This is a genomic window from Candidatus Collinsella stercoripullorum, assembly GCF_027669965.1.
In the GTDB taxonomy this organism is placed as follows: domain Bacteria; phylum Actinomycetota; class Coriobacteriia; order Coriobacteriales; family Coriobacteriaceae; genus Collinsella; species Collinsella stercoripullorum.
Genome location: NZ_JAQECM010000012.1, coordinates 1 through 43,278, shown reverse-complemented (window position 1 = coordinate 43,278; position 43,278 = coordinate 1). Strand labels below are relative to the sequence as shown.

32 protein-coding genes and 2 tRNA genes are annotated in these 43,278 nt (G+C 66.2%); 5 read left to right on the top strand and 29 right to left on the bottom strand.

Annotation, left to right across the window (positions count from 1 at the left end):
• Positions 1–266: 266 nt before the first annotated feature.
• From PHA29_RS04490 to PHA29_RS04475, 4 genes are all read right to left on the bottom strand, one after another.
• Positions 267–767, bottom strand: a complete 501-nt coding sequence (locus PHA29_RS04490) for a hypothetical protein (protein ID WP_270848328.1) — start codon at positions 765–767, stop codon at positions 267–269.
• Positions 767–1,339 (bottom strand): hypothetical protein, encoded by a 573-nt coding sequence (locus tag PHA29_RS04485; protein WP_270848327.1) that lies wholly within the window; start codon positions 1,337–1,339, stop codon positions 767–769. Before PHA29_RS04485 ends, PHA29_RS04490 begins: the two co-directional genes overlap by 1 nt.
• A complete protein-coding gene (locus PHA29_RS04480; protein WP_270848325.1) occupies positions 1,336–2,163 on the bottom strand; it encodes a TIGR04255 family protein in 828 nt (275 codons plus the stop codon). Before PHA29_RS04480 ends, PHA29_RS04485 begins: the two co-directional genes overlap by 4 nt.
• Positions 2,164–2,397: 234 nt before the next feature.
• Positions 2,398–4,053, bottom strand: coding sequence for a hypothetical protein (locus tag PHA29_RS04475; RefSeq protein ID WP_270848323.1), 1,656 nt, complete (start codon positions 4,051–4,053; stop codon positions 2,398–2,400).
• A 157-nt stretch (positions 4,054–4,210) separates the two neighbouring features.
• On the opposite strand from PHA29_RS04475, the gene PHA29_RS04470 reads away from it, so the two are divergent.
• Positions 4,211–4,507 (top strand): glycosyltransferase, encoded by a 297-nt coding sequence (locus tag PHA29_RS04470; protein WP_270848321.1) that lies wholly within the window; start codon positions 4,211–4,213, stop codon positions 4,505–4,507.
• The gene (locus tag PHA29_RS04465) at positions 4,395–5,183 is read left to right on the top strand and encodes a hypothetical protein (protein WP_270848332.1); all 789 of its coding nucleotides are present in this window, start codon (positions 4,395–4,397) and stop codon (positions 5,181–5,183) included. Before PHA29_RS04470 ends, PHA29_RS04465 begins: the two co-directional genes overlap by 113 nt.
• Positions 5,184–5,264: 81 nt before the next feature.
• Here PHA29_RS04465 and PHA29_RS04460 read toward each other — a convergent pair whose 3' ends face one another.
• On the bottom strand, positions 5,265–7,811 hold the full coding sequence (locus tag PHA29_RS04460; protein WP_270848320.1) for a GH25 family lysozyme: 2,547 nt from the start codon (positions 7,809–7,811) through the stop codon (positions 5,265–5,267).
• Between the two features lie 315 nt (positions 7,812–8,126).
• Positions 8,127–9,206 carry a KamA family radical SAM protein gene (locus tag PHA29_RS04455; RefSeq protein WP_270848318.1) on the bottom strand — a complete coding sequence of 360 codons (1,080 nt, stop codon included), beginning with the start codon at positions 9,204–9,206 and terminating at the stop codon, positions 8,127–8,129.
• 362 nt (positions 9,207–9,568) lie between these two features.
• On the opposite strand from PHA29_RS04455, the gene PHA29_RS04450 reads away from it, so the two are divergent.
• Positions 9,569–9,643 (top strand) — tRNA-Asn (locus PHA29_RS04450).
• Between the two features lie 275 nt (positions 9,644–9,918).
• Here the strand turns inward: PHA29_RS04450 and rpoD are convergent.
• The 11 genes from rpoD to PHA29_RS04395 all read right to left on the bottom strand — a co-directional run bounded on the left by rpoD (position 9,919) and on the right by PHA29_RS04395 (position 25,819).
• On the bottom strand, positions 9,919–11,250 hold the full coding sequence (rpoD, locus tag PHA29_RS04445; RefSeq protein WP_270405295.1) for an RNA polymerase sigma factor RpoD: 1,332 nt from the start codon (positions 11,248–11,250) through the stop codon (positions 9,919–9,921).
• A 109-nt stretch (positions 11,251–11,359) separates the two neighbouring features.
• Positions 11,360–13,360: a DNA primase gene (gene dnaG / locus PHA29_RS04440; protein ID WP_270848315.1), complete on the bottom strand. Its 2,001-nt coding sequence runs from the start codon at positions 13,358–13,360 to the stop codon at positions 11,360–11,362.
• Positions 13,357–14,361, bottom strand: coding sequence for a riboflavin biosynthesis protein RibF (gene ribF / locus PHA29_RS04435; protein ID WP_270848313.1), 1,005 nt, complete (start codon positions 14,359–14,361; stop codon positions 13,357–13,359). Before ribF ends, dnaG begins: the two co-directional genes overlap by 4 nt.
• Positions 14,358–15,299, bottom strand: a complete 942-nt coding sequence (truB, locus tag PHA29_RS04430) for a tRNA pseudouridine(55) synthase TruB (RefSeq protein ID WP_270848311.1) — start codon at positions 15,297–15,299, stop codon at positions 14,358–14,360. The genes ribF and truB overlap by 4 nt, the downstream gene beginning before the upstream one ends.
• 10 nt (positions 15,300–15,309) lie before the next feature.
• Positions 15,310–16,350 carry a DHH family phosphoesterase gene (locus tag PHA29_RS04425; protein WP_270848330.1) on the bottom strand — a complete coding sequence of 347 codons (1,041 nt, stop codon included), beginning with the start codon at positions 16,348–16,350 and terminating at the stop codon, positions 15,310–15,312.
• Positions 16,350–16,814: a 30S ribosome-binding factor RbfA gene (gene rbfA / locus PHA29_RS04420; protein ID WP_270848310.1), complete on the bottom strand. Its 465-nt coding sequence runs from the start codon at positions 16,812–16,814 to the stop codon at positions 16,350–16,352. Before rbfA ends, PHA29_RS04425 begins: the two co-directional genes overlap by 1 nt.
• 12 nt (positions 16,815–16,826) lie before the next feature.
• Positions 16,827–19,400 (bottom strand): translation initiation factor IF-2, encoded by a 2,574-nt coding sequence (gene infB, locus PHA29_RS04415; protein WP_270848309.1) that lies wholly within the window; start codon positions 19,398–19,400, stop codon positions 16,827–16,829.
• A 116-nt stretch (positions 19,401–19,516) separates the two neighbouring features.
• A complete protein-coding gene (gene nusA / locus PHA29_RS04410) occupies positions 19,517–20,776 on the bottom strand; it encodes a transcription termination factor NusA (protein ID WP_270405058.1) in 1,260 nt (419 codons plus the stop codon).
• The gene (locus PHA29_RS04405) at positions 20,777–21,271 is read right to left on the bottom strand and encodes a ribosome maturation factor RimP (RefSeq protein WP_270848307.1); all 495 of its coding nucleotides are present in this window, start codon (positions 21,269–21,271) and stop codon (positions 20,777–20,779) included.
• Between the two features lie 285 nt (positions 21,272–21,556).
• Complete coding sequence (gene leuS, locus PHA29_RS04400; protein ID WP_270848306.1) at positions 21,557–24,124, bottom strand: leucine--tRNA ligase; 2,568 nt, start codon at positions 24,122–24,124, stop codon at positions 21,557–21,559.
• A gap of 183 nt (positions 24,125–24,307) precedes the next feature.
• Positions 24,308–25,819, bottom strand: coding sequence for an IMP dehydrogenase (locus tag PHA29_RS04395; protein WP_270848304.1), 1,512 nt, complete (start codon positions 25,817–25,819; stop codon positions 24,308–24,310).
• Positions 25,820–26,039: 220 nt separating this feature from the next.
• On the opposite strand from PHA29_RS04395, the gene PHA29_RS04390 reads away from it, so the two are divergent.
• On the top strand, positions 26,040–26,369 hold the full coding sequence (locus tag PHA29_RS04390; RefSeq protein ID WP_270848303.1) for a winged helix-turn-helix domain-containing protein: 330 nt from the start codon (positions 26,040–26,042) through the stop codon (positions 26,367–26,369).
• A gap of 69 nt (positions 26,370–26,438) precedes the next feature.
• Here PHA29_RS04390 and PHA29_RS04385 read toward each other — a convergent pair whose 3' ends face one another.
• From PHA29_RS04385 to PHA29_RS04355, 7 genes are all read right to left on the bottom strand, one after another.
• Positions 26,439–26,987, bottom strand: a complete 549-nt coding sequence (locus PHA29_RS04385; protein WP_270848301.1) for a manganese efflux pump MntP — start codon at positions 26,985–26,987, stop codon at positions 26,439–26,441.
• 83 nt (positions 26,988–27,070) lie between these two features.
• Positions 27,071–28,150 (bottom strand): PLP-dependent transferase, encoded by a 1,080-nt coding sequence (locus tag PHA29_RS04380; RefSeq protein ID WP_270848300.1) that lies wholly within the window; start codon positions 28,148–28,150, stop codon positions 27,071–27,073.
• Positions 28,151–28,322: 172 nt separating this feature from the next.
• A complete protein-coding gene (gene thrS / locus PHA29_RS04375; RefSeq protein ID WP_270848298.1) occupies positions 28,323–30,086 on the bottom strand; it encodes a threonine--tRNA ligase in 1,764 nt (587 codons plus the stop codon).
• Positions 30,087–30,434: 348 nt separating this feature from the next.
• Positions 30,435–30,869, bottom strand: coding sequence for a double zinc ribbon domain-containing protein (locus tag PHA29_RS04370; protein WP_270405050.1), 435 nt, complete (start codon positions 30,867–30,869; stop codon positions 30,435–30,437).
• Between the two features lie 227 nt (positions 30,870–31,096).
• A complete protein-coding gene (locus PHA29_RS04365; protein WP_270848296.1) occupies positions 31,097–32,188 on the bottom strand; it encodes a M24 family metallopeptidase in 1,092 nt (363 codons plus the stop codon).
• A 111-nt stretch (positions 32,189–32,299) separates the two neighbouring features.
• Positions 32,300–33,457, bottom strand: a complete 1,158-nt coding sequence (locus tag PHA29_RS04360) for an RlpA-like double-psi beta-barrel domain-containing protein (protein WP_270848295.1) — start codon at positions 33,455–33,457, stop codon at positions 32,300–32,302.
• A gap of 107 nt (positions 33,458–33,564) precedes the next feature.
• Complete coding sequence (locus PHA29_RS04355; protein ID WP_270848294.1) at positions 33,565–34,938, bottom strand: bifunctional folylpolyglutamate synthase/dihydrofolate synthase; 1,374 nt, start codon at positions 34,936–34,938, stop codon at positions 33,565–33,567.
• A 287-nt stretch (positions 34,939–35,225) separates the two neighbouring features.
• On the opposite strand from PHA29_RS04355, the gene PHA29_RS04350 reads away from it, so the two are divergent.
• Positions 35,226–36,446: an FAD-dependent oxidoreductase gene (locus PHA29_RS04350; protein WP_270848292.1), complete on the top strand. Its 1,221-nt coding sequence runs from the start codon at positions 35,226–35,228 to the stop codon at positions 36,444–36,446.
• Positions 36,447–36,573: 127 nt separating this feature from the next.
• Here PHA29_RS04350 and PHA29_RS04345 read toward each other — a convergent pair whose 3' ends face one another.
• From PHA29_RS04345 to PHA29_RS04325, 5 genes are all read right to left on the bottom strand, one after another.
• Complete coding sequence (locus PHA29_RS04345; protein WP_270848291.1) at positions 36,574–39,297, bottom strand: valine--tRNA ligase; 2,724 nt, start codon at positions 39,295–39,297, stop codon at positions 36,574–36,576.
• Positions 39,298–39,565: 268 nt separating this feature from the next.
• The gene (clpX, locus tag PHA29_RS04340; RefSeq protein ID WP_270574572.1) at positions 39,566–40,945 is read right to left on the bottom strand and encodes an ATP-dependent Clp protease ATP-binding subunit ClpX; all 1,380 of its coding nucleotides are present in this window, start codon (positions 40,943–40,945) and stop codon (positions 39,566–39,568) included.
• A gap of 11 nt (positions 40,946–40,956) precedes the next feature.
• Positions 40,957–41,580, bottom strand: coding sequence for an ATP-dependent Clp protease proteolytic subunit (locus PHA29_RS04335; RefSeq protein ID WP_270405043.1), 624 nt, complete (start codon positions 41,578–41,580; stop codon positions 40,957–40,959).
• A gap of 131 nt (positions 41,581–41,711) precedes the next feature.
• Entirely contained in the window at positions 41,712–43,001 is a 1,290-nt protein-coding gene (gene tig, locus PHA29_RS04330) for a trigger factor (protein WP_270848288.1), read from the bottom strand.
• 70 nt (positions 43,002–43,071) lie between these two features.
• A tRNA-Leu gene (locus tag PHA29_RS04325) sits at positions 43,072–43,155 on the bottom strand.
• Between the last annotated feature and the right edge of the window lie 123 nt (positions 43,156–43,278).

Below are 43,278 nucleotides of genomic sequence, written 5' to 3'. Positions count from 1 at the left end.
AAAGTGCGCAAGAATCTTGACGGTACCGACGACAGGAGCGCCCTCATGCTGGTGACCGCAAGGCTGAAGTACGTGGCCGAGAGCGAGTGGGGCTCGAGGCGCACCTATACGCAATGCTCCTGAAGGAGCAGCCGCACCGTGAGGCGGGCCTATGGGGCTGTCGAAAAGTGCGCAAGAAAATGTACGTTACCGCAGCGGCCGCTCAAACACCCAAACTAACGGAAGGGCTGTATAGACTGCTGCAGTTCTATAATTCAACGTTTAAGTTAGCGACGATGCATGTCTGCATCTTCAATCGAACCGCTGCAAATCTGATCAAGCTGCTCACGCGTATATAACCGATCGTAAGACATGGCAAGCATACCGCATAACGCCTTTTTCCCAGAACGGGAAAGCTCAGTTTTACAGAGCAAGTTTCCATGATAGGGATTACCCTCAACAGGCTTCCGTTCATAGTTAAACCCTGCGGTTATCGCTGCAGCAAGCCCACTCATGCGGTCAATCACAGCTCTAGAAATTTGACAGGCACCGTATTTGAACTGTTTTTGTCCGTTTTCCTTTATTTGCGCAGCGATTTGCAGCAAAGAGCCCGCATCATCGTTCCAATTAACCGAGCACTCCTGAATACCGCGACCGTCAAACTCCTTGAACTCAAAAGCACTAGCACTTAACATGCCGTCATCCTGAATTGCCGATACGGTAAAGCCTCGAAAGAGGCTGCTTGGAAATGTCTTTTCAAGTTCGGCTTCAACGCCACGATCAAGCATCAGAGTCTCTCCGAAATAAGCGAAACAACCTTTGCTGCAACTGCGTCCACATTATCTTTTGATAATTGCCCAAATTCGGGTATAACAGTACTATTCCCATCTGTCTCGTCACGCACAAGCACATAATATGATGACTTACTGACATCTTGCTCGATGGAAAAACCTGCACGAAAATTAAGGTAGGTCCATTCAATTAAAGCAGAATTATCATCAAGGACAGTCATATGTAGCTCAGAATAAGGCAGATTCATATATCGCTCTCGATAATTTAGCAGAAGGCTGGCCTTGATCGCAGTTATTAGATCATGCGCGAGAAAGCGTTGCCCTTCATCAAGAGATGGACTGTCGATTCCATGCTCAACCTCAGAGAATATGCTGAGATTACGCGGTAAAGAAGACTCGTAGCCTGAACTTAGAATGCCGGTTGTTGTTTGAAGACCAGCAGTTGTTTCAAGCTGAGCAGGTAATGAGGCCACATTACTCATTCCGTTTGATGTTGCATCTCTATCAGAGTATGCATACATATTAAGACTATATCCCTCTTGTGCTGTAACGCCAACTATACCGCTCACGATACAGCCTCCCCAGAGATCGCTTCAGGATTCATTGCGCTAAACAGTTCGTCAGTTATCATCCAACGACCATACTCAGTTGAATTGTCGTGCATGAAATTTAGACAATCCTCGACACCCTCTTTGCTAATTGGGAATCGTTTCAATGAATATGTATCGGTATCGACTATAAAAACATCTCGCGGTGACGTATTGGGGCTAGAGGACTCAGCACCGAAATTCGTTATAACGCGCATGATGGCATCATATTCATCTAATTTAATCTCTGCGTGTTGGCTGACCGTCTGGATATCGGCCTCGTTATCTGGCACAGCTGCCATTCCTAAGATTTGCTCACGAAACAAACTCCTCCAAGGCGTCCCTTGCACCCCAAGCTTCGCCCGATCATAAACATCCACATAACGAAGACCCACACGCGTGCAATACGCTGGATGATAGCATTGCGTAAGAGCAGTGACGGGCAACCAGAGCTTTTCGCGAAAATCTTCCCAGGTACTGTATGCGTTTGTGGATAGAGCCACAAACGAGCTTGTTAGGTTTACTTTCCAATTGCCATCAGGGCTGCTAAAACAATGATTCATAGTTTCTTGCTGAATGGCCGGTTGCGCAATCACACCCGATGGGGTTGAAACAAAGCCAACTTGATGCTGTCTCTCAATGTTGGTGGTATACTCAGGGTATTCATCACGAAGATATTCTTGGAAGTCTACTGGTAGATTTTTATCGATACTAAGAATAATTGGATACCTCAACTGGCAAACGACTTCGCAAAGTGGGCATTTGACATATCTTGAACGCGGCTTGCTGTCATCTCTAAAGCGCATGCAAATCACCTTCCACTTACTCAATCAGACTCTAGAAATCGCCAATCAACGTAACGCCTAAACCCGACCAACTTGACTATCTTATAAGTATGTCACAACAACCTTGAAGTGAATTTGTCAATCGTTAGCTGACCTTATTCCCCCGCGAACGGACTAATCCCGCCTTGATTGCCAAACTTAGTGCAGACTTGCCTGCGCCAAGTTTGGCAATCAAGGGTCCGGAAACAGATTCTCTTAATTTGCATCACGTAAATGATGCAGAGTTGTTCTGGTCGTACTATTGCGCATAATGAAACCTCTGATGTAAAGAATACCTTGTGCGGCTATTGGCAATGCTGTTAGGAAATAAGTAAACGTGTAACATGATTTTGCCTCCCACAGCACATGAAAGATAATGCCGCCAAATAAGGCAATTGCAAAAATAGCACTATGCAACTCGGTAGGCCGTCTCAGCATGAATACTAATCCGGCAACAATCATTATATAGACGATAGACTGAAATGTATCGCAATATACCACATATCCTTTATGAAGCATCCCGTCGAGCAGACTGCTCTGCAACAGCGAATCCCCATCAAATGAAGCATTAACACCTGCTAGTTTTCCGTCCTGGGATACTGTGCCTGTACCAGTAAAGCTGCACCATAGTGATTGAAAAGTTGGTTCAGACCACTGCGTCAACACTTTTTCCGAGAAGAAGTCAACTGCATACAAAGGATTGCTACAGAACTCATTTATTCGTTCAGATAAATCGGCCTCAATCTGTTTATTGGCGTTTTGATAAGCATCGTAAGAGCCATCTATAGCAGCCCCCCAGTACTGTGTTACATATTCGTTATACCAGCCAGCAGCACGATCAGATTCCTGTAGCCCCATAACGATCCACGCCGTTTTCGGAACGCCCGAGCCGACCTCTATGCCGGTACGATTCTCAACAATATAATTAGGGATGAAACTTGAGGAGAAGTAGACGGCTATATTCAGCATGCATATTATTAACAGCCCTCCACTCTTTCGCAAGATAGCGGTAAAGAACCACACAGCCTCTGCTGCAATAAGAAATATCAGGCTGTTCAATTTAAAAAAGAGAGCAATGAAAAACATAACACATGAAGTGATACCTAGACGTAGGCATTTACCAGCGTCATTAGCTTGAATGCGAATCGCCCGAATTTGAAACCAAAACGCTATCAGGCTAGCCGCTAATGAAGGTAGGGTTCCGTAAATGAAGGACGCATAACACGAGAGCGGCAGAAAAACTGTAGACAGAATCGCACAAACCGAACCAACTTTCGAATTATCAAAAACGAGCTCTGCTGTCCGAGAGAGAAAAAGCACGATGATTGGTACGGAGATGCATCCTAACAAACGAAAAGCAGTCCAATTCGAAAAGCCGAATAAAGAACCTACTAGTTCATTCCATAAAACTAGGCCTGTTTGGAAAGGATAAACCTGAAGCAATCCGCTTTGATTCAGCAAGTCAACCTCATTATTATGCAGCATCTGAGCGCAGTTGACAGCTATCCATTGGTCCGCATTAGGAGGATAGGACGAAAAGATGGAAACCCAAATTATAGAAAACAAAAACGAGATACTCGCACAAACCGCTATCACTCGGCTGGACTGAACTCGATTGAAATAGCTAAACTTGGTAATAAAAAATAGTGCCCCTCCAATTAGGGGAAGAGAAACCAAAACATAACTGAAAGAATTAAAGGGCGTCTCGAAATTGGTGTACGGGAAGATATAGGTGGTGACCAAAGAAGCAAGCGCCAATATCGCAACGATAATAAGAAGGATCGTCAAACCAATGCGGGTCAATCCTAGATTTATTGCCTCCCCAATCGTCCTTTCAACATGGCCCTGATGCTTGGCACGATATTGCTTCACGTCATTTCCTCCACAAATCAAGCCTGCTGCCTTATAGTAATTCAAACGATAGACGCTGGGTACGCGAGCGAGGAAGTTTCTGCATCCACGTTTCAATACACATGCGCGGAACTGCCCACTCGCTGCCCGAGAGTAATATTATGAAAGGCTGTTTCTGATGTCAGTGGTTCGCCCTGTTTTGTATATCGTTGTCCCATGCTATAACGAGGAAGACGTCCTGCCTGTAACAAGCTCGCTCTTTCTCGAAAAGCTCCTCTCCCTCATTAAATCCAATCGCATCTCAAACGCAAGCAGGATCTGCTTCATAAACGACGGGAGCTCCGATTCAACTTGGAACATTATTGCCGAGCTTGCCAAAGCCGACAGTCATTATTGCGGCATATCTCTTTCCCGCAATAGGGGACATCAAAACGCTCTACTTGCAGGACTCCTGGAAACGCGATCTTTTTTTTGACATCTCGATTAGCATCGACTGTGACGGTCAGGACGATATCGATGCGATGGACCAAATGCTTGAACAATACGAAGCTGGTTTTGAAATCGTTTACGGAGTACGTTCGAATCGCGAAACTGACACCTTCTTCAAGCGAACCACTGCTCAGATGTTCTACTCCCTACTCACCAAAATGGGAGTTGAAACTGTCTTCAATCATGCAGACTACCGTCTCATGAGCGCAAAAGCCGTCGAAGCTCTATCCACTTTCAATGAGGTCAATCTATTCCTCCGCGGAATGGTGCCACTTATCGGATTCAAATCAACGAACGTCTATTATGCCCGCCATGAGCGCATTGCCGGTAAGAGCCATTATCCATTAAGCAAGATGCTCAAACTCGCAACCGATGGAATCACAAGTCTTTCTGTAAAGCCAATCCGCCTCATTACCCTCTTCGGGCTGATTGTGTCCGTTGTTAGCTTTATTGGAGTGATTTGGGCCGTCGTGATGTCACTCTCCGGTAATACCATTACAGGCTGGGCGAGCACTACCTCCATCATCTGCTTCCTCAGCGGTGTCCAGCTTCTCAGCATCGGTGTAATCGGAGAGTACATCGGGAAAATCTATCTCGAAAGCAAGCATAGGCCACGCTACATCGTTGAGAAGACAACGTGGAGCGAACCCTCTAATGATTAAGGCTGCAGAGTAAAACCGCTTGTTCGCGAAACCCGATGAGTGTCGAGCTCCTATCGGGTCTCGCGATGAAGAAATACATTGCTAAACGAATGGACGGAGAACGCCTTTAATACCAGAACTGCTGTACACACTTGCAATCCTGACAACACCTGCCGGACTCGAAGCCTCAATTATCTGATCATTTCCTAAATAGATTGCAATGTGACCTGAATAACATACAAGATCGCCGCGTTGCCTCTCAGAGAAACTCAGATGCCTGAACTTTGAATCATTCCACATGTCATTAGCATAGTGATCATGTCCGGGAGTGAAATAATGGTCCCAGGGGTTATACGGCGACATCGACATTCCGGTAGCATATAGAGACTGCATAACAAGACCCGAGCAATCGACTCCAACCCCTGGAGCGCAAGAATAATCCCAGCGATATGGAGTACCCAGATAGTCCATGGCTCGAGTAATCATAGCGTTGATGCAATCGTTTCGAGTAGCATCAACTGCGATGCGCGAAGGAGTGATATAAGCGAAAATGCCTCCACTCGCATACGATGGCAAAGAAACATTCTGAGTGCTCACCTGATAGTACTGAATAGGGTTTTGATATCCGATTTTATCTGCAGCACCGGTGACTGGATCGAAATACCGCCGAATGCCGTCTATGACGTGAGCAGCGTAGCGCATGCGCCCGTCACCCATGTATTCACCGTAATAGACCCATTTATTTCCAGAAGAAAGGTAATACCAGCCGTATGTAACTGCTCCGCTAACCGGATTCAAATAATACCAACCGTCGTTGATTTTCTGCTCACCATACAGCATATAGCCATCTTGGCAGTAATACACCCATTTCATTCCACCTTGAGAAGCAGAGTCTTCCAGAAGAACAAAACCAGTAGACATTACGCAGTCGGCGTTGAAAAAGTACCATTTCCCTTCAATTTGATACTCACCATTGGCCATGACTCCATCTGAAGAAATCACATAGAATCTAATCTCATCGAACTCATACCAACCCGGCTTGCAAGGTTTTCCAAAGGAGTCTAGAAGAATCCTTTCACCGCTATCGTCTACAAAAGATGTGGCCAGAATGACACCGTTTGAATCAGCGTAGTAATCATACTCGCCGTCCTCGACCCAGCCGCTGCGGACGAGGGCGCCGGTCACCTCGTCGAAGAAGTAGACCTCTCCCCCGATCTCCTGGCGGCCGTAGAGCATGGCGCCGTCCTCGCCGTAGTAGACGGTCTTCGACCCCAGGTCGGTGAAGCCGACGGACATGGCCCCGGTGACCGCGTCGAAGTGGTACCAGAGCCCGTCGATCTTCTGCTCCCCGTAGAGCATGGCCCCGTCGGCGCCGTAGTAGACCGTCTTGCCGGCGGGCAGGTCGACGAAGCCGGTCGCCATGGCCCCGCCCCGCTCGGGGTCGAGCCAGTACCAGCTCCCGCCGACCTTCAGCTCGCCGGTGTAGGGTTCGCCATCCTTATTAACGTAATACCTGTCTTCTCCGACTTCGATCCAATGGTCACCGTCGTAATAGTCATACCAATAGTTCACATCCACAGGGCCGCTGATGCCGGGGACGGAACCCGAGCTCGTGTACTGCCACATGTCCGGGTCGCTCGGGGCCTCGCAGACGCTGTAGTACTGCGCGCTCCACTTGCTCCAGCTGTCGAACACGGGGCTCGTCAGGTAGTTCTTCCACCAGCTCGCGCTCGCGTAGACGCCGGGCTCGTACCCCGCAGCAGCAATCTTGCCGTTGAAGGTGCTCGAGATGGTCGCGAGCTTCGCCGCGTCGAGCGGAACCTCCTTATCCTCGAGGTCGAGGTACACGGGCAGATCGGGGGTGTACCCCTTCGCCTTCATCTGGTTCATGAGGTCGATCGCGTGGTTCGCCTCGCTCGCCGCGTCCTCGGCATCCATCGAGTAGGAGTAGAGATACGCGCCCCACGGGATTCCCAGGCGCTCGCATTCGGCAACGTTGCGCTCGAAGTACTTGTCCACGCCGTTGTTCCACCACCCGATACGGATGATCGCGAAATCGACGCCCGACGCCTTCACCGCGTCCCAGTTGATCTGATACTGGAACTCGCTGACATCGATACCCTGCGCCGTCGCACCCTCGGGCAACGCGTTCATCGCGCGCGCCCTGAAATTGCCGCTCGGCGCGCTCTCATCGTCCAGGCCCCCGATCAGCTGGCCGTTCTCGAAACGCCAGGAATTACCCCGGAACTCGTCGGCGGGGATGTCGCGCTCGCCATCCTCCGCAGCAGCATCGGCAGCCTCGTCGATCGTGACCGCATCCTCGGTCGAGACATCCGTCGCGGCATCGGCCGTCCCTGCGGTTTCCGAGCCCGCATCCGAAGGCTGCGTCGGCTCGACGGCGGCGGAACCATCCCCAGATCCGTCCGTGGAAGAGCTCGCCTCCTCCCCCACCGACCCCTCGTCAGCGGAGCCGTCCTCAGTGGCAGCGGAAGTCCCGGCTCCATCCTCCGCAGCAGAGGAATCGGATGTCCCGTACAGCTGGCGCTCCGCCGCCAGTACCTCCGCATAGGCGGCATACGGCTGCAGAACAGGCGTCAGGCACATGACGGCGGTCATGATCACGGCAACGGCGTACTGGAATCGGCGCATGGGCATCCCCCGACCATCTCGTTCCGACGCGCTGGGTACTCGGCACGTCGGTGGAAACGCAACTCAATTCCACCCAGTTTAGCGCAACGTGCAGCGCTCGCGAAACCGTGAGAACGTCATCGGGACGTTGCCCAACCGTCGGTGCATTCCTCGCCGGATGCCCAACGCACCCTGCAAGGAAGCGGCCGATGAACATGTCGGCTGCCGCAGGCCGGCGGAACGCAGCGCGCCGGGGGCGGGTTCCCCACCGCCCCCGGCGCTTCAATCATCCTTCGCACCAAACGGGGTCAGCGCCCGTCGGCGCAAATCGCTCCCCTACAGCCAGCACTGGTCCTCGGCAAGCTCCTCGAAGAAGATGCGTCCCCGGTCCTCCTCGTTGCGTGCCTCGTGGTACTTGAAAGCCGCGCGCCCGTCATCGGTGAACCCGAGCATCGAGATCTTGCCGGTTGCATGGCCCATGATGTAGCGGAAGCTCTTCGCCATGCCGCTCATCTTCGCCTTCGCGTCGTCGACCATGCGGATGCCCTTCGCTAACGGCACCTGGAACCCGTCGGCCATGATCGTCGCGGGGCGGCACTGGTACAGGTAGTACGGCTCCACCCCGATCGCCACCAGGCCGTTCATGAGGTCGAGGAGCGTGTCCGCATCATCGTTCACGCCGGCGAGCAGGACCGCCTCGTTGCGGACAGTGCACCCCGCCTCGCGCAGCATGCGCACCGCGGCGGCCGCCTCGTCGGTCAGCTCGCGCGGATGGTTGAACTGGGTCACCACCACGATCGCCTTCGCCTTAGCGTAGCGCGAGAGCATGGTGAGCAGCTCATCGTCCTCGGTGATGCGCTGCGGGAACGTGGCCGGGACGCTCGTGGTGAAGCGGATGTACCCGATGGTGGGGAGGAACGCGAACGCCTTGAGGTACTGGGCGAGCAGGTCGTTGGGGTTCAGGAACGCGTCCCCGCCGCCGATCGAGATGTTGTCGATCTCCGGATGGTCGCCGATGTACTCGGCGAGCTTCGGGATGCGCATCGACGCCTCGTCGGACTCCAGCCGCGCGAAATCGCGCCGGTAGCAGTTGCGGCTGTAGGTGAGCGTGCTGTTGTTGGAGACGATCAGCACCGACTGCAGGTACTTGTGCTGCCCGCCCTGGATCGCGGTGTCATCGGATGTGGCCTCGCCGCCCTCGGGCGCGGCCACATCGGGCAGGCACATCCTGCGGATGGGGTCGGCGGGGTCGAGCCGGTTCATGAGGCGGAGATAATACGGGGTGACCAGGATGGGATAGCGCTCCTCGAACGGCTTGAGCTCGGCTATGCGCTCGTCGCTCAGCCCGAGCGGCTCCTGAAGGTCCTCGAGTGAGCGATAGCTCTCGTCCAACAGCTGCTGCCAACGTTTCATCATGACCTCGCTTCGACATTCCGAGCGCCGGCGGGGAGTCTCCCCCGGCGCCGCGTGGTACCGGGCACCGCGCCCTCCCCGCGCAGCCGGTGAGGGGTTGGTATTGGTATATTGATACCAGTTTTCCCACGGAACGGGCGCAGTCCGCCGCCGATTGGTTGCTCTGGCGTCGCAACTGGGCGAACGGTCGAAAGACGGGTGCGAGCAGCACCGACCTGTGGAGAACGTCTGCGCCGGAGGGGCCTCGGGGTGCCGCGCGGCCATCTGAGGGCGATCGGCGGAGGCGGCAAAGTTTTTCGAATTCCTTCTTGCGTCCTCCGCGGTAATGCGTATACTAATCTTTGTTGCTTAGCCGCAACCGAGATTCCTCGATAGCTCAATGGTAGAGCCCGCGGCTGTTAACCGCGTTGTTGTAGGTTCGAGTCCTACTCGAGGAGCCAGATTGCTACACCCCGTCAGATTCTCTGACGGGGTTTTTGTTTGGGTCGGCTACAGGGGACCTTCAGCCGACGTCCCAACCCCTCACAACGCTCGGACCGTCGCAGGACCGCCCAGGCTCCCCCGCCCGATCGGACGGATCGCTTGGGCTCCTCGTGCAAGCCAACAGGCCGCCGCCTCCCGCCGGACCGAACGGGCCGCCGGCCCCCGCCCGACCGGACAGGCCGAGCGCAAAAAACAGGGCCCCGAAGGGCCCTGTTCGTCGATTTCGACCAACCTAGTTCTCGATGTAGTCCTTGAGCTTGCTCGAGCGGCTCGGGTGGCGCAGCTTGGCGAGCGTCTTGGACTCGATCTGGCGGATGCGCTCACGGGTGACCCCGAACTCGCGCCCGACCTCCTCGAGGGTGCGCGGGTGGCCGTCCACCAGGCCGAAGCGGAGCTCGATCACCTTGCGCTCGCGGTCGGCGAGCGAATCGAGCACCTGGGCGAGCTGCTCCTGCAGCATCGAGAAGCTTGCCGCATCGGGCGGGACCTCCGCGTTGGAGTCCTCGATGAAGTCTCCGAGCTGGGAGTCCTCCTCCTCGCCGATGGGCGTCTCGAGCGAGACCGGCTCCTGGGAGATCTTCTGGATCTCACGCACGCGGTCGGCGCTCATGTCCATCTCCGCGCCGATCTCCTCCGGGGTCGGGTCGCGGCCGAGGTCCTGCAGCAGCTGGCGCTGGACGCGCACGAGCTTGTTGATGGTCTCGACCATGTGGACCGGGATGCGGATGGTGCGCGCCTGATCGGCGATGGCGCGGGTGATGGCCTGGCGGATCCACCACGTGGCGTACGTGGAGAACTTGAAGCCCTTCTCGTAGTCGAACTTCTCGACCGCGCGGATGAGGCCCAGGTTACCCTCCTGGATGAGGTCCAAAAACAGCATGCCGCGGCCGACGTAGCGCTTGGCGATGGACACCACGAGGCGCAGGTTGGCGGAAATGAGCGCCTGCTTGGCCTCGAGGCCCACCTGCTCAACGCGGGACAGGCGGCGCTTCTCCGCGCGGGTGAGCTCGATCTCCCCCGCCTCGGCGGCCTCCAGCTTGTTGCCCGCCTCGAGACCGGCCTCGATCTTCATGGCGAGGTCGACCTCGTCGGCGGCGGTCAGCAGGTCGACCTTGCCGATCTCCTTCAGGTACATGCGGACCGGGTCCCCGGTGAGCATGACGGTGGAGGCGTCGATACCGCGTGCGCGGGCGCGCGAGCGCGAGGTGCGCACACGGGACTTCTTCTTGCTCTTCGCCGAGGCCATCTCCGCGTCGGCGTTCTTGGCAACCTTGATCTCGTGGTCCTCGATGCTCTCGTCGGACAGGTCGTCGTCATCCAGGACGTCGTCGGCGCCGTCCACGTCAAGGCCGGCGTCATCGTCCTCGTTGGCGGAGACGATCTCTACCCCGCGGTCGCGCAGGCCGCGGTAGACGGAGTTCAGCTGTGCATCGGAAACGTCGACGTCCTTGAGGGCGACCTGGATGTCGTCCTCGGTGACGGTGCCGGTACGCGAACCCTGCTCCACGAGCTTCTCGATGTACGGATCGAGCCCGGTACCCGTGCTTTCGGTCTTCTTTGGCACAGATTCTCCCTTCTTGACACGTAGACCCATTACTTTAGCACATCGTTCTATACCCTACCAGCGCAAGTTTCATGCCCGTACCCGAAAGACGGCACGGACGGCGCGCGGGCTACCCCTGCTCCTCCTCCGCGATCCGGAAGGGGTCGGCCACGCCCTCCACCGCGCGCTCGAGCTCGCGGGCGCGCGCCGAGTCCCGGGTCGCCTGGATGGCCATCTCCCGGCGCTGCTCGGCGGTGAGGCCCCGGTCGCTGCGCAGGCGCGCCTGGGCCTGGCGCATCCTCCGGCGGATCGTGAACAGCTCGAGCGTGTCGAGCAGAAACTCGATGTTCGTCCTCGTGGGGTGCGCGCTCGTGGCGGCGATGGTGCCCGCGCTCACCAGCGACGGCGCCTCGGGGCATACGGCGCGCACGGCCGTCATCACGTCGGGCACGGCCGTGCCCTCGGGGGTGGCGAGCACCGCCCAGGCGATGGCCTCATGCCGCTGGTCGACCCAGTCGATCGAGGTGATGCGCTCGGCGAGGGGCCGGAAGCTCTCCGGGTACGCGGTGAGCAGGCAGAGCAGCTCGCGCTCCCCCGCCAGCGACCTGCGCTCGAGCTCGGTCAGGGGCGCGGGGGCGCCGCCTGCCGCCCCGTCGACGGGCGAGGGTCCGCCCGGGGCCTCCACGGCCGGCGCGCCCTCGGCGTCTGCCGGGACGTAGTCGTAGGGCTCCTCGTCGAAGGGCTCGGACGCCCAGGCGTCCCCGTCCGCGGGGGGCTGCACGGCGCGCGGGCGGGCGGGCGCCGCCTGCTCGCGGCGCCGCTCGCGCTCCCGCGCCGTGCGCTGCTCGCGCTCGACGTCGGCGAACACGCGGGCCGCGGAGGCGCGCACCATGTCGGGGTCCGCGCCGACGCGGTCGGCGATCTGCATGTAGTAGGTGTCGATCATATAGCTGTCGCGCAGCGGGTAGATGAGCCGGCAGGCGTCCTCGAGCGCGCGGGCGCGCCCGGCGGGCGTCGAGACGTCGCTGCGCTCGCCGAGCTTGCCGAAGACGAAGTCCATGAGCGGCTCGGCGCCGTCGAGCAGCTCGCGCAGCGCCTCCCCTCCCCGCGCGGCGATGAAGTCGGCCGGGTCGAGGTCGTCGGGCAGGATGACGCAGCGCAGGTCGACCGACCCGGTCTCCACGAACTGGATCGCGCGCTCGGCGGCCTTCTGGCCCGCCGCGTCGCCGTCGAAGAGGTAGACGATGCGCTTGGCGAACCGCGTGAGCGTCTTCACGTGGTGCTCGGTGAGCGCGGTGCCGAGGGTCGCCACGACGTTGCCGATCCCCGCCTCCCAGCAGGAGATGGCATCGGTGTAGCCCTCGACCACCACCGCCTCGTCGGCGGCGACGATGTGCTCCTTGGCCCAGTTGAATCCGTAGAGGTTGCGCTTCTTATGGAAGACCGGGGTCTCGGCGGTGTTGAGGTACTTGGGCTCGCCGGCCCCCATGATGCGCCCGCCGAACGCGATGCAGCGCCCCTGCTCGTCGAAGATGGGGAACATCACGCGGTCGTAGAAGCGGTCGGACAGCCCGCGGCCGCGGGACACCGCCACGTTGGCGTCGGTCATCTCGCGGGGGGTGAAGCCCTTCTGCGAGAGATGTGCGACCAGGCTCCCGCGCCCGGGGGCGAACCCCAGGCGGTAGCGCCGGCACATGTCGGCGCCGATGCCGCGCGAGGAGAAGTACTCGCGGCCGCGGCCGTCCCGCCCCCGCATGAGCATGGTGTGGTAGAACGAGCAGGTCTCCTCGCACACGTCGACGATCCGCGAGCGCTTGGTGCCGCGGCGCGCGCCGGGCGCGTCGTCCGCGATCTCGATGCCCGCCCGGTCCGCCAGGAAGCGGATGGACTCGGGGAACGACAGGTTCTCGCGCTTCATGACGTAGGTGAAGGCGTCGCCGCCCTCGCCGCATCCGAAGCAGTGCCACACCTGCGTCGCCGGGATCACGTGGAACGACGGGGTCTTCTCGTGGTGGAACGGGCAGCAGCCCCAGAACTCCTGGCCGCGCGGGCGCAGCTCGACGGTCTCCTGCACGAGCTGCACCAGGTCGGTCGCCGCGCGAACGCGGTCCTTGTCCTCGTCTGAGATCATGCGATGCGCACCCCCTCGTCCCCGAGCTCGCTCCGGATGTCGTCGATGTTGCCGAGCACCGTCTCGATGAGCTCGTCGGTGCTCGAGAAGGCCCGCGAGGGCCTCAGGAACCGCGTGAACGCGAGCGCGACCTCGCTGCCGCGCACGTCGCCGGTAAAGCCGATGAGGTTCGCCTCCAGGTGCGCCGAGTCCGGGTCGCCGGCGAAGGTGGGCGGCAGGCCCACGTTGACGGCGGCCGGCCACACGGTGCCGTCGATCAGGGCGAGCCCCTCGTACACGCCGTCCCCGGGGACCGCCAGCCCCTCGTCCACAACTATGTTGGCGGTCGGGAACCCCATCGAGGTCCCCTGCCCGCGCCCGCTGCCGATCCGGCCGCGCAGCATCGGGTGGCGCCCGAGCTCGGATGCCGCCGCCTCCACGCGGCGCTCCCGCAGCAGCCGGCGGATCCGCGTGGCCGAGACCGCCGAGCCGTCGTCGCAGACGAGCTCGTGGCCCACGACCTCGAGCCCCCGGTCGGCGCCCCAGGCGCGCATGACCTCGACGGTCGAGGCGCCCCCGCGCCCGAGGCGGAAGTCGGAGCCCACGTGCACGGCGAGCGGCCGCAGGCGCAGGGCGAGCACGCGGTCGAAGAACCCGGCGTGGTCCATCCCCGCCACCTCGCGGGTGAACGGGATGACGAGCACGGCGTCGACGCCGCTCGCGGCCAGCGCGCGCAGGCGGTCGGCGACCCCCATGAGCTTGGGCGCGGGAGCTCGGCCCACCACGCGGTCGGGATCGGGGTCGAAGGTGACGGCCACCGCGGCGGCCCCGCGCGAGCGCGCGTCGGCGACGGTCTGCGCGAGCAGGGAACGGTGCCCGACGTGGACGCCGTCGAAGGCGCCGATGGCGATCACCGCGTCGCCGAGCGAGGGGGACGGGGTGCCGTCGCCCGCGCGCAGCACGGGAGCGGTGGCGGGGAGGGCGATGAAATCGCGGCGCAGGGCGCCGATGCCGGGCATCATAGGGCCACGCCCCCGATCCCCTGGGGGAACACGTCGGCGGGCGCGATCCTGCCGGCGTCGATCCGCGCGAGGGCGCGCAGCTCGCCGCCGTTCACGAGGGCCACCATGTCGCCCTCGCCCACCGGGCGCGTCGCGTCGCGCAGCAGCGACGGCGAGAGCCGGCGCCCGCACAGGATGTCCGCGAGGCGCTCGTCGGGGACGGGCAGCGCGGGGACGTCGAGCACCGCGACCGGGTCGAGCGCCGCCGCGCGGGCGGCGTCCGGCGTGAGCGCTTCCGGGTCGAGGCAGCGCGCGAGCCCCACGGAGCCCGAGGCGGTCCGGCGCAGGCCGGACAGATGGGCCGCGGCGCCGAGGGAGCGCCCCAGGTCCCGCGCGAGCGCGCGGATGTAGGTGCCCTTGCTCACGGTGAACGCGACGGTCCACACGGGCGCGCCGTCGACCGCGGTCACGGCGATGAGGTCGGCCGCGAGCACCTCGACGGGGCGGGCAGGGAGCTCGACGGCGTCCCCGGCGCGGGCGCGCCGGTAGGAGCGCACCCCGTCCACGGAGATGGCGGAGAAGGCCGGGGGGACCTGCATCTGGGGCCCCACGAGGCCCGCGAGGGCGCGCGCGGCGGCCTGCGGGTCCCACAGCCCCGGGGCGGGCTCCACGGCGCGCGTGCGCTCGCCCTCGGCGTCGTCCGTGCAGGTCTCGTACCCGAAGGCGATGTCGGCGAGGTAGGCCTTGGTGTCCTGGGTGATGCGCCCGAGCAGGCGGGTCGCCTGGCCGACGCCGAGGACCATGACGCCGGAGGCGAGCGGGTCCAGGGTGCCGGCATGCCCCACGCGGCGCTCGCCGAGCGTGCGGCGCGTGCGCGCGACGAGGTCGTGCGAGGTGCAGCCCACCGGTTTATCGAGGGCGAGAAGGATATTCAGCTGGGATGGGGAGCGCTTGGCCATGGCTCACCCGTCAGAGCTCGACGTGCAGGTCGCCGGCATCCTCGCCGACGAGCCCGACGAGCATGGGCAGGGCGTCGTTCAGGGTTTCCACGATGCTCCCCTCGTAGGTGAAGCCGGCCGCCGCGGCGTGCCCGCCGCCGCCGAAGCGCGCGGCGATCCCGGAGACGTCGAGGTCGCACTTGGAGCGCAGGTTGCCGCGGACGCGGTGGCAGCACTCCGTCTCCTTCACGAACAGGCAGACCTCGACCCCCATCACGGAGCGGACCACGTCGACGAGGCCGTCGCACTCGTCGGGGGTCACGCCAAAGGACACGAGGTCGGACGCGTAGGCGTAGGAGTAGGCGACCCGGCCGCCGGCGACGGTGCGGATGCGGCTCATGACCAGGCTCTCGAGCTTCAGGTACTCGAGGCGCTGGCTCTGGTAGACCTCGAGCGCGATCCGCGCGGGGGCGGCGCCCGCGTCGACCAGGCGCGCGGCGCACGCGAAGGCCTCGGGGTCGGCGTTTTGGTACTGGAACCGCCCGGTGTCGGTCACGAGGCCGCACAGCAGGCAGGTGGCGACGTCGCCGGACAGAGGGATGCCGACGGCGCGCAGGAACTCCTCCACGAGGACCGCCGTGGCGGCGCTTCCGACGCGGCGCACGGTGATGTCGGCGAACTCCTCACGGGCGGGATGGTGGTCGAAGCACACCGAGGCGCCGGAGCGCGCGACCACCGCGGCGGAGCCGGCGAGGCGCTCGGTGACCGGGCAGTCCACGGAGATGAACAGCGCCGGGTCGCACCCGTAGTCCCCCGCCGGGACGAGCCGGTCCGCGCCCTCCATGAAGCGGTAGATGCGCGGGACGGGGCCGTCGTCGGCGAGCAGCAGGTCGATGCGCTTGTCCGGGTAGCGCGCCGCGAGCGCGCCGCCGAGCCCCAGCACGGAGCCCAGGGCGTCGCCGTCGGGCGAGGTGTGCCCCGAGATGGCGACAGAGGGCGCATCCTCGATCATCTCGAGGATGCGCCCATAGGTCGCGAGAAGGTCGGGGTCGATGCAGGCGCAGGCGCCCATCACGCAGACGCCTCCCCACCGGGGACGGCGCCCGGGGCGCCGCCCTCCTCGCTCGGGTCCCCGTCGGCGTCGCCGGGGGCGTCGACCTGGATGGGGTAGCCCTCCTCGTCCTTCTCGACCGCCATGGTGGCGGGCACGTTCTCGAGCGCCCGCGCGATGTGCTCCGCCTCGTCGGTGGAGCGGTCGATGCGGAAGTCGAGCTCGGGGACCACGCGCCAGTCGAGGGAGCGCGCCAGCAGGCTGCGGATGCGCCCGCGGGCGCTGGCGAGCGCCTCGAGCACCTCGTCGTAGCGCCCGGCGTCGCAGGTCACGTAGACGCGCGCGTAGGCGCGGTCAACGCTGACCTCGACGCCGGTGATCGTCACGAGGTCGAGGCGCGGGTCGGAGATCTCGAACAGCAGGATGTAGCCGAGCTTCTCGCGCAGCTGCTCCCCGGTGCGGCGCGTGGCGGGCGTCTGCTTCACGACCGGCCTCCCCTACTCCGTGCGGGCGACCTCGACGACCTTGAAGGCCTCGAGGATGTCGCCCACCTTGATGTCCTGGTACTTCTCGATGCCCAGACCGCACTCGTAGCCCGCCTTGACGCTCTTGACGTCGTCCTTGAAGCGGCGCATGGAGGCGAAGGAGCCCTCGAAGATGACGACGCCGTCGCGCACGACGCGCACCGAGTCGGTGCGCTCGATCTCGCCCTCGGTGACCATGCAGCCGGCGATGGTGCCGACCTTGGGCACGCGGAAGGTCTCGCGGACCTCGGCGGAGCCGGTCTGGACCTCCTCCTCGGTGGGCTTGAGCAGGCCCACGCGGGCGGCGTCGATGTCCTCGATCGCCTTGTAGATGATGGAGTACGTCTTGATCTGCACGTTCTCCTTCTCGGCGAGGTCGCGGGCCTTGCCCTGCGGGCGCACGCCGAAGCCGATGATGATGGCGTTCGAGGCGGCGGCCAGGGTGACGTCGGTCTCCGTGATGGCGCCCACCGCGGAGTGGATGATGTTGATGCGGACCTCGGACTGGTCCATCTTGCCCAGCGCGTCGGCCAGGGCCTCGATGGAGCCCTGGACGTCGGCCTTGACGACGAGGTTGAGCTCGGCGAGCTCGTTCTCGCTCATCTCGGAGAACAGGGTCTCGAGCGTGACGTGCTTGACCTTGTTCTGCTCCTCGATGCGCGCCTTGAGCGAGCGCTGCTCCGCGAGGTCGCGCGCGTCGCGCTCGTCCTCGAAGACGCGGAACTCGTCGCCGGCGGCGGGCACGGAGGACAGGCCGAGGATCTCCACGGCGTCCGAGGGGCCGGCCTCCTTGACCGGGTTGCCGTGCTGGTCGAGCATGGCGCGGACGCGGCCGTAGCTCATGCCGGCCACGAGCGAGTCGCCCACGCGCAGGGTGCCGCGGCTGACGAGCACGGTGGCCACCGGGCCGCGGCCGCGGTCCAGCTTGGCCTCGATGATGTAGCCCGACGCGAAGGTGTCGGGGTTGGCCTTGAGCTCGAGCACGTCGGCCTGGAGCAGGATGGTCTCCAGCAGGTCGTCGATACCGGTCTTCTGGCGGGCGGACACGTTGACGAACATGTTCTGGCCGCCCCACTCCTCGGGGATGACGCCGTACTCGGTGAGCTCCTGGCGCACGCGGTCCGGGTTCGCATCGGGCTTGTCGCACTTGTTGACCGCGACGACGATGGGCACGCCGGCCGCCTTGGAGTGGTTGATGGCCTCGACGGTCTGGGGCATGACGCCGTCGTCGGCGGCGACGACCAGGACGACCACGTCGGTGATCTTGGCGCCGCGGGCGCGCATGGCGGTGAACGCCTCGTGGCCCGGGGTGTCGACGAAGGTGATCTGGCGGCCGTTGATCGTCACCTGGGAGGCGCCGATGTGCTGCGTGATGCCGCCGGCCTCGTGGGACGCCACGCCGGTGTGGCGGATGGCGTCGAGCAGGCTCGTCTTGCCGTGGTCGACGTGGCCCATGACGGTGACCACGGGCGGGCGCGGCTTCAGGTCGGCCGGGTCGTCGTAGAAGGAGAAGGAGTTCTCCTCCTCCGGGGTGATGATGCGGATCTGACGGCCCAGGTCGTCGGCGACGAGCTCGACGAGGTCGTCGGACATGGACTGGGTCATGGTCAGCGGGGTGCCCAGCAGGAACAGGCGCTTGATGATGTCGTTGGCGGGCACGTCGAGCGCCTCGGCGAGCTCCTGGACGGTGACGCCCTGGGACACGCGGACCGCGTCGAGGTCCTCGGGGTTCACGCCCTGGGCGAGGGCCTCCTCGAGCTTCTTCTCCTCGCGCAGCTGCGCGGCCTCGCGCTCGCGCTTCTCCTTGCGCTTCTTGCGGCGGCCGGTGGACTCGCGGCTGGCCTCCTCGACGGCGGCGCGGGCCTCCTCGAGGACGCGCTCGCGGCTGTACTCCTCCGCCTCGCGGGCCATGCGGGAGTAATGGTCGCCGTGCTCGTGGTCCTGGCCCCCGCGGCGCTTCTTGCCGCGGCCGGCCTTCTCGGGCGCGGGGACGTCCATGCCGGCGGGCACCTGCGGGGCGATGTTGGTGCGGCGCGTGCGGGCGGGCGCGGGCGCCTCGGAGCGGCGCTCCGAGCGCTTGCCGCCGCGGCGGTCGCCGCGATGGGAGTCGGCCTCGGCCTTCCTCTTGGTCTCGGCCTCCTTCTTCTCCTTGAGCACGACCTCCTGCTGGGCGATCTGGTCGAGCAGCGACCGGAAGCGCGAGCCGGAGTCGGAGGCGGGCACCGCGCGGCGCTTCGCCTCGAGCTCGGCCTCGCGGGCCTCGGCCTCCGCCTTCTCGCGGGCGGCGCGCTCGGCCTCGGCGGCCGCGGCGCGGGCGGCCTCCTCGGCGGCGGCTGCCTGCTCCTCGGCCTCCTTGGCGGCCTCGATCTCGGCGCGGCGCGCCTCGAGCACCGGCGCGAGCTTCTTGCGCACCATGGACACGTAGGCGTCCTCGAGCGCCGACGACGCCGACTTCGCGGGGATCTTCATCTCGGCCAGATGGTCGAGCAGCTCCTTGGATGACATTCCGAATTCCTTGGCCAGGCTCGATACGCGAATCTTCGCCATGTTGCCAATCACCTACCTCTCGGGCGCGCGGCGCCCTGCTTCAAGCATGCGGGAACGAACGGGTGGGCGGCGCCCCGGGGCCTGCGGATGCGGCCGCGTCGGGGCGCGCCGTCGCCTCAGATGAGGTCCTCGGCATCCTCGAAGGCATCCGAGCCGCCCTCGGGACCCTCCGGGTCGTGGACGCCGCAGTACCGCGAGCCGGGGCGCGCCTGGTTGCGGCAGCGGATGCCCTCGGCGCTCACGTACGCGCAGCGCTCGGGCTCGTCGTCGGACAGCAGGTCCTCGGCGACGGGCTGCGGGGCGACCGGGACGTTGCGCAGGATGTCGGCGGCGAGCGTCTCGTTCTTGATGTCGATGTGCCAGCCGGTCAGGCGCGCGGCCAGGCGCGCGTTCTGGCCCTCCTTGCCGATGGCGAGCGAGAGCTGGTCGTCGGGCACGATGACGCCGGCGTAGTTCTTCTCCTCGTCGATCAGCACGCGGGTGACCTTGGCGGGCGACAGGGCGTTGGCGACGTAGGCCGCCGGGTCGTCGTCCCACAGGATCACGTCGACGCGCTCGCCGCGCAGCTCGGACACGACGGTGCGGACGCGGCTGCCCTTCGGGCCGACGCAGGCGCCGACCGGGTCCAGGCGGTCGTCGAGCGAGTGGACGGCCACCTTGGAGCGCTGGCCGGGCTCGCGGGCGATCGACTTGACCTCGACCGTGCCCTCGTAGATCTCGGGCACCTCGAGCTCGAACAGGCGGCGGATGAGCGCCGGGTGCGTGCGCGAGATCACGATCGGCGGGCGGGAGTGCTCGCCGCGGACCGGGGGAAGCGTGGAGTTCGGGTCGCGCACGTCGATGATGACGGCCTTGATGCGCTGGTTGTGCAGGTAGCGCTCACCGTGCGGGCGCTCGTTGCGCTCGTTCTCGTAGCGGCGCTGGTCGAAGTGGGGCAGCTCGGCCTCGACGCCCTCGCGGATCTTGACGATCGTGAAGTCGGGCGTGGACTGCAGCACCGTGCCGGTGATGATGTCGCCGATGCGCCCGGAGAACTCCTCGAAGATCTGCTCGCGGGCGGAGTTGCGCACGATGGCGTTGATCTCGGCCTTCGCGTGCTGCGCGGCGATGCGGCTCGTGTCGCGCGGGGTGACGTCGATCTCCTGGAACTCGGTGTAGTTGCCCTCCTCGTCCATGGAGTCGTCGATGGGGATGAGCTTGTAGACGTAGATCTTGCCGGTGGCGCGGTCGATGGTGACCTTGGCGCCCCAGTCCAGGTGCAGGATCTCGGCGTAGCTCTTGGCCAGCGACTGCTCGAGACGGTCGATGAGGTAGAGCTGGTCGATATGCTTCTCCTGGCACAGGGCCATGAGCGCTTCCATCATCTCAGATGCCATTTACTTACCACCCTTTCCGCCCTTGAAGTCGAAGACCGGCTTCAAGGTGCACTTCTTGATTTCGCCGTAGGGGAAGCTCACGCGCTCGCCGTCCTCGAGCTCGAGCGTCGCGGTCCGCTCGTCCGCCTCGACGAGCGAGCCCGAGAAGCGGCGCCTGCCCTCGACCGCCGTGGTCGTAAGCTCGACGTCCGACCCGACGAAGCGGGCGAAGTCGGACGGCCGGCGCAGCGGGCGCGCCATGCCGGGGCTCGAGACCTCGAGCGTGTAGGCGCCCGGAACCGGGTCGAGCCCCTCGACCACGTCGGACACCCACCGGCTCTGTGCGGTGACCTCGTCGAGCGTGATGCCCGCGCCGTCGGCGCGGTCGATGCGGACGCGGACGCACGGGGCCTTCGTGGCGCCGGTGAGCTCGACGTCGACTATGTCCATGCCGTGCTCGGGCGCGACGGCCTCGAGGGCGTCGATGATGCCCTGCTCCAGCTCGCTTTTGACCATGCAGCACCTCCCCAACATAAGAAAGGAAGCGCAGGCGGACCTGCACTCCCTTCTCGAATAAGCCTCAATTGCGTTTGCTATCATAGCACATGCAGGTAGATGCGGGAAAACTCGCACCGCCGCGGCGCGCGGGCCGGGGATCCCCTCCGCAAGATGCACACAATCGGCGTCGGCGAACGGCGCGGACGCCGGCTGGAGAGGGCCATCGGGGACGGATGCGATCCTCCCGCGCACCCGATGGCGCGCGGGAGCCATGCGCCCGTCCCCGACGACCCGCTGCGACGCTTACCTGACGACCAGGTTCACGAGCTTGCCGGGCACGCAGATGGCCTTGACGAGCGTCTTGCCCTCGAGCCAGCGCGCCGCCGCCCGCTCGGCCGCGGCCTGCATCTGCTCGGGCGTGGCGTCGGTGGGGACCATCGTGTGGGCGCGCATCTTGCCGAGCACCTGGACCGCGATCTCGACCTCGTCCGAGACGGTTTCTGCCAGGTCGAACGCGGGCCAGGGCGCGGTGTAGGCGAAGCTGTCGCGGCCGAGGGCGGCGTGCCACAGCTCGTCGGCCCAGAAGGGGCAGATCGGCGCCATGACCGAGACGATGTCGGTCGCGACGAGGGACGCCAGGGCGCCGTCGAGCTCCTCGCCGGTGTTCACGTAGGCGCTCGCGGCGTTCACGAGCTCCATGATCGCCGAGATGGCGGTGTTGAACTGCTGGCGGTCGAAGTCCTCCGTGCACTTGGCGATGGTGCGGTGCCGCTCGCGGTACAGGGTGAGCGCGGCGTCGGAGAGCGCCGCCTTGTCGAGCTCGGCGGCGGGGTCGGCAGCGCCCGCGAGGGTCCAGACCAGGCGCCAGGCGCGCTTGAGGAAGCGGTTCGCGCCCGCGACGGCGTCCTCGTCCCAGTCGAAGTCCTTCTCGGGCGGGGCGATGAACAGGATGGCCAGGCGCATGGTGTCCGCACCGTAGGGCTCGATGACGCTCGAGGGCGGCACGACGTTGCCCTTGGACTTGGACATGGTCTCCCCGTTGGCGTCCTTCACCATGCCCTGGCACAGCAGGTTGGTGAACGGCTCGTCGACGTCGAGCAGGCCGATGTCGCGCAGCGCCTTGGTGAAGAAGCGCGAGTACAGCAGGTGCAGGATGGCGTGCTCGATGCCGCCGATGTAGTTGTCGACCGGCATCCAGCGGTCCGCGGCCTCGCGCGAGAAGGGGAGCTCCTCGTTGTGCGGGTCGCAGTAGCGCAGGTAGTACCAGCTCGAACAGGTGAAGGTGTCCATGGTGTCCGTCTCGCGGCGCGCCGGGCGCCCGCAGACCGGGCAGGTGGTCTCGTAGAACTCCGCGCACTCGGCGAGGGTCTCGCCGGCGCCGAGGTCGAGGTTGTCCGGCAGCATGACGGGCAGCTGGTCCTCGGGCACCGGGACGATGCCGCAGTGCTCGCAGTGAACGGCCGGGATGGGGTTGCCCCAGTAGCGCTGGCGGCTGATGAGCCAGTCGCGCAGGCGGAACTCGACCTTGCGGCGGCCGGTGCCGGCGGCCTCGAGGTCGGCCACGATCGCGGCCTCGCCCTCGGAGTGCTTGCCGCCGCGCATGCCGGTGTACTTGCCGGACTGCACGAGCGTGCCCTCGGCGGCGTGCGCGCCCTCCCAGTCGACGGACTCGGCATGGAAGGTGTCGATGTCCTGGCCGGCCTCCTTGAGCGCGGCGAGCTCGTCGTCCATGAGGATGATGGGGACGATGGGCAGGCCGTACTTGCGGGCGAACTCGAAGTCGCGCTGGTCGCCGCAGGGGACCGCCATGACGGCGCCGGTGCCGTAGTCGGAGACCACGTAGTCGGCCACCCACACGGGGACCTTCTGGCCGGAGACGGGGTTCACCACGTAACGGCCGGTGAACGCGCCGTGCTTCTCGAGCGCGCCCTGGGCGCGCTCGACGGCCGACACCTTCTTGGCGCCCTCCACGACCGCGGCCACCGCGGCCTCGTGCTCGGTGCCGGCCACGAGGTCCATGAGCCCCTCGTACTCGGGCGCGAGCAGGAAGAACGTGCAGCCGAACAGCGTGTCGGCGCGCGTGGTGAACACGGTGATGCGTCCCTCGTCGCCGCGGATGGGCTCGCCGTCGGCGTCGCAGAGGGTGAAATCGACCTCGGCGCCCTCGGAGCGGCCGATCCAGTTGGCCTGCATCTGCTTGACGCGCTCGGGCCAACCCGGCAGCTTCTCGAGGTCGTCGAGCAGCTCCTGGGCGTACTCGGTGATCTTGAAGTACCACTGCTCCAGGTCGCGCTTCTCCGGCTCGGAGCCGCAGCGCCAGCAGCGCCCCTCCGTGACCTGCTCGTTGGCGAGGACCGTCTTGCAGGTGGGGCACCAGTTGACGGGGCTCTTCTTGCGGTAGACCAGCCCGCGCTCCCACAGCTTCTCGAAGATCCACTGGCCCCAGCGGTAGTAGTCGGGGCTGCAGGTCTTCACCAGGCGGTCCATATCGTAGGAGAAGCCCATGCGGCGCATGGTGGCGAGCGCCTGGTCCATGTTCCGGTACGTCCACGCGGCCGCCTGCGTGTTGTGCTTGATGGCGGCGTTCTCGGCGGGCAGGCCGAAGGCGTCGAACCCGATGGGGTGCAGCACGTCGTAGCCGCGCATGCGCGCCTGGCGGGCCATGGCGTCGCCGATGGTGTAGTTGCGCGCATGCCCCATGTGCAGGTCGCCCGAGGGGTACGGGAACATCTCCAGGACGTACTTCTTGGGCTTGGAGGGGTCGGTGTCGACCGCGAACAGGTTCGCGCGGTCCCACTCCCCCATCCATTTGGCCTCGATGGCCTGCGCGTCGTACGCGGGGATCTCCTTATGCTCGGTGCAATCGCACATGGGTCGCTCCTTATGGCTTGCGGTGTGGGTCGGCCCCGGCCGCGGCATGCGTCCGCGCGACGGGGCGGTAATGTTCCTGATTCTAGCAAAACGCGCGGGCTCGGCGCGCGAGGGAGCGCCGATACGCGAAGCGCCCCGCCGGCACGGGCCGACGGGGCGCGGTACGGGTCGCCGAGCGGGGGCTTACTGGTAGCTCACCGACTGCTGGGAGTCCTTCACCACGACGTCGTGCGCGCCGCCCTCGACGATGGAGGTCGCCGAGACGAGCGTCAGGCGCGCCTTCTCCTGCAGCTCCTTGATGGTGAGGGCGCCGCAGTTGCACATGGTGGACTTGATCTTGTAGAGCGTGCCGTTCACGCCGTCCTTGAGCGAGCCGGCGTAGGGGACGTAGGAGTCGACGCCCTCGACGAACGACAGCTTGGCCGCGCCGCCCAGGTCGTAGCGCTGCCAGTTGCGGGCGCGCGCCGAGCCCTCGCCCCAGTACTCCTTCATGTACTGGCCGTTGACGTTCACGCGCTCGGTCGGGCTCTCGTCGAAGCGGGCGAAGTAGCGCCCGAGCATCATGAAGTCGGCGCCCATGGCGAGCGCGAGGGTCATGTGGTAGTCGTACACGATGCCGCCGTCCGAGCAGACGGGGACGTAGACGCCCGTCTCCTCGAAGTACTCGTCGCGCGCGCGGCAGACGTCGATGAGCGCGGTGGCCTGGCCGCGGCCGATGCCCTTGGTCTCGCGCGTGATGCAGATGGATCCGCCGCCGATGCCCACCTTCACGAAGTCGGCGCCGCAGTCGGCGAGGAAGCGGAAGCCCTCCGCGTCCACGACGTTGCCCGCGCCCACGCGCACGCTCTCGCCGTAGTTGGCGCGGATCCACTCGATGGTGCGCTTCTGCCACTCGGAGAAGCCCTCGGAGGAGTCGATGCACAGCACGTCGGCGCCGGCCTCGACGAGCAGCGGCACGCGCTCGGCGTAGTCGCGCGTGTTGATGCCCGCGCCCACCATGTAGCGCTTGTTGGCGTCGAGCATCTCGTTGGGGTTGGACTTGTGGGAGTCGTAGTCCTTGCGGAAGACGATGCCGACCAGGTGGTCGTTCTCGTCCACGCAGGGCAGGGCGTTCAGCTTGTTGTCCCAGATGACGTCGTTGGCGCGCTTGAGGGTGATGTCCTTGTCGCCCACGATGAGCTTCTCGCGCGGGGTCATGAACTCGCGGACGCGCTTGGAGTGGTCGTCGCGGCTGGGACGGTAGTCGCGGCTCGTGACGATGCCGAGCAGCTTGCCGCGCGGGGTGCCGTCGTCGGTGACGGGCATGGTGGAGTGGCCGGTGTGCTCCTTGAGCTCCATGACCTGCTCCATGGTCATGTCCGGGGTGAGGGTGGAGTCGGATTCCACGAAGCCGGCCTTGTGGTCCTTCACGGCCTTGACCATCGCGGCCTCGGACTCGGGGGTCTGGGACCCGTAGATGAAGCTCATGCCGCCCTCGGTGGCGAGCGCGACGCCCATGTCCACGCCGGAGACGGACTGCATGATGGCCGAGACCATGGGGATGTTCAGGCTGATCTGGGGCTCCTCGCCGCGCTTGAAGCGCACGAGCGGGGTCTTGAGCGAGACGTTGTTGGGGATGCACTCCGAGGAGGAGTAACCGGGGACGAGCAGGTACTCCGAGAACGTATGGGACTCACCGGGGAAGAACATTGCCATAGCCACTCCTCTTCTGGGTTGGGCGCGGTCCCACCCCGGGCACAGCGGCGCCGGGGACCCGCCGCGCGGTTTCGCGTCCGGACCGCATGGCAGGGCGATCCGCGCAGCCATTGTAGTGCAGCCCGGACTGCTACAATGCCAGATGTTCACCGATCCCCGTAGATTTCCGGACGCCCGCGCGAAACCCGAGTGCGGACTTTAGCAGGAGAGAGCATCCCCCATGACGATTTCGGCGTCTGCACGCGTAACGTTCAAATCAGACGACGCCTCGCTGCCCGGCGGCTTCGGCCAGGGCTGCGCGCAGCTGCTCGCCGGCGTGGACGAGGAGCGCTCCTTGAACCGCGCCGCCAAGCGCATGGGGATGGCCTACTCCAAGGCGTGGCGGCTCGTGCGCGAGGCCGAGGCCCATCTGGGATACGACCTGCTCGCGCGCGACGGCGCCCGTGGATCGACCCTCACGCCGCGCGGGAGGCGGGCCCTGGAGGCGTACCTCGACATCCAGGCCGAGGTCGACGAGGTCCTCAAGCGCCGCGCCCGCGAGCTGGAGTAGCGCCCCGGTCGACGTGCGGGCCGTCGTCCGGATCCGCCCCGCCCGGGAAGGCCCCGCGGGCTGCGGGCCTCAGCCGAGAAACGCCCTGAGCCCGATGACGACGAGCACGATGCCGCCCGCGACCTGGGCGTGCGCCCCGAACCGCTCGCCGAGCTTGCGGCCGATCAGCAGCACGAGCAGGCAGCAGGCGAACGTGGTGAGCCCGATGGCGCCGCCGTACAGCACGATGTCCTTGCCCGAGGCGTCGATCGAGGTCGCGACGGCCTCCATGGCGATGGTGGGCCAGGTGAGCCGCGTGGCGGGGCAGGCCTCCGGCTCGCGGAGCTCGCGCACCGCCTCGACGATCATCTTGCCGCCCACGAACCCCAGGATGATCAGGGACACGATGCCCGCGTAGGCCTCGATGAGCGGCGCGACGAGCGTGCCGCCGAGGTAGCCGGCGATGGGCATGGCCATCTGGAACAGGGCGAACAGGACCGGCATGGCGAACTTGCGCGAGGCGGGCATATCGGGCTCGCACAGCGAGTTGGACAGGGTCACCGCCATGGCGTCCATGGCGAGCGCGACGCCCAGGACGAGCGCCTCGACGAGGTTGGCGGCCGAAAACGAAGGGTCCATGACATCCTCCCCGATGTATGGATCGATGCGTAGCGGATTGTGGGGCGGGGGCCGCGCGCCGGACGGGCGCGGGCCGGCGGCGATCAGGGCTGGGGCGGATCGCAGGACAGGCGCATGGCCTGGTCGAGGCTGTCGACGATCTCGAGCGGGTCGTCGACGCCCGCGAACAGGCGGATGAAGCGCGCCTCGTCGCCGCGCGGGGCGGACAGGCGCGTCGTCGGGCCGCCGGCGCGGGCGGAGCGGTAGGAGGCGGGGCAGGCGGCGATGAGCCCGCGCGCCGAGAGGCCATGGGGCAGCTCGAAGTCGACGGCGGGCCCGAACCCGTGCCGGAGCGTGCGCGCGGCGACCTCGTAGTCGGGATGGGACGGCAAGCCGGGGTAGGCCACGGACGGCACGTAGGGGTTCGCGGCGAGGTACTCGGCGATCGCGCGGGCGTTGTCGTCGTGGCGCTGCATGCGCGCCGGCAGGGTCCCGAAACCGCGGGCGAGGGCGTCCAGGTCGCGGCCGGAGACGTCGAAGCTCGGCTGCACGCGCTCCCCTCCCAGCCGCTGCGCGAGCATCCGGTAGGCGTCGGCGGCGAGCGGGTCCGCGACCCTGCGGCGGCCGCGACCCCGCGCGTCGCGGGCGACGGCGATGCCCACGGCGCGCTCGGCGAGCTCGCCGGCGGCGACGCGGTCGAGGCCCTCGCAGACCACGTGCGCGCCCGCCTCGAGCGGCAGGCAGCCCCACGCCGAGGCGACGGTGTTGTCGACGATGAGGATCGCCCCGGCGTCCCGTGCCGCGTCAGCGAGGCCGCGCAGGTCGGCCACGCGCAGGCCGAAGCAGCCGATGGAGTTCACGAACCAGAAGAGGCGGTCGTAGCCCGCGCCCGCGCCGTCCGCATACGAGGCGTGCCCCTCGCGCGGACCGCCCGCGGCGGGATGGGGGCAGGCGCGCGTCGCGTCCAGGAAGGCCTCGGGGGTGACGTCCCGCGCGAAGCTCAGGCACCCCGCGCCGAAGGCGGAGCGGAAGGCGTCGGTGAAATCGTTCGCGCGGACGACGAGGCGGTCCGCGGGGCCGACGAGCCCGATCTTGGCGAGGGCATCGGGGACGTGGCGCGCCCGCACGAACCATGCGCAGCGCGCGCCCTGCATCGATGCGTACTCATTGGCAGGACCCGTCATCTCCCGCACCGCCCCTCGAACCTCACGCCCTCTGCGAACCCATCAAGTATACCTGGGGAAAATAGGGACAGTCACTTTTTTCCCACGGGGTGCCGTGACCGACGTCGGTCCGCGCTGGTGACAGATGGTGGGAAAAAAGTGACTCTCCCTATTTTCCCACCGGCAGGCGACGTTAGCTGCGGCGCTCGGAGATCTCGGCGTCGAGCTGGGCGATGAACTCCTCGACCGTGGAGGGGTGCGTCTCGTTCGTGCGGTCGCGCACCGAGATGCTGCCCGCCTCGGCCTCCTTCTCGCCCAGGATCAGCATGTAGGGCACGCGGTCGACGCCGCGGGCCTCGCGGATCTTGTAGCCGATCTTCTCGTCGCGGTCGTCCACGACCACGCGGATGCCGGCGGCATCGAGCTGGTCGGCGACGGTGTGGGCGTAGGCGCGGCTCTTCTCGGACACGGGCAGGACCTTCACCTGGACGGGCGCGAGCCAGGTGGGGAACTTGCCGGCGTAGTGCTCGATCAGGATGCCGATGAAGCGCTCGATGGAGCCGAAGCACACGCGGTGCAGCATGATGGGGCGCTTCTTGGCGCCGTCGGCGTCCGTGTACTCGAGGTCGAAGTTGATGGGCATCTGGAAGTCGAGCTGCACGGTGCCGCACTGCCAGGTCCGGCCGAGCGAGTCCTCCAGATGGAAGTCGATCTTGGGGCCGTAGAAGGCGCCGTCGCCCTCGTTGACCACGTACTCCTTGCCGAGGCGCTCCAGCGCCGCGCGCAGGCCGGCCTCGGCGGCCTCCCAGTCCTCATCGGAGCCCATGGAGTCCTCGGGGCGCGTGGAGAGCTCGAGGTGGTAGGTGAAGCCGAACTTCTGGTAGACGGAGTCGATCAGGTTCACCACGCCCACGATCTCATCGGTCAGCTGGTCGGGGCGCACGAACAGGTGCGCGTCGTCCTGGTTGAAGCAGCGCACGCGGAACAGGCCGTGCAGGGCGCCCTTGAGCTCGTGACGGTGCACCAGGCCGATCTCGCCCGCGCGGATGGGCAGCTCGCGGTAGCTGTGCGGCTTGGAGGCGTACACGAGCACGCCGCCGGGGCAGTTCATCGGCTTGATGCAGTACTCCTCGTCGTCGATGATCGTGGAGTACATGTTGTCCTTGTAGTGGTCCCAGTGGCCGGAGATCTTCCACAGCTGCTTGTTCATGATCAACGGCGTGGAGATCTCCACGTAGCCCGCCTTGTGGTGGATCTCGCGCCAGTAGTCGAGCAGCTGGTTCTTCAAGATCATGCCGTTGGGCAGGAAGAACGGGAAGCCCGGGGCCTCGTCGCGCATCATGAACAGGTCCATCTCGCGGCCGATCCTGCGGTGGTCGCGCTTCTTGGCCTCCTCGATCAGGCGCAGGTGCTCGTCGAGCTCCTCCTTGGTGGCGAACGCCGTGCCGTTCACGCGCGTGAGCATCTTGTTGTTCTTGTCGGCCTTCCAGTAGGCGCCGGACACGCCGGTGAGCTTGAACGCCTTCAGGGCCTTCGTGTAGGTGATGTGCGGGCCCACGCACATGTCGATGTACTCGCCCTGCTGGAAGAAGGTGATGCGCGCGTCGGGGTCAAGGTCGCCGATGTGCTCGACCTTGTACTTCTCGCCGCGCTCCTCCATGAGCGCGATGGCCTCGGCGCGGGGCAGCTCGAAGGTCGTGAACTTGAGGTTCTCCTTGGCGATCTTCCTCATCTCCGCCTCGATGGCGGGCAGGTCGTCCTCGGAGAGGGTGGCGTCGCCGAGGTCGACGTCGTAGTAGAAGCCGTTGTCCGTGGCCGGGCCGTAGGCGAAGTCGGCCTGCGGGTACAGCCGCTTGATGGCCTGCGCCATGATGTGGGCCGCGGAGTGGCGGATAACGTGCGCGACCTCGTCGGCCGGGCACTCGTCCACGTGACCGTCGTTGTACAGGACCTTCATGGTGTACTCCTTATCGTGGTACCGCCGCGGCGCGAGGCCCCGCGGCTGATCTGCAAGAAAAACGCCCGCGCCCCTGGGGGCGGCGAGCGGTGCACACGGCGCCTGCCCGCGGCGATGCGGCCGCAGGGATGGGCAGACGCCTAGATAGTCTGGGTTCGGGCCGCTTTGAGGGCGAATATGGAGCGCATGGTCGATGCCCCTTCCGAATCGGGTGAGATAGTTGTACCACGTCGCGCGGGGACGGTCCAGCGCAGGCGGCCGCCGCTCCCGTGCGGCCCCGTCGCGCCGCGGGCCCGGCGGGCGGAAAAGCGAAGCGCCCCCCGCGGTGCGGAGGGCGCGGGCGCGCGGCTACTGGATGTGGGTGCGGCAGTACGGGCACACCTTCCAATGGGCGTCGAGCGGGCGGTGGCAGCTCGGGCAGACGTTGCGCACCTGCGTGTTGCACACGGGGCACACCACGAAGTCCTTCTCGATGGAGGTGCCGCACTGCGGGCAGGTGCCGTACGCGGCGAGCTGGCGCTCGCGCAGGGCCATGTCGAGCTCCTGCTCCTCGCGGTCGGCGAGATAGGAGCTGGGGCGCAGGACGACGTAGGCGATCAGGCCGACGAAGGGGATGAGCGCGACGATGCCCCACGCCCAGAAGGCGCGGACGCCGCGGCGGCGGGCGTCGATGAAGACGTAGACGACCGACAGGGCGTAGAGGGCGACGATGAAGCCGACGAACAGATAGATGGCCATCTGGAGCTGGGGCGACATGATCTCCTGAAGAATGCTGTCGAGCATGGGGATGCAGCCTTTCCGTGCGTTACACAAACTTACTTGCCGATTCTATACCGTGCGGGGCCGACCGGCCGCAGATGACACGCTTTCGACATACAAGCGCAGGGCGCCGGGCGCAGGGGCGCGGAGCCGGGCGCGAAGCATGCGGACGAAGCGGACGGCCGGGCGCGTGGGCGCGGAGCCGGATGCGGACGAAACGGACGGCCGCCCGGCGCGCCGGGCCGGCGCGCTCAGCGGTCGATGCGCATCGGCTCCTTGGGATAGGCGTTGAGCACCTCGGCGCCGTCCTCCGTGACGAGCACGAGGTCCTCGATGCGCACGCCGGTGCGCCCCGGCAGGTAGACGCCCGGCTCGATGGAGAAGGTCATCCCCGGCTCCACGACGTCCTCGTTCACCGACGAGACGTCGCCGGGCTCGTGGTCCTCGAGGCCGATGGAGTGGCCGAGCCGATGGGTGAAGTACGGGCCGTACCCCGCGTCCTCGATGACCCCGCGGGCGGCGCGATCGAGGTCGCAGAAGCGCACGCCGGGGCGCACGAGGGCCTCGGCCGCCTCGTTCGCGCGGCGCACCACGTCGTAGACGCGCGCGGACTCGGCATCCGGCTCGCCGAAGAAGAAGGTCCGCGTCATGTCGGAGCAGTAGCGCTCGCGCCTCCCGCCGATGTCGAACAGCACGACCTCGCCTGCGCGCAGAGCCGTCCCGTCGGGCTCGTGATGCGGGTCCGCCGCATGGGCGCCGAAGCTCACGATGGACGGGAAGGAGAAGTCCTCGGCCCCGTGCGCGCGGTAGATGTCGAGCAGCTGGGCGGCGATGCCGCGCTCCGTCGCGCCCTCGTGCACGAGGCCGGGGAGCTCGGCCATCACGGCGTCGTTCACACGGCTCGACGCGCGCATCAGCTCGCGCTCGCGGGCGTCCTTGCGCGCACGCGTCTCGGCGACGGCGTAGGAGCCGAGGAAGAACGAGGGCGCGGCGGCACGCTCGATGAGCGGCATGAGGAAGCCCGAGCGCATCTGCGCATCGACGCCGAGCGGGGCGGTGGGGTCGATGCGGGAGCAGAGGACCGAGGCGAGGTCGTCGGCGTCGTCGAACACCACGACGTCGGCGTTGCCGTAGCCGTCGATGGGGTACAGCGCGTTGTCGAAGATGACGGGGCGCTCGCCCGCGCGCAGCAGCACGCCGGAGAACCGCTCGTACATCTCGGCGTAGAAGCCCGTGAGGTAGAAGATCGACCACGGGTCCGTGACGAGCAGCTGGGCGCCGGGGTGGCGCTCCTCGAGACGGTCGAGCACGCGCGCGATGCGCCCCTCGTCTGCCATCGCCATAGACGTCCCTCGCTCTCCCCCGCCGCGGCGGGACCCGGTTCACGCATCCTGCGGACGCGGGACGCGCCCGGTCCGCCCGGGACCCATCATAGCGCCGGGGCGGCGGGGCCGCTACAGGAAGCGGTACTCCACGGTGTCGACGCCGACCGACAGGAAGCCCAGGGCGCGCGCGACGGCGGGCTGCATATCGATGACGCGGCCGTGGGCGTAGGGCCCGCGGTCGTTCACGCGCGCGATGACGGAGCGCCCGTTGTAGCGGATCTCCACCATGGTTCCGAGCGGGACGTTCAGCATGGCGATGCCCATCGAGGTCTCCGTGACCGGCTCGCCGCTGGCGGTGAGGGCGCCCATGAGGCCGTCGCCGGTGCCGTAGTGCGAGGCGACGCCGGAGAGCCAGCCGCCCTCGTCGGCGGAGGAGCCCCCGTCGGAGGACGGGGCGTCGTCGGCCGGTGCGGACGGGGCGGAAGGCGCCTCGGATGCCGAGCCGCCGGACGAGCCGGCGTCTCCCGAGCCCGCGCTCCCCTGGTCGGAGCCGCCCGTCTGGCCGGCTCCCCCGTCCGCCGCGGCGGCCTCCTGCTCCATCTGCGCCTGGAGCGCCGCGGCCTCGTCGGCGGCCGCGCGCGCCGCTGCCGCCTCGGCGGCGTCCTCGCTCGCGGCGCGCTCCTCGAGGGCCTGCTGCGCGGACGACGCCTGGGCAAGCGCGTCGGCGGCGCGCTGGGTCTCGACCCCCGCCTGGTCGCGGGCGGCCGAGAGCTCGGCGAGCCTAGCCTCGAGCTCGGCGCAGGCGGACTCGTACTCCTCGAGCGCCTGGACGTTGTCGTCCTGGATGCTCGTGAGGTACTTGGTCTGGGTGATGAAGTCGGACAGGGAGCTCGCGGACAGGAGCATCGACACGATGTTCGAGGAGGACTCGCGCATCTTGTAGAGGTTGGCCGCCGCGCGGGACGCCCGGTCGCGCTGCTCGGGGATGACCTCCTGCTCGATGCGCAGGATCTCCTCGGCCTGCTCGGCGATCTGCCGGTCGAGCTCGGCGGCGTTCGCCGTGGCCTCGCTGTGCGTCGCCGCGGCGTCGCGCACCTGCTCCGTCAGGGCGGCGAGCTCCGCCTCGGTGTCGGCGGACGCCGCGTAGGCGGCGCGCGCCCAGGGGCCGAGGCCGCCCGCGACGACGAGCGCCGCGGTCAGGCCGGCGGTGACGGCGAGGTGCGCCGCCCGGCGGGCGGCGGCGAGCTCCGCCCTCGGTTCGCTCGGTGACGGTGCGTGGTCGTACATACGCGGGGTCCGCTCCAATCGTTCGGTGACGGCCCCAGTATAGTCGAGAGTCTCAGCTTCAAGTAGAACTTGATAGTTGCACCATATCTCAGCCGCGCCCGGACGGCCTAGCCGCGAAGGTACCCGGCGACCTCCCCGGCGAGGGTGATGGTGCCGGCGGCGACGAGGGGCTCCCCCGCCTCCGTCAGGGCGTCGAGCGCGCGCGGGACATCGGGGAAAACCGCGCGGAGGTCGGTCCCGGGGCGCCCCTCGCGGGCGAGCTCCTCCCCCACCAGGGCCGCGAGGCGCGCCGGCGGCAGGGCGCGGGCGGAATCGGTCGCGCACACGGCGACGCGCGGGAACGCCGGCACGAGGGCGCGCACGATGCCCGCCACGTCCTTGTCGGACAGCGCGGCCAGAAGCAGCGTGGGGCGCGCGGCGACGTCGGCGTCCACCTCGTCGAGCGCGGAGACGAAGGCCTCGCAGGACTGCGGGTTGTGGCACGCGTCCACGAGCACGAGCGGGTCGGCGCGCACCGTGTCGAAGCGCCCCGGCGTCGGGGCGGCCGCGAGGCTCGCCTGGAGCGCCGCGGCGTCGAGGGCGCGGCCGAGGTAGGCCTCGGCGAGGAAGACGGCGCACGCGGCGTTCTGCGCCTGGTAGGCGGGCTTGGGGATGCGCAACGTGTAGGAGGCGTGCGGGGCGTCGACCGTGAAGGCGAGCTCGCCGCCGAGGCGGCCGGGCCTCCCGATCAGGGTGTGCGACGACGCGAGCGGGACGACGCCGCAGGCGCGGCAGCGCTCGTCCATCACGCGCCGCACGCCCGGCTCATGGGTCCCCTCGCCGAGCACCACCGCGCGCCCCGGCTTGATGACCGCGGCCTTCTCCCCCGCGATCTCCTCCAGGGTGTCGCCCAGGATGCGCATGTGGTCGAGGCCGATGCCCGTGACGGCGACCGCCACCGGGTCGGTCGCGCTCGTGGCGTCCCAGCGCCCGCCCATGCCCACCTCGAGCACCGCGACGTCGACGCGGGCCTCGGCGAAGACCGTGAGCGCGGCGACCGTGAGCAGGTCGAAGGGGGTGATGGTGTAGGCGCGCTCGCCGGCCGCGGCGCGCGCGGCGTTGACGCGCCGGCCGGCCTCCACGGCGACGGAGACCCCGTGGGCGAACGCGCCGTCGCCCACGACGCGGCCGCGGACCTCCATGCGCTCGGGATAGCGGACGAGCTGGGGCGAGGTGTACAGCGCGCAGGAGAGCCCCTCCCCTGAGAGCGCCGCCGCGCAGAAGCGCGCCGTCGAGGTCTTGCCGTTGGTACCCGCGACCTGGATGCAGTCCATGTGCTCGTCGGGGCGCTCGAGCACGTCGAGCATGTCGACGACGGTCTCGAGCAGGGGCCCCGCGTCCCCCGAGATGGTCCCGGTGTCGGCCGCCAGGGCCACGGCCTCGTCGAAGGCGAGCTCGGGCACCGCGAAGGGGACCCGGTAGGCGTCGGTGCGCTTGGGCATATGAGGTCAGCTCCTACGTTGCATGTGATCCAGAGCGCCGCACCGCCCGGCGGCGCGGCACGCTCGATACTACCACGCCCCGCCCGCGGCGCGGCGGGGCGCGCGGCATGGGTACCGGTACCTCATATCCGGCCCTCCGGCGCCCCCGTTTCTGGCCCCCGAAACAAAACACCGGAAAGAACAGGGCATCCCGTGGCACCGAGCCGGATCGGGCGATATGCTTGAGCGCAACCGCCCGCCGCGCCGGCCTCGGCGCGAGGGCGAGACGCGAACGATGGGAGATACGCATGGCGATTCATGTTGTCGAGGAGGCCAACCGGTGCCTCAGATGCAAGCGGGCGATGTGCCAGATCAAGGGATGCCCCGTCCACACGCCCATCCCCGAGGTGATCGGCCTGTTCAAGGAGCGCAGGATGGACGAGGCGGGGGCGCTGCTGTTCGATAACAACCCCATGAGCGCCGTCTGCTCGCTCATCTGCAACCACTCCAACCAGTGCGAGGGCAACTGCATCCAGGGGCGCCGCGGCAACCCGGTGCATTTCTCGAGCATCGAGAACTACATCTCCCGCACCTTCCTCGACCGCTACACGCCCAAGCGCGCCGACCCCTGCGGCAAGTCCGTCGCCGTGATCGGCTCGGGGCCCGCCGGCATCACCGTGGCCATCAAGATGGCCGAGGCGGGCTGCGACGTGACGGTGTTCGAGCAGAAGGCCGAGATCGGCGGCGTGCTGCGCTACGGCATCCCGGAGTTCCGCCTGTCCAAGGAGCTCGTGGGCCGCTATCGCGACATCATGGTGTCGCTCGGGGTGCGCCTGCGCCCCTCCACCACCATCGGCGGCGCGCTGAACATCGACGACCTGTTCCGCGACGGCTACGACAGCGTGTTCGTGGGCACGGGGACCTGGCGCGCCCGCAAGCTCGACATCCGCGGACAGGGGCGCGGCAACGTCTTCTTCGGCATCGACTACCTCGTCGACCCGGACTCCGTGGACCTGGGGCGCGACGTCGCGATCATCGGCGTGGGCAACGTCGCCATGGACGTGGCGCGCACCGCGCTGCGCCACGGCGCGCACCGCGTGACCCTGTACTCCAACACCAACCAGGTGACGGCGAGCTCGGAGGAGGTCGAGTACGCCGAGCTCGAGGGCTGCGAGATCGTGCGCGGCAAGGACGTCGTCGCCATCGAGAAGGACGGGCCGGTCTTCCGCACCGCCATCTTCGACGAGAACGGCGAGGTGGCGGGCTACGGGGACGAGCTCGACCACGTGACGTGCGACACCGTGGTGATCGCCGTGTCGCAGCTGCCGAAGGACAAGCTCGTGCTCACCACCGACGGCCTCGCCACCAACGACCGCGGCCTGCTCGAAGTGGATGAGAGGAACATGTGCACGGTCCCGGGCGTCTTCGCCGCCGGCGACGTGGCGACCGGCCCCCGCACCGTCGTGCACGCGGTCGCAGGGGCGAAGGCGGCCGTCGAGGGTATGAAGGAGTACATGGGCATCGCGTAGCCGCCGCGTCCGACATCTCCCCGCGTACGAGCAAGGGGCCCGTCGCACCGCGATGCGACGGGCCCCTTGGCGCATTCGGGGGGCGGGTGCGCCCATCCCCCGAGGGACGGACGCACCCGGCTGGGGGCTATGCGAAGTCCGCCAGCTGGGACCTGAGCGCGGCGATCTCGGCCTCGAGCTCGGCGGCGCGCTCGCGCTTCTTGGCGACGATCTCGGGCGCGGCCTTGGCCACGAAGCCCTCGTTGGCAAGGGTCCTGTTGGCGGCCGCCAGCTCCTTCTCGTCCTTGGCGATGGTCTTCTCGATGCGGGCGCGCTCGGCCGCGAAGTCCACCAGGTCGCCCACGACAACGTAGGCGTCGAAGTCCGGGCCGGCCAGGGCGATGGAGCCCTCGGGCTTGGGCACTTCGTAGCGCTCGGAACCCCTCGCCACCGACAGCACGCTCAGATTCGCGAAATCGCGGATGAACTGCCCCATGCCGCTCATCTCGTCCTCGCCGACGAAGGCGATGTGCACGTCCTCGCTATGGGTGCGGATCTCGACTTTCAGCTGCTCCTTGGGGCTGATGCGGTAGCGGGCGCGCGTGGAGCGCACGTCGGTCACCACGGCGCGGGTGAGCTCGAAGGCGCGCTCGGCCGGCTCGTCCACCCAGCGCTCGAAGTCAGCGGGCTCGGGCCATGCGGCGACCATGAGGGCCTCAGCGCGCTCGCCGTCCATATCAAGGCAGCTCGCGGGCATGACGTCCCAGATCGCCTCGGTCACGAACGGCATGAGCGGGTGCATGAGGCGCAGGCTCGTATCGAGCACGAAGATGAGGTTGCGCTGCGCCTGCAGGCGGGCGCCCTCGTCCTTCAGGCGGCTCTTGGTCACCTCGACGTACCAGTCGCAGACCTCGTTCCAGAAGAAGCTCTGGATGCCGCGTGCGACGTCGCCGAACGTGTAGCCCTCGATGCCCGCGGTCACCGACGCGACCGTCTTGGCGAGGCGGCTGAACATCCAGGCGTCCGCCGGCGTCTCGGCCACCGGCTCGCCCGGCGTGTAGCCCTCCATGTTCATGAGCAGGAAGCGGCTCGCGTTCCAGATCTTGGTCACGAACGACTTGGCCTGCTCGGTGCGCGGGCTGCCCTTGAACTCATGCGTCTTCTTGTCGATGTCCGCGTCGAACTTGACGTCCTGGTTGTTGGTGAACAGGGAGAGCAGGTTGAAGCGCATGGCGTCGGCGCCGTACATGTCCATGAGGTCCATGGGGTCCACGCCGTTGCCCTTGGACTTGGACATGCGGCTGCCGTCCTTGGCGAGGATCGTCGGGTAGATGACGACGTCGCGGAAGGGCACCTCGTCCAGGAAGTACAGCGAGCTCATGACCATGCGCGCCACCCACAGGGCGATGATGTCGCGGGCGGTGACGAGCGCCGTCGTGGGGTGATGGCCCTCGAGCTGCTCGGGGTGCTGCGGCCAGCCCTGCGTGGCGAAGGTCCACAGCTGCGAGCTGAACCAGGTGTCGAGCACGTTATCGTCCTGGTGCACATGGTGGCCGCCGCACTTCGGGCACACGTCGACGTCCTCCATGAGGGCGTCCTCCCAGCCGCAGTCCTCGCAGTAGAACACGGGGATGCGGTGGCCCCACCACAGCTGGCGGCTGATGCACCAGTCCTTCAGGTTCTCCATCCAGGTGAGGTAGCTCTGCTTCCAGCGCTCCGCGTTGAAGCGCACCTTGCCCGAGGTCACGGCCTCGATCGCCGGCCCCTTGAGCTTGTCGACTGCCACGAACCACTGCTCGGACAGCCAGGGCTCGAGCGTGGTGTCGCAGCGGTAGCAGTGCATGACGGAGTGGTCGTGCTCCTCGATGTGATCGAGCAGGCCGTGCTCCTCGAACCACGCAACGACGGCCTCGCGGCACTCGTCGCGCGTCATGCCGGAGAACGCGCCGTAGCCGTCCACGACGACCGCGTGCTCGTCGAAGATGTTGATCTTGGGCAGGCCGTGGGCCTCGCCCATGGCGTAGTCGTTGGGGTCGTGGGCGGGCGTGACCTTCACGAAACCGGAGCCGAAGCCCGCGTCGACGTGCCAGTCCTCGAAGATGGGGATCTCGCGGTCGACGATGGGCAGGCGCACGGTCTTGCCCACGAAGGCGGCCTTCTCGGGGTCCTTCGGGGAGACGGCCACACCCGTGTCGCCGAGCATGGTCTCGGGGCGCGTGGTGGCGACGACGATGTAGTCCTGCCCGTTCACCGGCTCGGTCAGCGGGTAGCGCAGGTGCCACAGATGGCCGTGCTCGTCATGGTACTCGGCCTCGTCGTCCGAGATGGCCGTGGTGCAGCTGGGGCACCAGTTGACGATGCGCTTGCCGCGGTAGATGAGCCCGTCGTGGTACCAGTCGCAGAACACGCGGCGCACGGCCTCGGCGTACTCGGCGTCCATGGTGAAGCGCTCGCCCTCGAAGTCGACGGAGCAGCCCATGCGGCGGATCTGGTTCTGGATGATGCCGCCGTACTCGTGCGTCCAGTCCCAGCAGGCGTCGATGAAGGCGTCGCGGCCCATCTCGAGGCGGTTTTTGCCCTCCTCCTTCAGCTTCTTGTCGACCTTGGTCTGGGTGGCGATGCCGGCGTGGTCGGTGCCCAGGATCCAGCGGGTGGAGCGGCCGCGCATGCGCGCCTGGCGCACGATGGCGTCCTGGATGGAGTCGTCGAGCGCATGGCCCATGTGCAGCATACCCGTGACGTTGGGCGGCGGGATGGTGACGGTGCAGTCCCCCACGCCCGGGCGGCGCCGGTAGTAGCCGCCGTCGAGCCACTTCTGGAGGATCTTGGGCTCGTTGACCGCGGGGTCGTATGTCTTGGGCATCTCTTCCATGCGAAATTCCCTTTCTGTTGCGATACACAAGAGATGAGGTTACCACGAATGCATGCGCGCGCCGCGCGAGCAGGCAAGATTAACCGACCGTGCACCTGTCCGCCGCGGGAAAATAGGGACAGGCACTTTTTTCCCACGGGGACCGGCGCCTGCGGGAAAAAAGTGCCTGTCCCTATTTTCCCGCCTTCGAGAAGGGGCCGCTGCGCGCTTGCGCAGCGGCCCCCTGATCGCGATGACGTAGATGCCCGCCCCGAAACGGGGCACCGTGTCAGTCCACGTCGACGTCGTACACGCGCCGCGGCTGCTCCTCGCCGCGCACGCACGCGTCCGTCACGACGACGCGCTCGACGCCCTGCTCGCTCGGCAGGTCGAACATCGTCTGCTGCAGCAGGTCCTCGCAGATGGCGCGCAGGCCGCGCGCACCGGTCTTCCGGGCGAGCGCGAGCTTGGCGATCTCGTGCAGGGCGCCGTCCTCGAACTCGAGCTCGCAGCCCTCCATCTCGAACATCTTGCGGTACTGCCGCACGATGGCGTTCTTGGGCTCGGTCAGGATGCTCACGAGGTCGTCCTCGGACAGGGCGTTCGTCTGCGTGATGACCGGGGTGCGGCCCACGAACTCGGGGATCATGCCGAAGGCGTTGAGGTCCTGCGGGAGCACCTGGTGCAGCAGGTCGTTCTCGTCGGCGCTCGTGGGGCCGGCGATCTCCGAGTTGAAGCCCACGCCCTTGTTGCCCACGCGGTCGGAGATGATCTTGTCCAGGCCGACGAAGGCGCCGCCGCAGATGAACAGGATGTTGGTGGTGTCGATCTGGATGAGCTCCTGCTGCGGGTGCTTGCGGCCGCCGGTGGGCGGCACACTCGCCACGGTCCCCTCGAGGATCTTGAGCAGCGCCTGTTGGACGCCCTCGCCCGACACGTCGCGCGTGATGGAGAGGTTCTCCGCCTTGCGCGCGATCTTATCGATCTCGTCGACGTAGATGATGCCGATCTGGGCGCGCGCGACGTCCCCGTCCGCGGCGTTGATGAGCTTCAAGAGGATGTTCTCCACGTCCTCGCCCACGTAGCCCGCCTCGGTGAGCGCCGTGGCGTCGGCGATGGCGAAGGGGACCTCCAGGATGCGCGCGAGCGTCTGCGCGAGCAGCGTCTTGCCGGTGCCGGTGGGGCCCAGCAGGAGGATGTTGCTCTTGGCGAGCTCGACGTCGTCCGCATCGTCCCGGGCGTCGCCCGCCGCCTCGCGCTCGAGCACGCGGCGGTAGTGGTTGTAGACGGCGACGGACATGGCGCGCTTGGCGTCCTCCTGGCCCATCACGTAGGACGACAGCTCGTCGTAGATCTCGTGGGGGGTGGGGACGCGCTTGATGAGGTCGGTGGCGACGTGCGCGTCATCGTGCTCCGGCTCGGGTTCGGGCTCGGGCTCCCCGGCGGTCTGGTTGGCGAACATCATGCCCTCGGGAGGGAACGGCATCTGCTGCTGCGCGGCGAGGAAGTCCTGGGCGAGCGACTCCTCGAGGATCTCCGAGCAGGCCGCGACGCACTCGTCGCAGATGAAGATGTTGCTCGGCCCCTTGACGAGCTTGCGCACCTGGTCCTGCGTCTTGCCGCAGAACGAGCAGTGGATGGGCCCGAAGGGCATCTGGTCGGACGTCATATCGCCCGCCATCACTCGGCGCTCCCGGGCGCGGCCTGGGCGCGGGAGGTCACGATGCGGTCGATGAGGCCGTAGGACAGGGCCTCCTCGGCACGCATGTAGTGGTCGCGCTCGGTGTCGGCCTCGACCTTCTCGAACGGCTGGCCGCTCGCGTCGGACAGGATCTGGTTCAGACGGCGGCGGGTCTCGCGGATCTCGCGCGCGGCGATCTCGATCTCGGTCTGCTGGCCCTGGGCGCCGCCGCTCGGCTGATGGATCATGACCATGGAGTTGGGCAGGCAGAAGCGCTTGCCCTTGGCGCCGCTGGCGAGCAGGACGGCGGCCATGGAGGCCGCCATGCCCACGCAGATGGTGGAGACCTGCGGCTTGATGTAGTTCATGGTGTCCAGGATCGCGAGGCCCGAGTAGACCTCGCCGCCGGGCGAGTTGATGTAGAGCGAGATGTCCTTCTCGGCATCCTGGCTCTCCAGATGGAGCAGCTGGGCGATCACGAGGTTCGCGGTGACGGAGTTGATCTCCTCGCCGAGGAAGATGATGCGGTCGTTCAGCAGCCGGGAGTAGATGTCGTAGCTGCGCTCGCCGCGGGGCGTCTGCTCGATGACATAGGGCACGAGCGCGGAATCGACACGGTACATGTGCGTTCCCCCTTCTTCGGTTCGTACATAGCGTTACGGTGCACGCCGCGCGACGCGCGGAATCGATGCACCGTAACCATGGGATATCCGGTCTCCCGGTATGATACCCGCCCGCGGGGACGGGATACGCGCTACTCGGCGTCGGCCTTCGCGTACTCGTCGACCTCGGTCACGACCGCGGTCTCGACCAGCCAGTCGCAGGCCTTGGAGCGGCGGATGGAGTCGCGGATGGCCGGGATGCGGCCCTCGGCGACGAAGGCGGCCTTGGAGGCCTCGGGGTCCTCGACGCCGGCGCGGGCGAACTCGGCGTCCACGTCCTCGTCGGTGACCTCGATCTCGAGCTTGCGGGCGAGCGCGTCGAGGGCGAGGGACTCGCGGGCGACGTCGTCGGCCTGACGGTGCAGGTCGGCCAGGAAGGCCTCGGTGGACATGTTGGACATCTGCAGCCAGGTGTCCAGGCTCATGCCGCGGCCGGCCAGGCTCTGCAGGAAGTTCTGGCCGAGCTCGGAGAAGACGGACTGCTCGTAGTCCTCGTCGACCTTCTCGAGGTCCAGGCGCTCGGCGAGCTTGGCGACGGCGCGGTTCTCCTTGATGCCGGGGAGCTTGGAGGTCTTGTCGGCGTCGAGCTCGATCTTGACGGCGTCGCGCATGGCGGCGATGTCGTCGAAGCCGAAGGCCTCCTTGGCGAGCTCGTCGGTGAGCTCGGGCAGGGTGCGCTCCTTGATAGCCTTGACGGTGACCTTGACGGCGGCCTCCTCGGCGCCCTCGACCTCGGGGGTCCAGGAGATCTCCTTGGTCTCGTCCTTGGCCATGCCGGTGACGCCCTCGTCGAAGGCGGCGGGCAGGCTGCCAGAGCCGATCACGACCATGCGGCCCTCGCCGGCGAGCGCCTCGGCGTTCTTGACGTTCTCGATGTCGACCGTGACGTAGTCGCCCTCGGCGACGGGGCGGTCGGCGTCATCGAAGGAGGCGTGGTAGCCGAGCAGCATCTCGACCTGGGCGTCGATCTCGCCCTCGGTGACCTCCGCGGGGGGCATCTCGATCTCCACCGGGTCGTAGGAGGTGAGCTCGCAGCTCGGGCGGAGCTGGAACTCGATGGTGTAGACGAAGTCCTCGTGGTCGGCGACGGGGTTCTCGAGCTCCCCGTACTCGCCGGCCTTCACCGGGACGATGTCGAGCTCGTTGATGACCTTCGGCTCGGCCTCGCCGATGAGGTCGTTGGTGGCCTGCGCGAGCACGGCGCCGGCGCCGAGCATGTTGTCGATGACGGGACGCGGGGCGTGACCAGCGCGGAAGCCCGGGAAGCGATACTTTTTGGCAGCGTCGCGGTAGGCCTTCTTGATGGCAGCGTCGACGTCGGCGGCCGGGATGGTGACCGTCGCGGTGAGCTTGGCGTCCTTCACGTCAGAAGTGATGTTCAACGTTCCTCCTCTTACCTACTTCGGCATGGGTAGGGTGCCGATGGCCCTGTGTTAGACCGATGCGAGCGCGTGGTGCGGGCGAAAGGACTCGAACCTTCACGGGAAGCCCACTGGAACCTAAATCCAGCGCGTCTACCAATTCCGCCACGCCCGCGTCGCGCACAGCCTAAGCATGATACCAGATGCGACCTGCGTGAGCACGGGAAAGCTCGCGCAGGTCCGCGCGCTCACGCGACGCGCACAAGGGCCCGCGGCGAGCGCGCGGGGCCGGACGGTC

Excerpts from the sequence above, each read along its gene's own strand:
- PHA29_RS04460 (WP_270848320.1), bottom strand. The coding sequence starts at position 7,811 with ATGCGCCGATTCCAGTACGCCGTTGCCGTGATCATGACCGCCGTCATG.
- nusA (WP_270405058.1), bottom strand. The coding sequence starts at position 20,776 with ATGGCATCTGAGATGATGGAAGCGCTCATGGCCCTGTGCCAGGAGAAG.
- PHA29_RS04390 (WP_270848303.1), top strand. The coding sequence starts at position 26,040 with ATGACGATTTCGGCGTCTGCACGCGTAACGTTCAAATCAGACGACGCC.
- PHA29_RS04355 (WP_270848294.1), bottom strand. The coding sequence starts at position 34,938 with ATGCCCAAGCGCACCGACGCCTACCGGGTCCCCTTCGCGGTGCCCGAG.
- thrS (WP_270848298.1), bottom strand. The coding sequence starts at position 30,086 with ATGAAGGTCCTGTACAACGACGGTCACGTGGACGAGTGCCCGGCCGAC.
- PHA29_RS04470 (WP_270848321.1), top strand. The coding sequence starts at position 4,211 with ATGTCAGTGGTTCGCCCTGTTTTGTATATCGTTGTCCCATGCTATAAC.
- PHA29_RS04385 (WP_270848301.1), bottom strand. The coding sequence starts at position 26,987 with ATGGACCCTTCGTTTTCGGCCGCCAACCTCGTCGAGGCGCTCGTCCTG.
- dnaG (WP_270848315.1), bottom strand. The coding sequence starts at position 13,360 with ATGATCTCAGACGAGGACAAGGACCGCGTTCGCGCGGCGACCGACCTG.
- ribF (WP_270848313.1), bottom strand. The coding sequence starts at position 14,361 with ATGATGCCCGGCATCGGCGCCCTGCGCCGCGATTTCATCGCCCTCCCC.
- truB (WP_270848311.1), bottom strand. The coding sequence starts at position 15,299 with ATGGCCAAGCGCTCCCCATCCCAGCTGAATATCCTTCTCGCCCTCGAT.
- infB (WP_270848309.1), bottom strand. The coding sequence starts at position 19,400 with ATGGCGAAGATTCGCGTATCGAGCCTGGCCAAGGAATTCGGAATGTCA.
- PHA29_RS04480 (WP_270848325.1), bottom strand. The coding sequence starts at position 2,163 with ATGCGCTTTAGAGATGACAGCAAGCCGCGTTCAAGATATGTCAAATGC.
- clpX (WP_270574572.1), bottom strand. The coding sequence starts at position 40,945 with ATGACGTCCGACCAGATGCCCTTCGGGCCCATCCACTGCTCGTTCTGC.
- PHA29_RS04365 (WP_270848296.1), bottom strand. The coding sequence starts at position 32,188 with ATGGCGATGGCAGACGAGGGGCGCATCGCGCGCGTGCTCGACCGTCTC.
- PHA29_RS04380 (WP_270848300.1), bottom strand. The coding sequence starts at position 28,150 with ATGACGGGTCCTGCCAATGAGTACGCATCGATGCAGGGCGCGCGCTGC.
- PHA29_RS04395 (WP_270848304.1), bottom strand. The coding sequence starts at position 25,819 with ATGGCAATGTTCTTCCCCGGTGAGTCCCATACGTTCTCGGAGTACCTG.
- PHA29_RS04405 (WP_270848307.1), bottom strand. The coding sequence starts at position 21,271 with ATGGTCAAAAGCGAGCTGGAGCAGGGCATCATCGACGCCCTCGAGGCC.
- PHA29_RS04455 (WP_270848318.1), bottom strand. The coding sequence starts at position 9,206 with ATGATGAAACGTTGGCAGCAGCTGTTGGACGAGAGCTATCGCTCACTC.
- PHA29_RS04425 (WP_270848330.1), bottom strand. The coding sequence starts at position 16,350 with ATGGGCGCCTGCGCCTGCATCGACCCCGACCTTCTCGCGACCTATGGG.
- leuS (WP_270848306.1), bottom strand. The coding sequence starts at position 24,124 with ATGTGCGATTGCACCGAGCATAAGGAGATCCCCGCGTACGACGCGCAG.
- PHA29_RS04350 (WP_270848292.1), top strand. The coding sequence starts at position 35,226 with ATGGCGATTCATGTTGTCGAGGAGGCCAACCGGTGCCTCAGATGCAAG.
- PHA29_RS04490 (WP_270848328.1), bottom strand. The coding sequence starts at position 767 with ATGCTTGATCGTGGCGTTGAAGCCGAACTTGAAAAGACATTTCCAAGC.
- PHA29_RS04370 (WP_270405050.1), bottom strand. The coding sequence starts at position 30,869 with ATGCTCGACAGCATTCTTCAGGAGATCATGTCGCCCCAGCTCCAGATG.
- PHA29_RS04335 (WP_270405043.1), bottom strand. The coding sequence starts at position 41,580 with ATGTACCGTGTCGATTCCGCGCTCGTGCCCTATGTCATCGAGCAGACG.
- PHA29_RS04345 (WP_270848291.1), bottom strand. The coding sequence starts at position 39,297 with ATGGAAGAGATGCCCAAGACATACGACCCCGCGGTCAACGAGCCCAAG.
- PHA29_RS04360 (WP_270848295.1), bottom strand. The coding sequence starts at position 33,457 with ATGTACGACCACGCACCGTCACCGAGCGAACCGAGGGCGGAGCTCGCC.